This is a genomic window from Oscillibacter acetigenes, assembly GCF_025567605.1.
Lineage (GTDB): Bacteria > Bacillota > Clostridia > Oscillospirales > Oscillospiraceae > Oscillibacter > Oscillibacter welbionis.
Map to the genome: position 1 here is coordinate 224,197 of NZ_JAOQKG010000005.1, position 57,671 is coordinate 281,867.

At 59.5% G+C, this 57,671-nt stretch carries 42 protein-coding genes; 16 read left to right on the top strand and 26 right to left on the bottom strand.

Annotation, left to right across the window (positions count from 1 at the left end):
* From OCV80_RS11925 to OCV80_RS11935, 3 genes are all read right to left on the bottom strand, one after another.
* A partial coding sequence (locus OCV80_RS11925) for a TerD family protein (RefSeq protein WP_267288425.1) occupies positions 1-483 on the bottom strand: 483 nt, incomplete at its 3' end.
* 21 nt (positions 484-504) lie between these two features.
* Positions 505-1,635 (bottom strand): TerD family protein, encoded by a 1,131-nt coding sequence (locus OCV80_RS11930; protein ID WP_267288426.1) that lies wholly within the window; start codon positions 1,633-1,635, stop codon positions 505-507.
* Between the two features lie 143 nt (positions 1,636-1,778).
* Positions 1,779-2,111, bottom strand: coding sequence for a helix-turn-helix domain-containing protein (locus tag OCV80_RS11935; RefSeq protein ID WP_021749716.1), 333 nt, complete (start codon positions 2,109-2,111; stop codon positions 1,779-1,781).
* 283 nt (positions 2,112-2,394) lie between these two features.
* On the opposite strand from OCV80_RS11935, the gene OCV80_RS11940 reads away from it, so the two are divergent.
* Complete coding sequence (locus OCV80_RS11940) at positions 2,395-3,666, top strand: DeoR family transcriptional regulator (protein WP_021749715.1); 1,272 nt, start codon at positions 2,395-2,397, stop codon at positions 3,664-3,666.
* 307 nt (positions 3,667-3,973) lie between these two features.
* Positions 3,974-7,003 carry an S-layer homology domain-containing protein gene (locus OCV80_RS11945; RefSeq protein WP_267288427.1) on the top strand — a complete coding sequence of 1,010 codons (3,030 nt, stop codon included), beginning with the start codon at positions 3,974-3,976 and terminating at the stop codon, positions 7,001-7,003.
* A gap of 357 nt (positions 7,004-7,360) precedes the next feature.
* Here OCV80_RS11945 and OCV80_RS11950 read toward each other — a convergent pair whose 3' ends face one another.
* The 14 genes from OCV80_RS11950 to OCV80_RS12015 all read right to left on the bottom strand — a co-directional run bounded on the left by OCV80_RS11950 (position 7,361) and on the right by OCV80_RS12015 (position 28,945).
* On the bottom strand, positions 7,361-8,260 hold the full coding sequence (locus tag OCV80_RS11950; RefSeq protein ID WP_267288428.1) for an AEC family transporter: 900 nt from the start codon (positions 8,258-8,260) through the stop codon (positions 7,361-7,363).
* Positions 8,261-8,345: 85 nt separating this feature from the next.
* Positions 8,346-9,347 carry a galactofuranose ABC transporter, permease protein YjfF gene (gene yjfF / locus OCV80_RS11955; RefSeq protein WP_021748032.1) on the bottom strand — a complete coding sequence of 334 codons (1,002 nt, stop codon included), beginning with the start codon at positions 9,345-9,347 and terminating at the stop codon, positions 8,346-8,348.
* On the bottom strand, positions 9,344-10,375 hold the full coding sequence (locus tag OCV80_RS11960) for an ABC transporter permease (RefSeq protein WP_309452332.1): 1,032 nt from the start codon (positions 10,373-10,375) through the stop codon (positions 9,344-9,346). The genes yjfF and OCV80_RS11960 overlap by 4 nt, the downstream gene beginning before the upstream one ends.
* Complete coding sequence (locus OCV80_RS11965; RefSeq protein WP_305148300.1) at positions 10,376-11,854, bottom strand: sugar ABC transporter ATP-binding protein; 1,479 nt, start codon at positions 11,852-11,854, stop codon at positions 10,376-10,378.
* Between the two features lie 161 nt (positions 11,855-12,015).
* Complete coding sequence (locus OCV80_RS11970) at positions 12,016-13,029, bottom strand: ABC transporter substrate-binding protein (RefSeq protein ID WP_119310437.1); 1,014 nt, start codon at positions 13,027-13,029, stop codon at positions 12,016-12,018.
* Positions 13,030-13,215: 186 nt separating this feature from the next.
* Complete coding sequence (locus OCV80_RS11975) at positions 13,216-14,670, bottom strand: sensor histidine kinase (protein WP_160117384.1); 1,455 nt, start codon at positions 14,668-14,670, stop codon at positions 13,216-13,218.
* A gap of 5 nt (positions 14,671-14,675) precedes the next feature.
* Positions 14,676-16,175 carry a helix-turn-helix domain-containing protein gene (locus OCV80_RS11980; RefSeq protein ID WP_267288429.1) on the bottom strand — a complete coding sequence of 500 codons (1,500 nt, stop codon included), beginning with the start codon at positions 16,173-16,175 and terminating at the stop codon, positions 14,676-14,678.
* A gap of 950 nt (positions 16,176-17,125) precedes the next feature.
* Positions 17,126-17,899 (bottom strand): phosphonoacetaldehyde hydrolase, encoded by a 774-nt coding sequence (phnX, locus tag OCV80_RS11985; RefSeq protein WP_021748042.1) that lies wholly within the window; start codon positions 17,897-17,899, stop codon positions 17,126-17,128.
* On the bottom strand, positions 17,896-19,002 hold the full coding sequence (locus OCV80_RS11990; RefSeq protein WP_021748043.1) for a 2-aminoethylphosphonate--pyruvate transaminase: 1,107 nt from the start codon (positions 19,000-19,002) through the stop codon (positions 17,896-17,898). Before OCV80_RS11990 ends, phnX begins: the two co-directional genes overlap by 4 nt.
* Positions 19,003-19,036: 34 nt before the next feature.
* Positions 19,037-20,020 carry an ABC transporter substrate-binding protein gene (locus OCV80_RS11995; RefSeq protein WP_119310433.1) on the bottom strand — a complete coding sequence of 328 codons (984 nt, stop codon included), beginning with the start codon at positions 20,018-20,020 and terminating at the stop codon, positions 19,037-19,039.
* The gene (locus tag OCV80_RS12000; protein WP_021748045.1) at positions 20,017-21,696 is read right to left on the bottom strand and encodes an ABC transporter permease subunit; all 1,680 of its coding nucleotides are present in this window, start codon (positions 21,694-21,696) and stop codon (positions 20,017-20,019) included. The genes OCV80_RS11995 and OCV80_RS12000 overlap by 4 nt, the downstream gene beginning before the upstream one ends.
* Before the next feature lie 11 nt (positions 21,697-21,707).
* The gene (locus OCV80_RS12005; protein ID WP_119310432.1) at positions 21,708-22,478 is read right to left on the bottom strand and encodes an ABC transporter ATP-binding protein; all 771 of its coding nucleotides are present in this window, start codon (positions 22,476-22,478) and stop codon (positions 21,708-21,710) included.
* Between the two features lie 199 nt (positions 22,479-22,677).
* On the bottom strand, positions 22,678-23,559 hold the full coding sequence (locus tag OCV80_RS12010; RefSeq protein ID WP_119310431.1) for a MurR/RpiR family transcriptional regulator: 882 nt from the start codon (positions 23,557-23,559) through the stop codon (positions 22,678-22,680).
* Positions 23,560-24,211: 652 nt separating this feature from the next.
* Positions 24,212-28,945 carry an S-layer homology domain-containing protein gene (locus tag OCV80_RS12015; protein WP_267288430.1) on the bottom strand — a complete coding sequence of 1,578 codons (4,734 nt, stop codon included), beginning with the start codon at positions 28,943-28,945 and terminating at the stop codon, positions 24,212-24,214.
* A gap of 432 nt (positions 28,946-29,377) precedes the next feature.
* Between OCV80_RS12015 and OCV80_RS12020 the strand changes: the two genes are divergently transcribed.
* Positions 29,378-29,686 carry a hypothetical protein gene (locus OCV80_RS12020; protein ID WP_119310429.1) on the top strand — a complete coding sequence of 103 codons (309 nt, stop codon included), beginning with the start codon at positions 29,378-29,380 and terminating at the stop codon, positions 29,684-29,686.
* A 751-nt stretch (positions 29,687-30,437) separates the two neighbouring features.
* Here the strand turns inward: OCV80_RS12020 and OCV80_RS12025 are convergent.
* The 4 genes from OCV80_RS12025 to OCV80_RS12040 all read right to left on the bottom strand — a co-directional run bounded on the left by OCV80_RS12025 (position 30,438) and on the right by OCV80_RS12040 (position 35,279).
* Entirely contained in the window at positions 30,438-31,382 is a 945-nt protein-coding gene (locus OCV80_RS12025; RefSeq protein ID WP_119310428.1) for a ComEC/Rec2 family competence protein, read from the bottom strand.
* Positions 31,369-32,460 (bottom strand): ABC transporter ATP-binding protein, encoded by a 1,092-nt coding sequence (locus OCV80_RS12030; RefSeq protein WP_025544010.1) that lies wholly within the window; start codon positions 32,458-32,460, stop codon positions 31,369-31,371. The genes OCV80_RS12025 and OCV80_RS12030 overlap by 14 nt, the downstream gene beginning before the upstream one ends.
* A gap of 15 nt (positions 32,461-32,475) precedes the next feature.
* Positions 32,476-34,125 carry an ABC transporter permease gene (locus tag OCV80_RS12035; RefSeq protein ID WP_025544009.1) on the bottom strand — a complete coding sequence of 550 codons (1,650 nt, stop codon included), beginning with the start codon at positions 34,123-34,125 and terminating at the stop codon, positions 32,476-32,478.
* Positions 34,126-34,208: 83 nt separating this feature from the next.
* Positions 34,209-35,279 carry an ABC transporter substrate-binding protein gene (locus OCV80_RS12040; protein ID WP_158629780.1) on the bottom strand — a complete coding sequence of 357 codons (1,071 nt, stop codon included), beginning with the start codon at positions 35,277-35,279 and terminating at the stop codon, positions 34,209-34,211.
* 262 nt (positions 35,280-35,541) lie between these two features.
* Between OCV80_RS12040 and OCV80_RS12045 the strand changes: the two genes are divergently transcribed.
* From OCV80_RS12045 to OCV80_RS12100, 12 genes are all read left to right on the top strand, one after another.
* Positions 35,542-37,728: an extracellular solute-binding protein gene (locus OCV80_RS12045; protein WP_025544006.1), complete on the top strand. Its 2,187-nt coding sequence runs from the start codon at positions 35,542-35,544 to the stop codon at positions 37,726-37,728.
* Positions 37,729-38,437: 709 nt separating this feature from the next.
* The gene (locus tag OCV80_RS12050; protein WP_021751948.1) at positions 38,438-38,686 is read left to right on the top strand and encodes a heavy-metal-associated domain-containing protein; all 249 of its coding nucleotides are present in this window, start codon (positions 38,438-38,440) and stop codon (positions 38,684-38,686) included.
* Between the two features lie 40 nt (positions 38,687-38,726).
* Positions 38,727-39,608, top strand: a complete 882-nt coding sequence (locus OCV80_RS12055) for a helix-turn-helix domain-containing protein (RefSeq protein WP_249390663.1) — start codon at positions 38,727-38,729, stop codon at positions 39,606-39,608.
* 213 nt (positions 39,609-39,821) lie between these two features.
* On the top strand, positions 39,822-40,082 hold the full coding sequence (locus OCV80_RS12060; RefSeq protein ID WP_025544004.1) for a DUF6110 family protein: 261 nt from the start codon (positions 39,822-39,824) through the stop codon (positions 40,080-40,082).
* 56 nt (positions 40,083-40,138) lie between these two features.
* The gene (locus OCV80_RS12065) at positions 40,139-42,235 is read left to right on the top strand and encodes a heavy metal translocating P-type ATPase (RefSeq protein WP_267288431.1); all 2,097 of its coding nucleotides are present in this window, start codon (positions 40,139-40,141) and stop codon (positions 42,233-42,235) included.
* Positions 42,236-42,348: 113 nt separating this feature from the next.
* Positions 42,349-42,966, top strand: a complete 618-nt coding sequence (locus OCV80_RS12070) for a TetR/AcrR family transcriptional regulator (RefSeq protein WP_136891372.1) — start codon at positions 42,349-42,351, stop codon at positions 42,964-42,966.
* 57 nt (positions 42,967-43,023) lie between these two features.
* Positions 43,024-44,817 (top strand): ABC transporter ATP-binding protein, encoded by a 1,794-nt coding sequence (locus OCV80_RS12075; RefSeq protein ID WP_136891371.1) that lies wholly within the window; start codon positions 43,024-43,026, stop codon positions 44,815-44,817.
* Positions 44,818-44,833: 16 nt separating this feature from the next.
* Positions 44,834-46,588 (top strand): ABC transporter ATP-binding protein, encoded by a 1,755-nt coding sequence (locus OCV80_RS12080; protein WP_136891370.1) that lies wholly within the window; start codon positions 44,834-44,836, stop codon positions 46,586-46,588.
* A gap of 1,904 nt (positions 46,589-48,492) precedes the next feature.
* Positions 48,493-49,338, top strand: coding sequence for a tyrosine-type recombinase/integrase (locus tag OCV80_RS12085; RefSeq protein WP_136891369.1), 846 nt, complete (start codon positions 48,493-48,495; stop codon positions 49,336-49,338).
* A 285-nt stretch (positions 49,339-49,623) separates the two neighbouring features.
* The gene (locus tag OCV80_RS12090; RefSeq protein WP_025544841.1) at positions 49,624-50,496 is read left to right on the top strand and encodes a tyrosine-type recombinase/integrase; all 873 of its coding nucleotides are present in this window, start codon (positions 49,624-49,626) and stop codon (positions 50,494-50,496) included.
* On the top strand, positions 50,462-50,932 hold the full coding sequence (locus OCV80_RS12095; RefSeq protein WP_025544840.1) for a hypothetical protein: 471 nt from the start codon (positions 50,462-50,464) through the stop codon (positions 50,930-50,932). Before OCV80_RS12090 ends, OCV80_RS12095 begins: the two co-directional genes overlap by 35 nt.
* Positions 50,929-51,204, top strand: a complete 276-nt coding sequence (locus OCV80_RS12100) for an S-layer homology domain-containing protein (RefSeq protein WP_267288432.1) — start codon at positions 50,929-50,931, stop codon at positions 51,202-51,204. Before OCV80_RS12095 ends, OCV80_RS12100 begins: the two co-directional genes overlap by 4 nt.
* A gap of 447 nt (positions 51,205-51,651) precedes the next feature.
* On the opposite strand, the gene OCV80_RS12105 is transcribed toward OCV80_RS12100, so the two are convergent.
* The 5 genes from OCV80_RS12105 to OCV80_RS12125 are packed head-to-tail and all read right to left on the bottom strand — an operon-like array spanning position 51,652 to position 56,118.
* Positions 51,652-52,860, bottom strand: coding sequence for a hypothetical protein (locus tag OCV80_RS12105; protein WP_267288433.1), 1,209 nt, complete (start codon positions 52,858-52,860; stop codon positions 51,652-51,654).
* On the bottom strand, positions 52,860-54,005 hold the full coding sequence (locus tag OCV80_RS12110) for a hypothetical protein (protein WP_025544836.1): 1,146 nt from the start codon (positions 54,003-54,005) through the stop codon (positions 52,860-52,862). Before OCV80_RS12110 ends, OCV80_RS12105 begins: the two co-directional genes overlap by 1 nt.
* Positions 54,002-54,853 (bottom strand): ABC transporter ATP-binding protein, encoded by an 852-nt coding sequence (locus OCV80_RS12115; protein WP_021749534.1) that lies wholly within the window; start codon positions 54,851-54,853, stop codon positions 54,002-54,004. The genes OCV80_RS12110 and OCV80_RS12115 overlap by 4 nt, the downstream gene beginning before the upstream one ends.
* Positions 54,840-55,589, bottom strand: coding sequence for a hypothetical protein (locus tag OCV80_RS12120; protein WP_021749533.1), 750 nt, complete (start codon positions 55,587-55,589; stop codon positions 54,840-54,842). The genes OCV80_RS12115 and OCV80_RS12120 overlap by 14 nt, the downstream gene beginning before the upstream one ends.
* Positions 55,582-56,118, bottom strand: coding sequence for an RNA polymerase sigma factor (locus tag OCV80_RS12125; RefSeq protein ID WP_021749532.1), 537 nt, complete (start codon positions 56,116-56,118; stop codon positions 55,582-55,584). Before OCV80_RS12125 ends, OCV80_RS12120 begins: the two co-directional genes overlap by 8 nt.
* A 560-nt stretch (positions 56,119-56,678) precedes the next feature.
* On the opposite strand from OCV80_RS12125, the gene OCV80_RS12130 reads away from it, so the two are divergent.
* Positions 56,679-57,524, top strand: coding sequence for a tyrosine-type recombinase/integrase (locus OCV80_RS12130; RefSeq protein WP_136891366.1), 846 nt, complete (start codon positions 56,679-56,681; stop codon positions 57,522-57,524).
* The last annotated feature ends 147 nt before the right edge of the window (positions 57,525-57,671 follow it).

The window sequence follows — 57,671 nt, forward strand, 5'->3', positions numbered from 1 at the left end:
GCCGCCGTTGAAGCCCCGGCCCACGGCGCTGAACTTCCAGTCCCCGTTTTTCCGGTAGAGCTCGCCGGCCACGATGGCTCGCTCCCCGGAGAACTCGTTCCCCGCGTAGGCATACCGGGCCATCTCCTCCCCTCTGACCCACAGACCGATGCTGCCCTGTTCCAGCTCCCGCAGGGTGCGGCCGCCGTCAATGGCGGCAGTGAAGGAGAGCCGCTGGATATGGTCCGGCAGGGCCGCCAGATCCACCTGGAATCGGGCCGTTCCGCCGGATGCTCCCTCAGAGAGGGCCATGGCCCCTTCCGGCGAGCGCCGCTGGTTATAGAAAAGAAAATACCGCTCGTCGGAGAGGCGGCCTGCGCTGTCCAGGCCAAAGCAGGACACGTCGACCGCCAGGGGCCCCTGATGCCGCAGCTCCACCTCCAGGGTCCAGGTCCGGCAGACGGTTTGAATGGAGATCTTCTGTCCCCGCTGCAAATCCAACATGACTTCGGCTCCTCTCCCGTGTTATTTGTGGCCCGCCACCCAGCGGAAGCCGAAGTGGTAATGGGCGTCCACAGCCCGGTGGCTGTTGAAAAACAAGTCCTCCCGCCGGACCTCCAGCCCGCCGTCCCGGCCGGTGAGGCTGGCCAGGACGCAGAACCGTTCGTTGCTGTTGGGGTTGTCGATCTGGACCTCAATATCCGGCGCCCCCTGCTGGCTCAACACCACCCGGGCGTTGGTGGACCGCCAGTTGGGCACGCCCTCATAGATGAAGGCGAAAACCACGGCGAAGTCGATCAGCTCCGGCCGGAAGAAGTCCATGTTTTCGCCGTTGGCGCTGGCGCCGGAGCGGTCGTCCTTGTCCAGCTTGATGTAGGGGGGCTGATCGGCGGCACCGAAGCTGTTGCCCAGGGCCTGGATGACCCCCTGCCGCCCGTCCTTCAGCCGGTACATACAGGCCAGATCCAGGTCGATGCCCCGGCTGAACAGGCCCCGCCGCTGGTCCCAGTTCAGGTTCACGTGGATGCGCCGACGGTTTTTCGTCAGGTCGATCTTGTGGCTCTCTCCGCTCTTCTTCAGGCTGATTTTGGAGAGATTCACCTTCGGCTCCGGCGGAGCAGGTGCCGGGGTCGGCGGGTCAGGCTTGACCTCCTCCCCGCCGAAGTGGGCCAGCAGGGCGGAGAGTCCCCCGTTGAAGCCGCTGTCCACCACGGAAAAGCGCCAAATCCCATCCTTGCGGTACACCTCGCAGAGAATCAGGGCCTTCTCCTGCTGATACCCCGCACCGGTGAAGACATAGGCCGCCCGGTCCAACTCTCCTTCCAGCGTCAGGAGTCCCCGGGCCAGCGCCTGCATGGTGCCGCTCTCCGCCGCCACCGTCACCACCAGCCTCTGCAGGAAGCCCGGAAGGCGGTTCAGGTCCACCGAGAACACCGCGGACTCCCCGGACTGGTGCATGGAGACGGCGCCCTCCGGCGAACTGGTCTGGTTGTAAAAAATAAAATAACGGTCGTCGGACAACTTCCCCGCTCCGTCCACGCCGAAGCAGGTCACGTCCGCCTCGCTCCCCGGCAGGGACACCGTCACGGAGATTCGCAGCTGTCCGCTTCCGGTCAGGTCCGCCAGTTTGCACTTCTGTCCCTTCTGCAGTTCCATGGGATCCCGTCCTTTCTCGCATATCCGTTTCTCCGCCCTGCGGGTTTACCTCCCTATTTTAGTGGATGGCGGCCGCCGAATCAAGAAGTGGATCCGGTTTTTCAACCCAGCGGGCGCAGATCTATCCGGCCGCCGCAGGCCCGCTATGCGTCTCCCCGCAGCAGAAACAGCCGGAGGACCTTCTCAGCCAGCCGGACCTCCCGGGGCGTGCACCGGGCCAGCAGGGCCTCTATGGCGGTCAGATCTGCATCGGGCTGAATCTCCTCTCCCAAAAGGATATACTCCATTGAGAGCTGCGACGTCTTCGATAATTTAATCAGCGTGTCAATGGACATCTGCGAGGTCCCCACCTCGATCTGGCCGTAATAGCCGGCGCTGATATCCGCCAGCTCGGCAAACTCCTCCCGGGTGAGGCCCAGAAGGGTCCTCTGCTGCCGCAGCCGGTGCCCCATGGCGACTCGCTCCTGTTTTGTCATCTGTTTCACGCTCCTTTTAGAATAAGTCTATTCTGGAACGTGTCCATTCAAAATATGCTATAAGATATTGATTTTAGTTATCTTATAGTGTATATTTTGAGTGAGAAAATCTCCGTATCCATTGTGGTGCAATGGATACGGAGTTTTTTCAAAAGCGGTTTCACGTGCATAACAATTGTCACAAAAAACGTTAGCTTATAGAGAAGATTCCGTCACCCGCAGGCTTCCAAAAGCAGGAAGGTCATTTTTGTGACACACAAGCGTAACAAAACGAGGAGACGCCATGCAGAGTTACACGCTCAACCGCCCCGATGGAGCCTTGCTTTGCCGGGTGCTGGAACAGCATACAAATGATGCCGCGGGAGCCATCCTGCGGCTGGCGTGGATGGCCGGTCTGATGCGGGACGAAATCCAGCACCTCACCTGGGCTCAGGTGGATCTGCTGGGCGAACAGCTCCTGCTGCCGGACCGGGCGGTCCCGCTGGCCCCGGAGCTGGCCGCCTGGCTGGAGGCCCTGCGCCGGGAGCGGAACGGCAGCAGCGAACGGGTGGTGCTGTCGGACCGGGACCAGCAGCCCCTGGCGGCCCAGTCCATCTCCCGCCTGGCCCGCGCCGCGCTGGACGCCGGGGACCTGAAGGCCGTCCGCCTGATCGACCTGCGCCACGACTACGTTCTGCGGCAGCTGGAACGTCACGACTGGCAGTACGTCTCCCGGATCACCGGGCTGGAGGCCGCCGCCATGAACGTCCACTTCGCGGCCTACCTGACGGAGAAGAAGGTCTCCACCCGCATCCGCCGGAAGGCAGCGCCGCAGATCGACGAGTTCGCCCTCTGGAAGCTGCTGCAGGCGGAACAGGACACCCCCGCCGGGGCGGCCCTGTGGCTCACCTGGCAGCTGGGGCTCCAGGTGGAGGAGATCGCGTCGCTGCGGTGGGACCAGGTGGACCTGCAGAAGGAGCGGCTTATCCTGCCGGACCGGCAAGTCCGCCTGACCAGCGGCGTCCTGTCCATTCTCCAGAAGCTGCGCAAGGCGGCGCCGCCAGAGGCGGAGTGGGTCCTGATGTCCCCCCGCAGCCGCCGCCCCTATGAGCGCACCCGCCTGTCCAAGCTGGTGCGGGCGGCGCTGGTGCAGGGCGGGCTGGACGATCTCTCCCTGCGGGACCTGCGCCTGGACTACGACATCCGGGTGGGCGGCGAGAACCAGGTGCTGGACGTTGTCCGGCGCCAGGGCTCCATCACCCGGAATGAGGTGATGGCCCTTCTGCGGGTCTCCAAGAACACAGCCTACAACCGGCTTCGGCAGATGGTGGCCCGGGGAAAGCTGACCAAAGTGGGAAACCGCTATTACCTGCCCAGCACGGTTGTGCCGCCGGAGGACCAGGAGCAGGCGATCCTGGCGTACCTGTCGGAGGCGGGGTTTGCCTACCGCCAGGACATTGCCCGGGTGCTGCGGATCGGCCCCCGCCAGTGCTGGCCCATTCTCCAGCGGATGCTGGCGGAGCACCAGATCGCCAAGGACGGGCAGAAATACATCCTCTTGCAGAAGGAGGCGTGAGACCGGGCAGCCCCGGTTTCCCGCCTCTCTCTTTTTTGGAAATCTGCAACTTTTGTTACATAAATTACCACGAATCAGGCGCTTTTGAACGGCGTGTTTCGTTTGAATAACAATCACGCCGAATCCGTAGACAATCCGGAAAAACACTGATACATTGGCGTTGCGGACGGCGGGAGTGTCACTGGCGGCCGGCTCTGTGGTTGGTGTAGGCCGACACAAGTTGGTTGGCTAGCCCCCACACGAATCTCAGACCCGGCGGCAGGCATACCGGCGGACCGCAAATATTTTAAAGGAGGAGAAATCCCAAATGAAGAAGTTCCTTTCTCTGGTGCTTGCTCTGGTGATGACCATGTCTCTGGTCACCGTCAGCGCCGGCGCCAAGGACTTCACGGACGACAGCGAGATCACCTACAAAGAAGCTGTGGATGTGATCTCTGCTCTGGGCGTTGTCGACGGTTATTCCGGCGGCGACTTCCGTCCCGATGATGTCCTGACCCGCGGCGCGGCCGCCAAGATCGTCTGCAACCTGATCCTGGGCCCCACCACCGCCTCCGCGCTCAGCGCAGGCACCGCTCCCTTTAAGGATGTTCCCGTGACCAACACCTTCGCGGGCTACATCACCTACTGCTCTCAGCAGGGTATCATCAGCGGCTATGCTGACGGCACCTTCCGTCCCACCGGCACCCTGAGCGGCAACGCGTTCATGAAGATGCTGCTGGGCGCTCTGGGCTATGACAGCTCCATCGAGGGCTACACCGGCCCCAACTGGCAGGTCAGCGTCATCAAGCAGGCCAGCGGCATCGGTCTGGACGACGGCAACGACGAGTTCGTGGGCTCCAAGGCCGTGACCCGCCAGGAGGCTGCCCTGTATGCGTTCAACATGCTGCAGGCCACCATGGTGGAGTATGACCAGCAGAACACCATCGTTGTGGGTGACATCACCATCAACACCACTTCCAGCCGGAAGGATGTTGTCAACAACGACAAGAACGAGAGCATCAGCGAGGACAACAAGATGCAGTTCGCCGAGCGTTACTTCGACGATCTGAAGCTGTCCGACGGCACGGATGATTTCGCCCGTCCCGCCAACGTGTGGCGTCTGAAGGCCGAGAAGATCGGCACCTACGCCAAGGAGGCTGACGCTTCTTACACCGCCAAGGTCGCCGTGGACGATATCTATGCCGACCTGGACCTGGGCAGCAGCGTGGACAAGAAGGACGTCACCGTCTATGAGGACGGCGCTGAGCTGAAGAATGCGGCTGTTGACATCACCAAGAACGACGACGACACCGAGTTCGGCGCCAACGGCGTTCTGACCGAGGTCTTCTATGATGATGACGATGACACCGTCGTGATCACTATGGTGAACACCTATGTGGGCACCATCAACCGTTCCGTGGCTGCCAAGGGCAACAAGGACGCCTATGTGGAGATCGCTGTTGAGGATGTGAAGCCCGACGGTGCAAATGGTGTCGAGGACTTTGAGACCGCCGAGACCTTCGAGGACGACGCCTATGTCCTGTACACCTACTCCCAGTCTGCTGATGAAGTCAAGTCTGTGGCTTTGGCTGAGGAGGTCACTGGTACCGTAACCCGCGCTGAGAACAGCGTGAAGGACGAGGACGTGAAGAAAGCCCTCACCATCGGCGGCACCAAGTACAACGCCTCTAAGATGATCGCTGGCGAGGACATCGGCAATGTCAGCGTGGATGAGGAATACACTGTTTATCTGGATGCCTATGGCTACATGATCTATGTCGAGCAGAACGACGAGATCGGTGACTACGCCCTGCTGGTCGACACCCAGGATAAGAGCAACTTCTCCAGCAACCGCGCTCTGCTGGTGTTCGCCGACGGCACTGAGAAGGTCGTTGACACCACTGAGAACTATAGCAACGGCAAAGATAAGATCACCAATGCCACCATCGTTACCTATCGTGTGGACGAAGATGGCGACTACACCCTGAAGCCTGTCGATTCCAAGAAGGTCTACGAGACTGACAGCAACAATGAGGTCAACTTCGGCGATGGTAGTAGTGCGTATACTGACGGCGTGACCGACTTCTCCATGATCAACGACAAGGCCGGCATCACCCTGACCCGTGGTACGACTGTGACTTCCAACAGCAGTACGGTGTTCGTGGTGTATGACGATAGCAACGACGATTACAGCGTCTATACCGGCATCAAGAACGCTCCCACCATCAGCGCTTCTTCCAGCGCCAAAGTCGAAGCATTTGCTTACTGCAAGTCCGGCAAGATGGCTACTGTCATGTTTATCTTCGTGCAGGATAGCTCCATCATTGAGGACAGCAGCAAGGATACCCTGTTCCTGGCCAAGGAGTCCGTCTCCAACCTGATCCATGACAAGGATGGCGACTACTACGAGTACCAGGCTGTTGTCAACGGTGAAGTCAAGACCGTGAAGGTCGACGAGAGCCTCGGCAAGACCCAGAACGGCATGTTCAAGAGCTATTCTGTCGACAAGTATGGCGTTATCACCAAGCTGAATGCTTATACCACTTATACCGATGGCTCTACCAAGCAGTATCTGACCGGCTCCGGCGTGGATAAGGTCTCTGCTGACTACACCGTTATCCTGGATACCAAGGACAAGAACGAGACCATCTCTGTGGCCGATGACGCCAAGTTCTTCTATGTGGACGAGGATGGCAACATTGAGTCCAGCTCTTACCGCTCTGTCTCCAAGGACAGCAACGACAAGGTCTACGCTGTTGTGGACGAGTACCTGGTCGAGTTCCTGGTGATCGAGGAAGTCGATGACAAGTCCTCCGACGAGGATAAGCCCGAGCTGAGCAAGGATATCGAGGTCCGTGATGTGTCCCTGGGCTCCACCACTACCATCGAGTACTACCGTGAGGCCGGCAAGATCACTCTGAGTGAGGATGACATCATCGCCATCCTGCAGGACAAGGGCTGCACCGATATCTCCGTTGAGGATAATAATGGCGCAAAGTGGACTTACACCAAGCCCAATGGCGGCACTGTGAAGAACGCCACCGTGACGGCCACCCAGGTTTATGTTGTCAACCTGAAGCTGGACGCTGATGTCCAGGCTCTGGTTGATGCTAAAACCATCAGTGTGGAAATTGCAGAGGGTTCTGAGTATGTTGCGGCGAACGGTCAGGTTAAGATCGTTCTGACTCACAACACCAGCACCTTCGGCAGCAAGTTCAATGCTAACAGCACTGACGGTTCCAAGGTCCCTGTCACTGCTAACGGAACTGGTGATGCTACCGGAAACAAGACCCAGACCATCACAATCAGCGATGTCGGCGCAATTGCCACCGATATCACCGTGACCGTTTCCAAGTAAAGAATTACCTGAAAACTGTTGCGCCCCCCGGCTCTTTAGAGCCGGGGGGCATATTTACTTCGCGCCCAGACTTCCAAGGTCGAACCAGCATAGATAGAGTGTGTGGCCGCTGTTGACCTCCATACGAATGACTCTTCTTTTCCTCCCCCTCCGGGAGCGAAGCTGGAAATCTGCGCCCTCCTCTCCGGGACAGCTGTCTCCCTGTCAGACTTACGCCCTCCAGGACAACAGCCAAGAATTTTTTACAGGACGCAAAGGGCCGCCAGGCCGCTCCGGCAGAAACAGCCCATAAATCCAGACGCGCAAGCGTCCATCTTCCCAACAGCCGCGGCCCGGAGCACAACGCAGCGGGCGCCATCACATCAGGCACACCAGCAGCGTAAAGGCCAGGCTGATGGGGATGCAGAGGGAGTGGATCGCCCCCACGGCGCCGGAATCACAGCCGCACCGCTCACAGTAGGCCAGGGAGACAGAGGGCACCGGCGCCAGAAGGCTCAGCGCCAGCACCTGCCGGATCCCGGCAGGCAGCGGCAGCATCCAGCAGACGGCGGAGGCCGCCAGGCCGAATCCGTAGCGCAGCAGAACCACCCGCAGAACGTCGGACCGGCTCTCCTGCGGAATCCGCGGCTCCAGCAGCAATCCGATCATCAGCATCGCCAGAAAGGCGTTGGCCTGACCGAACATCCCCGCCACGGTGTAAACCGGCTGCGGCAGGCGCAGGCCGAGCAGCCCCAGGAGCAGAATGACCAAAAAGGTGTCGAAGGGCACGGAGCGGAGCATTCTGCCCAGAACGGAGCGGACCGTCAGGCGCTCCCCGCCGGTGAGGGCGGCCGTCAGCGCATAGGCGCCGCCGCAGTTGAAGGGGCTGTTGCCCGCGTCAAACATGGAGACGGCCAGCAGCATGTCCGGCGGCAGAAAGCTCTGCACAAAGGGCAGGACAAAGGTGCCGATATTGTAGCTGGGGGCGTTGAGCAGGTAGAGCGCCCGGACGGGCCCCGGCCGCCTCCGGGTCACCAGGGCGGAGACAGCCAGCAGCAGGACATTGGCGGCTGCTGCCGCGGCGAGAACCGCCAGCAGGGACGGAACCAGCCTGAACGCGCTGAAGCTGGAGAGGAGAGCCCCCGGCAGCGTCAGGTTGACGATGATCCTGGACAGCAGACGGGCATCGCCCTGCTGAAAGACGCCCCGTCTCTTGAGAAGGTATCCCAGCGCCACGATCAGCAGCAGCCCGCCGGTTTTGATGAGTAAAGCGTCCATGCCGAAACCTCCTGAAATGGACACAGCCACCAGGACGTGCCTGGTGACTGTGCCGGAAAAAAGAAGAAAAGAAGATTGGGAAAAATCAGTGCTCAGAGTTGAGGCGCTGCCGGCTGCGGCTGACCACCGCCTGGATCACAATGAACAGGCACAGCAGCAGGGCGATGATGATGCGCGTCCACCAGGCGGAGAGCGTCCCCTGGAAGGTGATGAAGGTTTGGATCACACCCTGGATCAGCACGCCGAGAAGGGTGCCTGGCAGGAAGGCCACGCCGCCGGACATCAGCGTGCCGCCGATCACGGAGGAGGCGATGGCGTCCATCTCCATGCTGACGGCGTGGAGGGGATACCCGGAGAGCATGATGAGGGAGTAGACCACACCGGCCAGCGCCGAGCAGAAGCCGCACACCACGTAGGCGAGGATTTTCGTCCGTTTGGTGGGAAGGCCCATCAGCTGCGCAGACATCTCATTTCCGCCCAGCGCGTAGATGTTCCGGCCGAATCGGGTGAACTTCAGCACCAATGTGGCCGCAACCAGCGTCACCAGCGCGATCACCACGCCCACGGAGATGAATCCGCCGGGCAGGACATAGATCCGTGCGGACGCCAGCGAGGTGTACACGGGATTGTCAATAACAATCGTCTCCCGGGAGATGATCGCCGTCATGCCGCGGGCGAAGAACTGCCCCGCCAGCGTGACAATGAAGGGCTGCATGTTGAATTCCGTAATCAGCCAGCCCTGGACCAGGCCGAACACAGCCCCCATGGCCAGCACGATCAGGATGACGGCGGGCGCGGGCAGGCCCGTGTTCTGCAGCATCTGCGCCGACGACATACAGGTCAGCGCCACCACAGAGCCGATGGAGATGTCAATCCCGCCGATCAGCAGGACAAAGGTGATGCCGATGGTGGCAATAATCAGGGCCGCGTTGTCGATCAGCAGGTTGCAGAACACCTGGGGCTTCATGAAGCCCCGGTAGTTCATCATGCCGACCACATACAGCAGCACGAACAGGCTCAGGGTGATGCCGAAGGAAAAATACCGGGAACCGACCAGGCGGTCTTTCAGGCTGCTCTTCTGCTTCATCTCTGCTTCACCGCCTTTTCTGCTGTGCGCTTCTCCAGAACACCCTTGAATTTTTCGGACTGGAGGAGGCAGATCAAAATGACCACAAGGGCCTTGTATACCGGCAGCTGCTCCGAGGAGACGCCCAGCGCGTACAGCGTGGTGGTCATCGTCTGGATGGTGATGGCGCCGATGATGGAGCCGCCGATGTAGAATTTGCCGCCGCTGAGAAGCGTTCCGCCCAAGGCCACGGACAAGATGGCGTCCATCTCCATGTTGAGGCCGGCGTTGTTGGGGTCCGCCGCCGCGATCATGGAGGATTCCATCAGTCCGGCAATGCCGGCGCAGATGCCGGAGAAGACGTACACCATAAAGATGATGGAGGAGACCTTGAGGCCCGTGCGCCGGGCGGCGTTGGCATTGATGCCCACCGCCTGGACGAACAGTCCCACAGACGTCTTTTTCTGGATCAGAACCACAAACAGCACCATGAGGGCGGCAATGAAGATGGTGGTAGGCAGGGGGCTGCCGGGAATGGTGGTGCCGATGTAGGTGAAGGGCTCATAGTACACGGTGACATTCTGCCCCTTGGTAATCAGCATGGCGATGCCTCGTCCGGCGGTCAGCAGGATCAGTGTGGCCACCATGGGCTGGATCTTCAGCTTGGAGACCAGGAAGCCGTTCCACACGCCGCACAGGGCGCAGACCAGCACGGCGATCAGACAGGCCGGCAGCAGCGGCATATTGGCGGTGCCGTCCCCTGCTCCGCCGATCAGAGAGCAGCAGATGGCGCCGGAGATGGCGATGACAGAGCCCTGGGAGATGTCGATGCCCCCGGTGGCGATGACGAAGGTCATGCCCATGGACAAGATCACCAGGATCGAAGCCCGGTTGAGAATGTCAATAATGCGCCCGTAAAACTGGCCGTTCTGGAACTCAATGGCAAAAAAGCCGGGGGTGGCAAACGCGTTGAACACCAGCAGCAGAGCCAGGGCAAACAGCGGCAGAAACAGGTGGTTGGACGTCACCTTTTTCACTTTTCCCATCATTTAGGCACCTCCTGCAATGGCTGCCATCACCCGGTCGGAGTTGATGTCGTCGCCGGTCAGTTCCGCCACCTTCCGCCGGTCCCGCAGGACTGCCAGGCGTGTGCAGGTGCGGGTCATCTCGTCAATCTCGCTGGAGATGAAGATGATGGACATGTGCTGCTCCCGGGCCAGCTGGATCACCATTTTCTGGATCTCCGTCTTGGTGCCGATGTCGATGCCGCGGGTGGGCTCATCCAGGATCAGCAGATCCGGCTGCGTCACCAGCCAGCGGGCGATGATGGCCTTCTGCTGGTTGCCGCCGGAGAGGTTGCGGATCAGCTGCTCCGGAGAGGAGACCTTGATCTGCAGCAGCTTGATGTACTCGTCGGCGATCCGCTCCTGCTCCTTCAGGGGGATGTGGTTCCACATGCCCTTTTTGGCCTGAAGGCCGATGATGATGTTCTCCCGGACGGAGAGGTCCCCGATGATGCCCTGGATCTTCCGGTCCTCCGGGCAGAAGGCGATCTTGTGGTGCATGGCGTCCAGGGGGGAGTTGAAATGGACTTCCCGGCCGTTCATCCGCAGTGCGCCCTGTTCGGGCTTGGCCACGCCGGCCAGAAGCTCTGCCGTTTCCGTGCGGCCTGAGCCCAACAGGCCGGCAAAGCCCACGACTTCGCCCCTGTGGATCTGCAGGTCAAAATCCTGGATACGGCCGAACGCGGAGAGTCCGTCGGCCTCGATCAGCACCTCGTCCCCGCACAGGGCGGTGTTTTTGCCCATGCTCTGAATATCCCCCAGCTCCTTGCCGATCATCTTGGAGATCAGCTCCACCCGGGGCAGCTCCGCCACGGCATAGGCGCCCACCAGCTCACCGTTGCGCAGCACCGTGATCCGGTCGCAGAGCTCATAGATCTGATCCAGGAAGTGGGAGACAAAGATGACCCCCAGGCCCTGGGCCTTCAGCTTGCGGACCACTGCGAACAGGCGCTGGGTCTCCTCCTCATCCAGGGAGGAGGTGGGCTCGTCCAGGATCAGCACCTTTGCGTCCACATCCACCGCACGGGCAATGGCAATCATCTGCTGGACGGCCACCGAGTAGCTCCCCAGCGTCTTTGTCACGTCAATGTTCAGATTCAGCGTAGTCAGCAGCTCCGCGGCCCGGCGGTTGATGGTCTTCCAGTCGATGCCGCCCGCCTTTTTTGGCTCACGGCCGATAAAGATGTTCTCCGCCACGCTCAGATTGGGGCACAGGTTGACCTCCTGATACACGGTGGAAATGCCGCACTTCATGGCCTCCAGCGGGCTGGAGGGGGAAATGGGCCTGCCCTCCATGGCGATCTTGCCGCCGTCCTTTGCGTGGACGCCGGTCAGGACCTTAATCAGGGTGGATTTTCCCGCGCCGTTTTCGCCGACCAGCGCGTGGACTTCACCGGAGTGCAGGGTGAAATCCACATTCTCCAGCGCGCGGACGCCGGGGAAGTATTTACAGATTCCCCGCATTGTCAACAGGGCTTCTTCTGCCACAGGTCATCACATCCTTTGTCTTGGATTCGGCGGGCCTGGCATCCCGCCGGAGGCCCTGGGGAGCCAGGGCAAAACAGTCCGCGGGCGGGGAGGACATCCCCCGCCCGCGGGATCATGGAACGGTTGGCGAAAGCCGGTCAATAGGTGCGGTTGGGCAGCTCCTGCTCGGCAATGTCAGCGGGGAAGATCCCCTCTTCCAGCTCAATGGTGGCGGGTACTTCTTCGCCGGCCACAATCTTCTTGGCGGTTTCCATCAGGGTCTCGCCGAAGTTGGGGGTGTGCTCCACGGCGCAGTTCATCTTGCCCTCGATCATAGCGTTGAACTCGCCCTTGGCGGCGTCGATGGAGACGATGACGATGTCCTCACCGGGCTTCAGTCCGGCAGCCTCAATGGCCTGAATAGCGCCCAGAGCCATATCCCCGTTGCAGGAGAAGAGAATATCGATCTTGTCCCCGTCGGACTTCAGGAAGGACTCCATGACCTCCATGCCCTTGGCACGGGTGTACTCACCGGTCTGGGAACAGATGACGTTGTACTTGCCGCTGTTGGGGGATTCGGCCATGGCATCGGTGAATCCCTGCAGGCGGTCGGCGGCCACGGAGGAGCCGACCGTGCCCTCCAGAATCGCCACCTGGAACTGATCGCCGCCGGCACGGGGAGTCTTGCCCTCAGCAGTCATATACTCGTCAACCCAATTGAAGGCATTGGCACCCTCCTTCAGGGCGTCGGCAAAGATGTGGGTCACATACAGAGAGGGGTCCGCAGTCACGCCGCGGTCCACCAGGACCACCGGGATCCCGGCGTCCTTGGCCTCCTGCAGGACCGTATCCCAGCCGGTCTCCACGATGGGGCAGAAGGAGATCACATCCACGTCAGATGCGATGAAGGAGCGGATGGCCTTGATCTGGTTCTCCTGCTTCTGCTGTGCGTCGGAGAACTGGAGGGTCACGCCGGCGGCCTCCGCGGCAGCCTTGATGTTGTCGGTGTTGGCAGTGCGCCACTCGCTCTCAGAACCGACCTGGGCAAATCCAAGGGTGATGCTGTCCTCACTGCCGGCATCGGCGCTTTCCGCGCCTCCATCACTGCAGGCGGCCAGAGACAGGGCCATCGCAGCGGCCAAAACGCCGGTCAACCATTTCTTCAGTTTCATACCTTTCAATCCTTTCTCGCTTTCTTCATCTTCCGAATGGGCGGTCTCGCGCCCTGTGTTAAATAATATACAAGACGCCTCCACCTTTGAAAAGAGGCGCTCCAACGGGTTTTTATTTGAATTTTACAGAAAAAAGTCCGGCCGGAAAGCCGGACTTTTGCTTTTTTCTGCTGCTTCTCAGCTTTTTTACGATTTTGCCGGAATCTGCAGTGTGACCCGAGTCCCGCAGCCCAGCCGAGAACTCACGTGAATGCCGTAATCTGCTCCATAGGCCAGCTGAATGCGCTTTTGAATATTGGGCAGCCCAAACCCGCCCTCGGAAATCTGGCCGAGATCTCCGGCCACCTCCCGTTGCACTTCCTCCAATTTCTCAGGCGTCATGCCACAGCCGTCATCTGCCACCTGAACCACCAGGCAACCGTCCTTCACATCGGCGCAGACGCGGATGGTGCCGCCCCCCCGCTTCTTTTCAATGCCGTGGTACAGCGCGTTTTCCACAAGGGGCTGCAGGCTCAGCTTTTGGATCCGGCAGTCCAAGGCTTCGGGCTCCGCCTGGATCTCATAGTTCAGGATATCGGCATAGCGCACTTTCTGAATATAGAGATAGCTTTGGATGCAGGACAGCTCCTCCTGAAGGGACACCACTGCGCGGCCTTTGCTGAGGACCACCCGGAAAAACCGGGAGAGGGACTGGACCACCTGAATGACCTGCTCCTTATCCCCGGACTCCGCCAGCCAGACGATGATCTCCAGCGTGTTGTAGAGAAAGTGGGGATTGATCTGTTCCTGAAGCAGCCGCAGCTCCAGCTGCTCCTGGGTGCGGGTGTCCTCCTCCACTTTTTCCATCAGGCGCTGGAGTTTTGCCGCCATGCGGTTGAAGCTCTTGTTGAGGATGGTGACCTCATTCTCCCCGGCATCTTCCATCAGGGCATCAAAGTCGCCCTCCGCCAGCCGCCGGGTGTTTTCCACCAGCGCCTGGATGGGGTCGTTGATGGTCCGGTTGATGCGCATCAGCAAAAATGCCAGAACCGCCACCATCAGCACCACCGCCGCCAGATCCCCCAGCAGCAGCAGCTGAAATCCGGTCTGGAGCATCTGATCAATGGACTCCCCCCAGAGCAGCTCCAGATAAATGTATTCCTCAATCTGGTTGTACACCAGGGCGGAGACATCCCGAATCTGCTCCAGCGTCACATTCTGCAGTTCCAGGGACACGTCCGCATCAATCTCCTGCCCCAGCTTCTGACAGTACCGCTGCAGGGTGCCGAAGGTGCGCGTGGCAATCTGCAGCTGGATCCGGCCGTTTTCAGAATTGTTCTCCTGCTTCAGCAGATACAGCCCCTGGCGAATTTCCTCCATGTGGTGGAAGAGCTGGGTCGTCTCCAGGGTGCGGCGCCCCGCCACCAGATAATAGGCGTCCAGGCTCACGTCATCCCGGACAGTGGGGATCAGCTTGTTTGCGGAAATGACCCGCTCCGCCAGGATATGGTATTCTCCCAAAAAGTGGTGGGACAGGCCGATAACCAGCAGGTTGATACTCAACATCCCCACCAGGATGACCGTAAACCCCGCCAGGATCTTGCTCCGTATGCTCCCACGGCGGCCCAGGGCGGTTTTCAGGGCGCCGGCTGCACGACTCATCCGTCTCATAGCGTGTGGGAGCGGCGGTACTGGCTGGGCGTCTGCCCGGTGTTTTTCTTGAACAGCATGCTGAAATACTCCATATTCTGATACCCCACCCGTTCTCCGACCTCACTGACCCGCAGATCGCTGGTAATCAGCAGGCGTTTGGCCTGGCGAATTCGGACCTCCGTCAGATATTCACTGAACCCGACGCCAATTTTGGATTTGAAAAGCGTGCTGAGGTGGTTGGGGCTTACAGACACTGCATTCGCAACCGAGGAGAGGGACAGCTCCGGGTCCATATAGTGGCGGTCGATATACGCTCTGGCTTGCTCTGCGGAGGGCGTGTGCCGGCTGCCCCCGGGGCGGACCTCCATCACCTCTTCGCAGAGCTGGCAAGCCAGCGTCAGGAAATCATCTACGGAATTCGTCAGCAGAATACGCTTTTCCAGCAGATCCTCCTGGCGCAGGGATTCCGGAAGGGGGATCCGGTTTTCCTGGCAGAACTCATGGACCACAAAGAAAAGCTCTGTATAGAGATAGCAGCGATAGACAAAGGAGGAATACCCCGACTCGATGGTCGGCCGGTAGTGGGCCCAAAACGACGGAAGCGCAGACGGCTTCCCAGTCCGCAAAAAGTCCAGCAGGGTGTCCCGCTGGAAGGAGGTGGAGTGGGACAGCGTCTTGCTGTCTGCGGACTCCCGCTGCTTTTTCTGAATCGTCAGCAGATGGTATGCTTTCGGCAGGTCGCTGAGCCGGGCCGTCTGTTTTCCAGGCAGCAGATGCACGCTCAGTCCCTCCTGCCCGGCCAGTGCATCCAGCCATGCAGAGAACTCCCGCAATTTCGGGGGAAGCCCGGCCGCGTCTTCCGCCAGCAGCAGGAACGTGGCCCGCCCCCCATCAAAGCCGGAGCCGTATGCCATTGGCGCGGCATACAGCTTGTCCCGCAGCGCCTCCCGATCCGGTATCACACCGTCCAGCTCCGTCAGGATGATCTGGTAGGCTCCTGCAGCCAAAGAGATCCCGAGCTGCGCCGCACGCTGGAGCATCTGCGCCGGTCCCATCAGGATGCCGCTGTACAGATTGCTGAAAAAGAGCTCCCGCTGTGTGATGCTATGGCTCTGCCGCTCAATCCGCCGTGCGCGGCATTCCAAAATCTGCGCCTTGCTGCGGTCCACGGCTTCCAGAATATCCCTGCTGGAGACAGGCTTGAGCAGATAGTCATTTACGCCCAGGGTGATGGCCTTTCTGGCATATTCAAATTCATTGTGTCCGCTGAGGATGATGATGCGGGTATCCGGCAGCTCCTTCCGCACGATCCGGGCCAGCTCCAGGCCGTCCATAAACGGCATCTTGATGTCCGTCAGCAGAATATCCGGCCGTTTTTCCAGGAGCTGCGGCAGAGCGACTTCTCCATCCGGCGCATCCCCCAGGAACAGGATATCGTGTTCCTGCCAAGGGACATTGTCTCGGATACTCTCCCGGGCAATCCGCTCATCCTCAACAAGAAACAGCGAAATCATGAGTCTCCTCCCCATACGCAGTGTTCTGAATTTCAAACAGCTCCCGCCGGCAAATCCCACCGAATCCATTCCATGCAAACGGAGAGGCAGCGTCCCGGCTGTGGAGCAGGCGTTTTTCTTTATTATATCGTATTTTGTCGAAAAGAAAAGGTGCTGAATCATTTTTGCGGATTTTCCGGCTGTCGGCGTATATGCAAACCGCCGCACGGACAGGCCCCTCCATCGTCCCGGTTCGTGGGGAGAGAGCTATCGGGGCGGCGGCTTTGTGAGGCGAAATATTCAATTCCCGGAAATGAAATGTTGGGGTCTTCGGGCGCAATCAGTCCGGCGGAGGATCCCGCCGTTCCGGCCAAGCAAAGCCACAAACCTGGAGCCGAAGGCCGCTAAGTCTTACTTCGGGAGTCGGCACACCTCTCACATAGAGAGTTTGTTCTCCTGATCTGCCGGCAAAATCTTAATGGTATGAGAATCGTGGGCAGCACAGTCCGGCCCAGTGCCTGTAACGGCTGCTTCTGCTCGCTTTTCAGTCCAGTCAATCGGCTCGAATTGAGAACCGGAAATGGTAGGAGACACGTCTACGGCCCACATAGCTGATTTCCAGAAGGTCCCTTGCCTTTCTCTCACTTAACTGCCAAATCCATTCATTGATGACGCCCATTCAGATTTCATCCGGACTTGATTCCTCCTTTTGTTCGTTCCGGTGGTTGGCAGCTCTCTTCCATTCCAGCAAAGGAGGATGCTTTTTCAGAGCTTAGGCTTTGGGGAACCTCCGGCTGTTCCGGCAGTTTTCTTTATGCACGGAAAAGCCGTCTGATTTCTTAAAAAATCAGACGGCTTTGTGGCTGCTGGGGCCGGATTTGAACCAACGGCCTGCGGGTTATGGGCTGCTGTCGGTTTCTCCATCTGCATGGCCTGGGGGCAGCATCAGTTGAGATGTACTTGGGTTGTGATTACCCGATCATCCGAATGAGCTCCGGCAGCTGGGACAAATCGTTCAGCACAAAGTGGGCTCCAGCGGTGCGGAAGGTCTCCTCTGCCCGGCGGCAGACATCCCTGCGCACCTCCGGAGTGAGGGCCTCGTACTCTGTCTGGCTCAGACCCAGGACGGAGCTGCCCTCGATGACCCCCACTGACCACACGCCGGCGTTGACCCCCTCCCGGATGTCGGAGACAGTGTCCCCCACCTTCACGGCGTTCTTCACACTGGGGACCTCCAGCGCCTTCAGGTTTTCAAAGATCATGTAGGGATCGGGACGGCCCCTGCCGCCCACCCCGTCGGGGCTGATCCAGAAGTCGGGGGCGTAGCCCAGTCGGGCGGCCGTGGGTGCGACAATGTGCATCATGGAGTCGGTATAGCCGGTGGTGGAGCCGATCTTCAGCCCCATCTCCCGCAGGGCGGCCGCTGTTTCCACCGCAAACGGCTTGGGTGTGGAAAACCGGTCCAGGATGGAGAAGAGCTTGGGCTCAAACAGGGCGTACACAGCCTCCACGTCCTCCTCCCCCGCGGGGCGGCCGTGGGTCTCCTCCCAGGCCCGGGCGATGCGCTCCATCCGGAGCATGGTGCGGATGTGGTCCCGCTTCAGCATACCCATGGGCTTACGGGTCTCCTCCAGGGTGACCGGCACGCCGTGGTGGGCGAAGGCCTCCTGAAAGGCCTGGACGGGGGCGAAGCAGCCGTAGTCCACAGTGGTGCCCGCCCAGTCAAAGATGACGGCCTGGATCATGCGATCTCCTCCTTATGGGCAGCCAGGAAGCCGGCGATGATGGAAGCAAGTTTCTCAATATCCTCCGGGTAGATCTCTCCGATGTTGCCCACCCGGAAGGTATCTGCATCGGTGAGCTTGCCCGGGTAGAGGACGTAGCCCCGCTCCTTGATGTAGGTGTAAAACTCGGAGAACTGGAAGGGTACCCCGGCGGGATAGAAGAAGGTGGTGATGATGGGGCCCTGTCGGCTCCCGTCGATGTATGGGGCAAATCCCATGGCGCGCATCTTCTCAATGAGCAGGCGGTTGTTCTCGGCATAGCGGCGGTGCCGGGCGGGGATGCCCCCCTCCGCCTCCAGCTCGTCCAGTGCCTTGGAGAAGGCCAGCACCACATGGGTGGGGGAGGTGAAGCGCCACTTGCCGTCCTTCTCCATCCCCTTCCACTGGTCCAGCAGGTCCAGGGACAGAGAGCGGGCCTTGCCCTCGCTGGAGAGCAGCTTGTCCCGGCGGCACAGGATGAAGGAGAAGCCGGGTACTCCCTGGATGCACTTGTTGGCGCTGGACACCAGAAAGTCGATGCCCCAGTCGGAGACGGGGATATCCACCCCGCCGAAGGAGGACATGGCGTCCACGATGAAGGTCCGCCCGGCGTCCCGGACCACCTTGCCCACGGACTGGATGTCGTTGAGGATGCCGCTGGTGGTCTCACTGTGGACCATGGCCACGTGGGTAATGGCCGGGTCCTGAGCCAGCAGACGGGCGACGCGGGCGGGGTCGGGGATGTGGTCATAACTCTCGGCGTAGTGGACATAGGGAATGCGGTTCCGGTCACAGATCCGGGTCATGCGCACCCCGTAGGCCCCGTTGGAGCAGATGAGGACCTTGTCCTCGTCCCCCACCACGCTGGAGAGGACGCTCTCCACTCCGAAGGTGCCGCTGCCCTGCATCAGGACGGCCGTGTAGTCATCCTCCGACACGTGCCCCAGCTGGAGCAGCTGGCGGCGGATCTTCTGGGTGACGGCCTTGTAGTCGTCATCCCAGGTGCACCGGTCCACCAGCATCTCCTCCTTCACCGTGTCGGTGGTGGTCAGGGGCCCGGGGGTCAGTAGTTTATAGGTATTCATGGTCGGTTCCTCCTTTTCTCACAGACAAGCCAGTTCAGCCCTTGGCCCGTTCGGAGAGCTCCTGGTGGGCGGTGAACAGCTCGAAGGTCAGGGGCTCGTCAAAGATGCTGGGGTAGTCGGACTGGTTGGCGGGGTCGGCGGTCTCGCCCTCATAGAGGGGATTCGGGTAGGTTTGGATCAGCTCGGCGCGGCCGTTTTCTATGATGCACCGCGCCATCTCCATGGCCAGGGGGTTGGTGTCCTCCCCCTTGTCCAGGACGGCCACGGACTCAGTAAGGGAGAAGTTGCCCTCCGTGGGGTCCACGTAGTCGATGGGCAGGCCGTCAGCCTTGTCGGCCACTGCCTGGTGGCGCAGACCGAAGCCGATGGCCACCTCGCCGGCCCGGCACAGCTTCAGGGGGCCGGAGCCGGAGGTCTCGATGTGGGCGCCGCAGTTGTCATAGATGGCGGCCAGCGTCTCCTCGGCCCCGTCCTCGCCGTAGGCGTCCACCAGGGCCTGGATCAGCAGCCATGCGGTGGAGGAGGACTGGATGTCAGTGACGGCCACCTGTCCGGCGTACACTGGGTCAGCCAGGTCCTTCAGGCAGGTGGGAGTGGGCAGGTTCTCTGAGGCCATCAGCTCAGTGTTCAGGATGATGGCCCCCTCCTGGGAGGTGATGGGGGCGGTGTAGTCAGGCACCTCCTCCAGGGTGTTCACCTCAAAGTCCAGGGGCAGGAACATGTTGTTCTGCTCCTGGGCGCTCTGGAGATAGAAGGTGCTCATGGTCACGAGATCCGCCTCTAGGTTGGTGCCCTCGGCCAGCAGCTTGCCCCCCAGCTCGGAGGTGCCGTAGGTCTGCACGATATACTTGCCCTCATAGCCGCCTGCGTCCAGAGCGTTCTCCATGGCAGTGACGGCCTCCTCATCGGCGTTGGAGTAGATGACGATCTGGTCATCGCCGGAGCCGGAGCTGCCGCAGCCGGCGAGAAGGGTCAGGGTCAGGGCGGTTCCCAGGGCGAGGTATTTTTTGAAATTCATTGGACTGCTTCCTTTCTGTTTCCAAAGAGTTGGATGGAACGGCGCTCTTTCACCGGATGGGATGCCTTATAGCTGGCCAGGCAGGAGAAGAGCCCCTTGGCGATCAGGTTAGTGGCCAGGATCAGCAGGGAGAGGACGAACACCTCGTTGAAGCGGTTCACGTACTGCAGCTGCTTGATCATGGTGGTGAGAACCATGGTCCGGGCCCCGGCGATGAAAATGAGGGCGCTGATGGTGACCATGGAATTGATGAAGTAGTAGCTGAACACCTCGATGAGACTGGACAGAGCGTTGGGGGTGACCACCCGGAGGATGGTCTGGAGCCAGCTGTCCCCCATGAGCATGGCTGTGGTCTCCCAGCCGGCGTTCATCTTGGACAGGGAGTTCTTCATCATCAAATAGGGGGTGGAGAAGTAGTGGACGATGTTGCACAGGATCATCAGCAGCAGGGTATTCTGCAGGCCGCTGCCGGAGAAGAGAAACAGATAGGCCACACCCAGCACCATGCCGGGGATGGCGTTGGTCACCAGGGCAATGCTCTCGATGACCCGCTTGTACCGCGGGGGCAAGGTGCTCCGGGCGGTGATGAGGGCGGCGCCGTAGGCCGCCAGAGTGCCCAGGAAGGCAGTGAGCAGGGCCATCACCAGAGAGTGCCAGTAGACGGTAATCAGCTCGCTGTCGGTGAATACGGCGGCGAAGTGCTCCAGGGAGAAGCTGGTCTGATAGGGCCACTCCTCCACCAGGGGGACCACAAAGATCACCGCGAAGATAGACAGGATGGCCACTGAGATCGCCGTGCTGGAGACGCCCCACCCCGTATCCCGCAGGGGGTTCTTCCGCAGGTCCGCCTGGGAGATGCGGGTATAGCGGATATTGAACCGCTCCAGCAGCTGCAGGATGCAGATGCTGCCGATGGAGGGGATGAGCAGGATCATGGCGATGACCGCCCCCCGGTTGAAGTCGGGGATGCCGCCCAGCATCTGGTTGTAGAGGAGGGTGGCGATGACCTCATAGCCGCCGCCCACTGAGGCGGGGATGCCGAAGTCGGTGAAGCACAGGAAGAAGGCCTGAATGAAGGCGCCCGCCAGAGTTCCCAGCAGGGGGCGAAGAATGGCGATCCAGAAGGTGGCCAGGTCCCGGTCCCCCATGGCCTTGGAGACAATGATGGTCTTTTTGTCCACAAAACCCATGGTGTTGTGGATCAGCAGGAAGGCCACCGGAATGGTATAGATCACATAGCCCACCAGCAGCCCGCCGAAGCCGTAGATGTCAAAGAACTGCCGCCCCAGCAGGCGGGTGAGCAGCCCCTGTTTGCCGAAGGAGTAGATGATGGCAAAGCCATAGGTGATGGTGGGCAGGAACATGGGCAGGGTCGCGATGGCGGTGATGAGCCGCTTGGCCCACCTGGGCAATCCGGTGTAGTGGACCGCATAGGCCATCAGGAAGGCGATGACCGTGGCCGTCACGGCCGATGCGGCCGCCACCGCAAAGCTGTTGCCAAGGGCCGTGAGAAATCCCTCCCGGGTCACCACCGAGGCATAGAACTCCCAGGTAAATCCGCCCTCCCCCACCAGGGACTTGCCCAGCAGCAGGAGGATGGGGGCGGCCAGGAAGCCCACGAACAGAAGGGTGATGATCCAGAAAATCCCCTTCAGCTCCCAATTTTTCCGTCTCATGGCGCCTTTCCTCAAACAGCCTCGCCGGCCAGCTGCGGGCGGTCGCCGAACAGGGCGTAGATATTGCCGCGCTTGATCTCCAGCTGGCGGAGGATGAACTTGCGCACAAAGTCGTTCCTGGGCTGGTGGACGATCTCGTCCGGCCTGGCGTACTGGGAGATGGACCCCTGATCGATGATGAGCACCCGGTCGGACAGGGTGAGGGCCTCCTCCGGGTCATGGGTGACGATGATGGTGGTCAGGTGGTACTCCCGGGCGATGGTCTTGATCCGGTCCTTGATGGATTCCTTGATGACTCCGTCCAGGGCGGACAGGGGCTCGTCCAGCAGGAGAATCCGGGGTTTCATCACCAGGGTGCGGGCCAGGGCCACCCGCTGCTTCTGGCCGCCGGAGAGCTGGTCGATGCGCTTGCCCAGGTGCTCCCGCAGGCCCAGCAGGTCGATGAGCTCATCCACCTCCTCCCGGGAGGAGATGCCGGGCTTGTTCCGCAGGCCGTAGGTGATGTTCTGCTGTACGTTTAAATTGGGAAAGAGGGCGTAGTCCTGAAAGACGATGTTGAAGCCCCGCTTCTCCATGGGGGTGCGGGTCAGATCCTCCCCGCTGTATCGGATCTCTCCCTGGTCGGCATCCACGATGCCCAAGATGATATTGAGCAGGGTGGTCTTGCCGCAGCCAGAGGGCCCCAGGATGGAGACGATCTCTCCGTCCTCCACCTGGAGAGAGAGGTCCTTGAGTACAGGCACGCCGTCAAATGCCTTCTGGATATGCTCCAGTTCCAGCATGAAAAACCGCTCCTTTCTCGGTTTCAAAAGTTCTTGTGGGCGCCGCCGCACGTCCGGCGACGGTGTAATCCTAGCAAATTCCAGCTCCGCAAAACAAGCGTAAAAGGTTTAATTTTCCGTTAGAGAAACGTAAAAAGGCATCAAAAACAGGGGGCCTTCCTTGTAGAAAAATTACAAAGAAAGCCCCCGCCGGGGAATCTCACGCCTCCGGATAGCCTCGGTCGGCAATGACCGCTCCGCTTTTGTCCAGACTGCGGGAGAACCGCTCATAGTCGCTCTGAATGATCCCCATGTACAGCAGATCCACCACCGCCAGATCGGGAATGCGGGAGAAGATGGCTGTGCCGTAGATCACAGTGTCCTCTCCCCCGGTATACAGGCACACGTCGGCGTACTTGGCCAAGAGAGGATTCTTCCGACTGGTGACGGCGATGGTGTTTGCCCCCGCCCTTCTGGCCAGTCTCAGCGCCTTCACCGTATCCATGGAGCAGCCGGAGTGGGAAAAGGCTACCGCCACGTCCGCCACCCCCAGATGGGCGGCGGCGATCTGCTGGAGATAGGCGTCGGTGTGCATCCGGCAGCAGAGCCCCAGATAGGTCAGCTTGGTCAGGAGATCACTGGCCGGCGTGCAGGAGTTCTCCACCCCGTAGATGTCGATGGTCCGGGCAGTGGCAAGCATCCGCACGGCCCGGTCCAGCTCCTGGACGGACAGGGACTTCAGTGCCTCCTCCAGCAGGCCGCCGGACACCCGAACCTCTTTCAGGGGGAGGTCCTCCAGCTGGTCCCAGGGCTTCAAGTCGAAGCCTCCCAAGTGGTCGAAGCAGGCCTCCCGGGCCGCGCCGCCGCTGCGGTCCCGGATGAGGCAGTATTTGAAGTTGCGGTAGCCGTCAAATCCAAGGGCCTGCACGAAACGGATCACTGTGGGCTGGCTCACCTGCACCTGGTCTGCCAGCTCTGAAATGGTGCACCGGGTACAGGTCTCCGGGTCCTTCAGCACATAGTCCGCCACCCGCTGCTCCGATGGCCGCAGGGAGGCGTAGGCGCCGCGCACCCGGTCCAAAACCCGAATATCCTGCCGCATGATCTGATCTCTCCTATCCCGTAGCAAACTTACAAGGCGGTGCCTGTTCTCATGAAAAGCCCCCCCTCAGCGGGAATCGGCCGCTTGTAGAAGAGGCGAAATATTTTTCTCCAACAAGGCCGGCCCGTCGGTTGATACCAGTATAAAGGGAGAGGCGGGGGTCGCTCCACCCCCTGTTTGTAAAATCGAAGTTAAAGCTGTGCTGGAAGGATTCTCTTCCATCAAGGAGCAGGTCCCCCCTCGGGAAGGAACACATCCCCTCCATCTGCATGTCAGCGGCAGTTCCGGACGAGGTCCAGCCTCCTGCCTTGGGCCGTCAAAGCTGACATGCAGAGAAGCGGATCGCGTCTGCCTGCCGCCCTCCGGCTCTATTTCAGGAACCGCCGCCGGCCTAACGGTTGAATGGATCCCTCTTTGCTCCTTGTCTGGCCCCTCGCTGCCGTGTCCTGCCGTACGGCCAGCGACTTCATGGGACGCCCCTCTATGCCCGAAACTCCCCGGGACGCACAGTGCGTCCCAGGGAGTTTCATAGACATTGCGGCACATGCAGGAGATATATCCATTCATCTCGTATCTTGACGGCTTTGCATCCCGCCATCGGACAGAAAAACAGGGCGGCCCCGAAGGACCGCCCTGAAGCAAAGCATGGTACTTACATCACATTTTCAAAGAACCGGTACAAAATCACCGCAAACTGGGCGCGAGTGGCCGTGCCGGCAGGGTTCAGCAGGCCCTCAGTGGTGCCGGAGATGATCCCCTCTGCGATAGCCCAGGTCATGGGTTCCGTGGCGTAAGCGGCCACGGAGGCGTTGTCCGGGAACGCGGACAGATCGGCCCGCCCGGACACGTCATAGCCCATCTGCTGCGCCCAGCGGTACAAGATGGTCACCATCTGCTGGCGGGTCAGGGCGCCGCCGGGGTTGCTGCCGTCGGAAATCTTGCTCTCCACGGCCCAGTGCTGCGCCTCGGTCATGTTGGAGGGATTGAACTCCGTCAGACGGGCCAAAACCATCCACAGCTGCTGGCGGGTCACCGTGCTGCCGGGGGCGAACCGCTCGGCGCTGACACCGTTCATATAGCCGTTTTCATAGGCCCAGGTGATCTCCTCCACGGCCCAATAGTCCTCCGCCACGTCGGCAAAGGGCAGGTTCTCCTCTTTCTCCAGAGTGAATGTGGCCTCCACAGTGACCTTGCTGCCGGGCATGGTAAACGTGTACTTGTTGCCGCCCTTGCTCTGGAGCTTCACAGTGTCCCCGTCCTTGTCGGTGACAGTCAACTCGTCCAGCTCATAGCCATTGTCGGGCTTGACGGTGATGGTCACGGTATCGCCCTTGTCCGCCCGCTTGGGACTGACGGTGACGGTGCCGTGCTTGCTGTTCTCCACGCTGACGGTATAATCACCGCTGCTGGAGGAAGAGGATCCGCCGCCGGAGGGAGCGGAATAAGTAATCGTGATCTTACCATCGCTCACGCTCATGCTGCAGCGGCTGCCCAGCGTGATCTTGTCCTTATCATAAGTGTGTCCATCGAGGTCAATGGTCACGCTCTTACCGGAGACAGAGATCTTCTCGTCACAATCCTGCGTCAAAACGATGGTATCGCCGGACTTCGCGGCGTTCACAGCCTCCTGCAGCGTGCCGTACTCGCTCTCACCGATCTTGGCGGCAACTGTCAGCTGGCCGTTGAGCACAAAGGTGCTGAAATGCTTAACATGCAGCACCGCGCAGCCATCCTCCACAGTGAAGCCGGAACCATTCAGATATCGCTCACGGGTGCCGTCATCCGCAATGTGCATGATCTCCTGGGGCTCCAAGTCCGCCGGAATCGGCAGGCGGACCTCAATGAGGGTCTGGCCGTCCAGATAGTCGTTGGTTACGGGAATCTCTTTCCCTACGCTTTCGTCGTTGACTATGACCTTCGCCACAGGCTCTGCCTTATAGGAGACATACATCTTGTCCGCTGTGGTCAAATCCGCTTTATCGGCGGTCAGACTCACGGTGATCTCCACCACCACTTTGTCCTCGGGCTTCAGTTCTCCCTCCACCTGATTGATAATGGCATTCTGCGCGGACTCCGTCACCGCGTCAGAAACGCCGCTGACCTGCGCATTGTCGATGACCGCTTCGATCTTTTTCTGGTCTTCCAGCTCGATACTCTCGCTTACTTCAGTCTCCGTCTTCTCCGTGACAATGGGATCGACCTCCGTAGGCTTCGTGGTGGTCACCATGTAGGCGTAGCCCGTCTTGTCGGAAGCGACCACAAAGAGCTTGGGTTCCGCATTTTCCGGTACGTAATCGCTGGGATCAGAGGTGAAGTAGCCGCCGGTAACACTGATTTTGTCGGCAGCCTGGGTATCAATCTCAAAAGCGTCCTTTTTGCTGCCGGCAGAGAAGTTGCCTCCGCTGACTGTCAGCGCCGCAAGGTAGCTGACAATCTTGGTATTCTCATTTGTTGTCCACTGGCCGTTTACACGTTCCAAACGGTATACGGCAATCGCCGCATTGTTGCGGCTGGTCAGCGTACCGCCGGTGATATTCACGGTCATGGTCTGCCCCTCGCCCTGATAACCGCCGCCGCGGGAAACAACAGACAGGGCCGCGCCATCATCGGTGCTGCCATCCCCCTGGGAAGCGGGCTTGGTGGGAAATTCCGTAAAGGGCAGCGTTGCGGTAATCACAGCATTTTCAGCAATGGTCAGCGTACCGGCGCCGCAATACTGCACGCCGTTCGGGCCGATCAGTTCTGCATCACCCTTGATCGTCAGGTCGCCTACCTGGGGATGATAGATGACATTTCCCTCAGTGGATTCCAGTCTGCCGCCGGTAATCACTGTCTCCGTATAGTCGGCAGAGCCATTTCCGGCAACCGCAAATGCGACCGCCTGTATCTCCCCGCCGTTGATCTCCACAGCGGTTTTGTTTGCCTCATCACTTGTACCAACTGTGTTGATACCATAGGTGCCTGTGTATTTGCCGCCGTCAATTACGGCCTTTGCTCCGTTCTGAATAAAGACGGCATAGTTGCCGGAAACCGTACCGCTTTTGAAATACGCCTCAGTGCCCTGACCATTGACAACAACTGCAATATTGTTGCTGCCGGAGCCAGTATTCTGGATCTTGCCGTTCCCCTTGCTGTCCTGAACGGTCACACGGCTGGCTTCCAGCCACAGCGTATTGGTCGCGTTAGAACTTGTAAGCGTGCAGCCATTCAGATCCAGAGTGACCGCTTTGTTGATCGTAACTCTGTCGCTGCCAAGATCCACCTCTCTCAGCAACGTGATGGTATCATTTTCTTTTGCTTCGGTGATGGCCTTGGCCAGCGTCTGATAATAGGTATCGCCGATTCTGACGGCAGCAAATCCCTCTTCGACCTTGCCCACAGTACCGTTGGCATCCTGTCCAAGACCCTCGGCCAGATACTTGCTCACATCGCTGGAGAACGTGCCGCCGGTGATGATTGCATCACCCTTTGCGTAACCGCTGACCGTACGAATATTTCCCTCAAACGTGCCGGCAGAAATCTCCAGCTTGCCGCCGCTCAATTCAATATCGCCGGTAATGGTGCCTGTGGTATTGATCTTCACCGTGGGAATCTCGTAACTGCCAAACTTGCAGGAATCAAAAGCCGTTTGGTTTTTATATGCCTTTATACTCGTATTTCCGATAAACTGAACAGTACCGCAGTTATTGGAAATCGCATACTGACAGGGTGCGCTTGCCTGACTGGCATCAATCACCATATTCTCAAGCGTCAGGTTGCAATAGTTCTGCAGGCCGATCAGCAGGGTCTTCTGATTGGCAAAGATGATGGACCCGTTTTTCAGCGTCAGGGAACCACCCGTCAAGAACTGAAACGCGTTGGTTTCTGTACCGGAAGACCCCACCGTGCTTCCGCTGACCGTATAGGAGTGGGTATTGAAGTCGATCGTCAGGTTCTTTTTGGATGTATCGATCACAATTCCGTCGCCCTCTGTATCTTTGAGCAGCGTAATGACAGACTTGTCCGCAGCCGCTTCCACAGCCTCTGCCAGGGAGGTATACTGTTCCACCCCCTCTGCGGTTGTGACCTCGGCAACCATCATCTCTTCCCGGGAGCCGACCTCGCCGTTGGCGTTCTGCACATAGCCCTCGGCCAGATACTGTTCATCGACTTTGCTGGAGAATGTGCCGCCAGTGATGTTCAATCCGCCCAAGGCTACATCTACCTTGTAGGCCGGAATTCCTTCAGGTGCGCTGAATTGACCGCCTCTGATTTGGAGAACCGCCTGTTCTTTCAGGCCCCCGTCGTTGCTGTTTCCAACCAGAACGGCAGTCTGCTTCCCCTCCGTCACAAATGTACCGTCATTTACAACAACCTGTACGGCACCGGCTTCTCCGGCCACATAAAGCGCATAGAATACAGCGCCATGCTTCTGGGCGCAATCTACCGTCTTATAGCTGCCGCCATTGACTTCCATTGTCCCAGCGGTCGCACTAAGGGCTCCCTGCGTGCCGGTCACAACAACGCTTCCCTCAGACGACGGCGTAATCGTCAGCTTGGCATCAGGATCGTTGTCCACGCCGCTGCGGACCGTATATCCCCAATTTTGGCTATCGCACCTGCTGCAAGACGTATTCGTAAAAATTCCGCCGGTAATCAGCGTTTCTCCGTTTACATCAACAGCGGGATAAACACTATTTGTAAAGCTTCCGCCGGTAATTGTCGTATTGGAGCCTTCAAAGCTGCGAACAATCGTTGCCCCACCGCTAAAAGTTCCGCCATTAATCACAGCCTTACCGCCATCCTGATTTCTCAGATGAACGGTCATGGCTTTATCAGCTATCTGAAATGTTCCGTTTTCCACAGTCAACGTGCCATAGTTATTGATGAAGCCCTTGTAGCTTGTCGCCTCAGTTGCATCAAAGGTACCGTCGCCTGTAATTGTAAGTGTGCCATTGTTTACGATCAAATTTTTACTGCTGTCCGAAAAGCCAATAGACAACGTCTCACCATTCATGTCTAAAATGATCGTCTTTCCGCTGTCAATGGTCACCTGATCTGACAATGCAATACTGCTCGTCAATTCAATCGTGCCGCTGCCCTGCACAGCGTCAACAGCAGCCTGCAGTGTTTCATACTGCTGACCGTCGACCTCTGCCACATACGAAGTGTCTGCCGCCGTCAGGGCTGCGTCGGACTCGCCTGCGGCCCCATCCTCAGAATTGCCTGTCAGGTCATCCGCAGGTCCCTCTGCCGGATCGTCCGGGATGTTCCCGCTGCCGGAATCCTGCTGCTCCAAAGGCGTCTCGGACGAAGGGGTCTCCTCCGCAAACGCCCCCACGGTCAGCAGACTCATCGTCATGACGACCGCCAACAGCAGAGCCAGCAGTTTCTTACCTGTTTTCATCTTTCTCGCTCCTTCTTCTGTTATTTTCGCCGGAAAACAAAGCTCCTTATTTCCGCAAAGCGGAAATAAAAACGGTATATACCGTTTTGGAGGACGCCGGTCTCTTACACCCCTATCATACTTCATGACTTCGCAGAAAACAAGCAAAAAATAAGACATAATATTATTTTTGAATCAAATTATTTTTAGCTGGATGAAGCCGGGGAAGCGCGCCGCCCCCCTCCGTCTCTCCATTGGAAACAGTACGTATAGCGCATAAGTAATGCTTATATGCTTATGCAGGCTGTGGAGTGATAAACCCGCTCCTCAGCCGCCATATTTTTTAACGTAATATTTTTTCTGTCGTATTTAAAACCAGCAGTTTGAGAATGACACCGCGGTGCCATCTGTTATGTTGCTGTAAAAGGTATAAGCGACACGGAAAAGGGCCGGGTGGACTGGAACCGGAGCAAGAGACCATTCAAGGGCTTGAGCCCTAAGACAGCGCAAAGCATTCACCAGATCATCGTCTCGGCTATGAAGCCAACAAATGCTTATCACAGCAGCTCAGAATACGGCAAAACCACGCAAAAATTCTTCCAGATACCATCTAATTCTTTGAAGGCGCAGGAAACCCGGCTGATTTCTTTGGAAATCAGCCGGGAGAGAAGCGGAATGCAATACCAGGCGGTAGCCTGTGTCCACTTTGAAAAGGCAGAGAAAAAGGGGCAATGCCCACTGCTCAAGGTGCGGCAGAGATAAGCCCGAGATTTCCATCTATGAGCCGATGCTGTTTCAAACAGCTATAAAGCCAGGTTGGGTCTGCCAGACCAATTTGAGCTTGTTTTACATGGCCCCGTAAAAGGCAAAAAACGTCGCGGTACGAGAACACAGAGTCTCCTCCGGGCGGCATCGCGTCGGCCAACTGTGACGCAAAAAAGCAGAAAGCGTATGACAGCAGGCGTCAGGCCGGAAGCAGCATTCTATCCCGCCACGACGGGCAGAACGGCACTCCTTCCACGTACATATCCTGATTTTTTGTGCGCATTCCTAATTTTAGGAAAGTGACAGGCGCCGAAGCGCCTGCCCTTTTCTCGAAGCCGCAATCGCATTTCTGCCCGAATGCCCTGCAGTCTGCACGTAAGCCGCTTCCGGCTCATGCATTGACACGCGATGATGGCGGAAACCTGTACCCCATCAGTGGAGATGGGCTGATCCGTCCAGGTTACAACCGCTTTGGATACGGGAAATGCTGTCAAGATGCCCTCGGTATGCCCCGCGGGTAATAAACGTCGTATTCCATAAAATAGTGGAACAAAGTCTCTCATATAGAACAATATGCAGAAGGAATCCGGGAATAATTTTTGAGATTCTCTCACTTGTTGTCTCCGCGCCAGTCCCCATTGTAATCCAACCTGGCGGGAATATCGGCGTGCGTCAGGCAGGAGTCGTTCACATCCTGATAAATCGTTGGGGTCCAGTGTTCAGAGCGGTTCCCTCCCCCCACATCTTTTTACACGTCCGATACCATAAGAACTCCCTTTTCAATCCGAAAACGTATGGCAACATGAGGCTGATCCGGAGCATACTGACACGGTACTGCATCCGTAAAAAAGCATTCAACGCCAAACTGCGACAAAAGCTGAATAATTTTTTTGCTGGGGCAGTCATCTGTCCGATCATCCGAGACCGAGATAACGGCGTACCGTGGCCGCAGCATCTCCAGAAGTCGGGATGTCAAGGCGTCCCCGTGCCCATGGTGGGGCAGCTTTATGAGGGTGCAGGGCGGGAGCTGGTGCCGCTCCCAGCAGGAGGCATACACATCCCCCGGCAGCTCAATCTCCTGCCCGGCATAGGATAGCCGCAGGCGGATACTGGTGTTGTTGATAAAGCCGTCAAGCGCCTCCAGGTCCCCGCTGCTGCCCGCGCCAGAAAGGACGGCGTCCCAGATGGAAGCCTGCCGCAGCCGGAGTTCTTCATCCTCCAGAAAAACACCGGCAGACAATGTCTCCGTCAGCCGCCGGCAATCACAGGGCGTCCGGATCAGCCGGATCTCCGTCTTCTGGCTTCGCAGATGAGCCAGGGCTTTTACATAAATCCCCATAGAGGTCATCAGACACCGGGCGCCGGCTGGAGCTCCCGGCACTGCCGGGAGTGTGTGCCCCCACATCTCCTCCGGCGGGAGGTAGTTGGTCCAGAATTCCCGCACCCGGACCCCCGGCAGCAAATGAGTCAGTCCGCCGGCGTGGTCCAGGTGGAGGTGGGTCAGCACCAGCAGGTCCAGCTCCCGGATCCCCTCCCGGCGCAGGTAGTCCGCCGCAGTGATCCGCCGTCCGTCCGGTCGGGAGCGCCCGATGCGAGCGTCCCCGCAGTCCACCAGCATGGCGAAGGGTGTCTCCGTCTCCCGCAGCAGGATCGCGTCGCCATAGCCCACATTGATAAAGTCAACCAGCAGCATCCGCACCACCGCCTTTCAGCACGTGGAGCTTGCGAGTATCCAAACGAAGCTGCACATCCCCTGTCCGGGCGCCGGTGAGGTCCACATTGGCGTCATCAATGACAAAGACCTCCTCCCCTACCCGCACCCAGTAGCGGATCATACGACCCAGGAAGCTGTAATTTTCAATGGTGCCGCGCAGCGCCGTGCCCTCCGGGACAGTCTCTTCCAGCCCCATCAGGCTGATACCCTCCGGGCGGACCACCAGAGTCACCGGCTCGCCGCCCTGAAGGTCCGTGTCCTCGTCCACCCGGAGGCGCATACCCCTGTGGTCCACGGACAGGCTGCCGTCTGCCTCCCGATGGGCCGTACCCTCCAGGAAGTTCACCGTGCCGACGAAGTCCGCCACAAAGCGGGTGGCGGGGCGGAAGTAGATTTCCCAGGGGCTGCCGATCTGCTCGATGCGGCCCCTGCGCATCACGGCGATGATGTCTGACATGGACAAGGCTTCGTCCTGATCGTGGGTGACGTACATGGTGGTGATCCCGAACTTCTGCTGGATCTGCCGCAGCTCCGTCCGCACCTCCACCCGGAGTTTGGCGTCCAGGTTGCTGAGGGGCTCATCCAGCAGCAGGATCTCCTGCCCCATCACCAGCGCCCGGGCAAAGGCCACCCGCTGCTGCTGGCCGCCGGAGAGCTGCTTCGGGAACCGCCCATCCAGTCCCTGGAGGTTGAACATCTCCAGCATCTCCGCCACCTTGCGGTCCTTTTCCTCCTTGGGCGCCTTTTTCAGCTTCAGGCCGTAGGAGATGTTCTCATACACCGTCATGTGGGGAAACAGCGCATACTCCTGGAACACCAGCGGCGTATTGCGCTTGAAGGGCGGCAACCCGTTCATCCGCTTGCCGTCCACCAGGACGTCGCCCTCCTCCGGCTCGGAAAACCCCGCCAGCTGGCGCATCAGGGTGGTCTTGCCGCAGCCGGAGGGGCCCAGCAGCGTCACGAACGCCCCCTTTGGGATCTGTAAGGACACATGGTCCAGAGCCACAAAGTCGTCGAACTTCTTGACGACGTTCCGAAATTCAATATAAGCATCCATACGTTCCGCCTCCCTTTACAGTTCCAGCTTGATGCCCTGGCGGCCCAGGAGCCACTGAGCCAGCCGCAGCACGGTAAACGCGATGGTGATGAGCACCACAGTAAACGCCGCCGCCTCGCCCCACTGTCCGCTCTGCACGAGGACCATCACAGAGATGGTGCCCACGGTGGTGGAGGGCGCGTAGAGGAAGATCACCACGCTGAGGCAGGTAACCGACCGCAGGAAGGACAGCACGAAGCCCGAGAGAAACGGCGCCTTCAGCAGCGGAATGATGACATCCTTGAAAGAGCGGAAGCTGTTGGCTCCCAGATTCAGGGCCGCGTCCTCCACCGAGGCGCCGATCTGCTGCAGGCCTGCTGTTGCCGCACTGTAACAGGTGGGCAGATTCCAGAACAGCAGCGCCAGCACCATGATGGCGCCCGTCCCCGTCAGGGACAGCCAGCCGCCGTTGAACGCCAGCACAAATCCGATGCCCAGAAACATACCGGGAATGGCACCGGGCAGGATGGCCAGGAAGTCCAGAAACTTGTTGAGGCCTACCTGCTTCTTCTGTACGATGTAGGCCAGGACCATGGCCAGCAGCGCGGCGCCTAAAGACGCCAGGAGGCCGTATTTGATGGAGTTCCAGATCTGTTCCCCTTTCAGGAACACGTACTGCAGGTTCTCCCAGGTGAAGGACCAGTCATATCCCCAGGTCTTGGTGAAGGCCCCGTAGAAAAGGGTGCCGTACACCAGAAGGACGAACAGGGAGATCAGCATGGTCAGCGTGAACAGGGTCCACTTCACCCACTTGGGGACCGGAAAGGGATTTAGCGAAATCTCCTTGCCGGTAATGGTAACATAGGACCGCCTGCCCACCCAGAAGCGGTTCACCAGGAACAGCGCCACGGCCGGGATCAGCAGTGCCACCGCCAGGACGGAAGCTGTACTCATGTCGTACCAGCCGTTGATCTGCATATACGCCTCCGTGGGCAGCAGGGCCAGATCGCCGCCGATCATGATGGGGTTGCCGAAATCCGTCAGGACGTTGATGGCCGCGATGAGGGCGCCGCCGGCCACGCCGGGGCGGCACAGGGGCCAGAACACATCCCGGAACACCTGCCACCGGGTGGCGCCCATGTTGTAGGCTGCATACTCCAGATTGGTGGAGATGCCCTTCATCACGCCGTAGATCACCGAGTAGGCGTAGGGGAAGAAGGTGACAGTCTGGACGATCCACAGTCCCAGGCGGCCATAGATATCCACATGGAGTCCCAGCAGGCCTTTTGTGATGATCCCCTGGACGCCGAAGAGCAGGATATAGCTCAGCGCCACGATAAAGGGCGGAGAGACAATGGGAAGCAGTGTAATAAATCGGAACAGCCCTTTGCAGGGCACATCCAGGCGGGCGATGACATAGGCGAACAGAAATGCCACCGCCGTGCAGGAGATGGTGGAGACCAGGGTCATGAACAGGCTGTTTTTGATGGCGGTGAGCCAGCGGGGCCGGTTGAACAGCTCCAGATAGGTCCCCCCATCGGGGAACAGGATGACCTTGACCACTGGATAGATCACAAATATTCCCACAAACAGGATAATGGCGATGATGACCAGCAGCAGGAGCGGTTCATTTTTCAACCGCTTCATTTCTTTGACGGATTCCCGTGCGGACGTGCCCGCGACCATAGGGACTCCTCCTTCCAGCTCCGTAATTGTAAATTGCAAAAGTGCCTGCCTGCTCTTGCAGGCAGGCACTTTCCTGCTACCGGTTAGGTGCGGTTTGCCATGATTTCCGCCTCAAACTTTTCCAGGACGGACTCCCGCATCGCGGTGGCCTGGTCCCGGTCGTAGTCCACCAGATCCACATCCTCCAGCGCCGGCAGGCCCTCGGGTGCAGCCACGTCTGTGCGGACGGGATAGCGGTAGGAGGACTCCACGTTCAGCTCCTGGGCCTCCTTGGTCAGCAGCCAGTCCATGAAGATCTTGGCATTCTCTGTGTTGGGGCCGCCGTTGATGATGGCCGCGCCGCCAATCTCATAGGCGGTCTGCTCCGGAATGATGAGCTTGAGGGGGTAGCCCTCCTGCTGGGTCTTGAAGCTGTCGTGGGCCCAGGCGATGGAGGCGATGAACTCGCCGGTTGCCACGGGGCTGATGACGTCCCCGGCACCCTGATAATAGTGGTGGACGTTCTGGTCCAGCGCCTTCAGGTAATCCCAGGCGGCGTCTTCACCCAGGCGGAAAATCTGGCAGGCGGTGGCGATGTAGGCACCGCCCGCAGTAGTGGGATTGGCCCAGACAAATACATCGTCATAGGCCGGATCCAGCAGATCGTCCCAGGTGGCGGGCTCCGCCAGGCCCTGAGAGGCCAGTTCCTCCTGGAATCGCTCCTCGTTGATGATGATGCTCAAAACGCCCATGTACCAGCCCTGCCAGAGATGATTGGGGTCATTGAAGCGCGCATCCAGGTCATCGTTGTTGGGGGAGTCGTATTCCAGCAGCGCCCCAGCCTCCGCCAGGGAGCCGTACAGGTCCACGGAGCCGCCCACCAGGAAATCCGCCTGTGGGTTGCTCATTTCCGCCTGGACGCGGGCCACAGCGTCGCCGCCGCCCAGGGAGATGTACTCGACCTCAATGCCGGTGTCCTTTTCAAACTGCTCCGCCATCGCAATGGTGTTGTCCTCGTTCAGCGCGGAGTACACGACCAGTTTTCCACCGGTCTCCGCCGTCTCGCTGCCTCCGTTCTGCTGGGCGCCGTCGTCTGTGGAGGAACCACCGCCGCACCCGGCCAGCAGCGACAGAAGCATCAAAACAGAAAGTGCTAGGCTGAGAAACTTCTTCATCAATGACATCTCCTTTTCATCCAAAATTGAAAAATCGAAGCTGAGAATTGCGAGTTTCTATTGTTACCGTACCACCAAAATTGGAACGTGTCAATTTCTTTTTTGGATTTTTTCAGTACTATTTACACGTTTCTTACAAAACATATAGAATATAAGTCCTTATTCTGTTCAATTTTACTATTTCGTTTTGGCGAGAAGTGCTCTTGCCAGGAACAAACTCACATAGTACAATAAAAACAGATCAGCGGAAGGAGGCGCCGGGATGCCTACTATCAAAGATATTGCAAGGGAGGCCGGTGTCTCCCACGGAACCGTATCCAATGTCATCAACGGCCGCGGAAATGTCAGTGTAGAAAAGATTCGTTTGGTCTGGCAGGCGGCGGAAAAGCTGGGCTATAAGGTCAATGCCAAGGCCCAAAGTCTGCGGCTGGGAAAGGACCGGGCAATCGCGGTTATGCTTCCGGGGATCGAGTACACCCACTGGGCGGCTATGTATGAGGTCTTTCAAAGCGAGTTTTCACAGAGAGGATATTCTGTACAGCTCTATTCCACCCGTTCTATGGAGAGCAGAGAACTGTCCCTGCTGACGGAAGCATTGAACGCCCGTTTCAGCGCGATCATTACCAGTACCTGCCTGACGGATGCATTGTCCCACTACCGGGCCGAAGCTCCGGACCTGCCGCTGGTTTTTTTGCAGCGGGAAGGTCCGGAACAGCCGGATGTGATGTACGCAGGTTTTGATCCTGAGCGGGCTGGCCGGGAGATTGCGGACTATGTCTGCTCTCAAGGTGCTGCCCGAATCGGCGTCTTTACAGAGGCCGCGGAGCTGCCGGATGCTGCTCTGTTTATCAGGGGTGTCCGTACGCACTGCCAGAATAAGGAAGCCGTCAACTTTCTGGACTGCCGCAATTATCAGATCGGCCTGCGGGCCTTTGCGTTTTTTGACGGCGGCCAGGCGTATGATTATATGATATGCTCGGATCGCCGCAGAGAGGATGCCGTCCGGGCAGCCTGCGCCTACTCCAGTCAGGCGCCGCTGCCTCGTTTTGTTACGCTGGCCACAAAGGCCGCTGTGACGGATCCGGAGACCTCAGTTTATGAACTGGACTACAAGCAACTTGCCCACCGGATTGTGAAACAGCTGCTGGCCCGCCTGGAGCAGGGAAAAGCCCTGCCCGGAAAGCTCCGTATGGAAAATGACGGATTCCGCACTGCGCAGATGGTGCCGGGCCATCTGCATTCTCAAACTTTACGAATACTGACCATGGCCTCCCCCTCGACCACCGCTTTGGCCAGGCTGGCGCCGCATCTCGAGAAAACCGCCGGCATCCACCTGGAGCTGACGGTCCTGCCCTCTCTGCGGGATGTCTACCGGGTGGTCCAGTCTCCCGCCCGCAGCCAGTATGATTTGATCCGCATGGATGTAGCCTGGCTGGATGAGCTTGGAGAGGAGGTATACCGTCCCCTTGCCCAGATCCCCTTTGATTGGGACGGGCTGCTGGCTAAAGCCATTCCGGAGCTGGGGCAGCATTTTACCACCGCCCACGGCAACCGCTGCTGTGTTCCCTATGATCCCAGCATCCAACTGCTGTTTTACCGGCGGGATCTGTTCACCGACCCCACATATAAGCGGATGTATTATGAGGACTTCCGGGAAGAGCTTGCTGTCCCCAAGACCTTCCGCGACTATAACCGCGTCGCGTCTTTCTTTACCAGAGGCTGCAATGCCGCCTCCCCCACACAGTACGGTTCAACGGTAGCCATCGGCAATGTTGTCGTAAGCCCCAGCGAATTCATGCCCCGCCTTTTTGCGGAGAACGGACGTCTCCTGGATAGTCAGGGCCGGATCACCCTGGATACGCCGGAGGCGCTGCGTGCGTTGGAAAACTACCGGGAGACATATTCTTATTCGGACCGGACGATCTATGATTTCTGGAAGAATGCTCTGGAGGGCTTTGCCGATGGAACGGCCGCCATGACTGTGGTGTTTATCAACTATGCCTCCCACATTCTGAACTCTCAGATGTCCCGAATTGCTGGTAAGCTGGGCTTTGCCCCCGTCCCTGGCGGAAAGCCGCTTTTGGGCGGCGGCGTGATCGGGATCGCCCAGAGCTGCACCTGCCCTGCGGCTGCCTGCAAGTTTTTGGAGTGGCTGTATGCAGACTTGGTGGCACCGGTCTTCACGATGCTGGGCGGCCTGTCTCCCTGCCGTTCCGCATACAGCAACCGCGATATCAGCGAGCAATACCCCTGGCTCTCCACTGCGCGAAAGAGCTTTCCCACAGCGCAGCGCCGCAGCAACAGCACTTACTACCAGAACTTCAGCGAGCTGCAACTAGAGACCATTCTGGCGGCCCATGTCCAGCAGGCAGTTTTGGGGGTATGTTCCCCAGAAGAAGCGCTGAAGCAGGCCCAAGAGGACTGCAATCGCTATTTTCAGCCATGGTAAAGAGGCCAAACTGCAAGAGACAGATAGTCGAGGACGAATTTATCAGAGCTGGAAGAGACGTCAGCCCGGCAGGACCAGGAGATTCTGCCGTCGTCTGCAGAACTGGAGATCGGGCCGCAGGCTGAAACACGGCTCAGAATCTGCAGGGCCGTCGAGAGCAGGAAAGTCCTTCGTTCCGGGCATGTTCCTTGTTAGCCCGGCACCATGCATCCAGCGCCATCGTGGCGGAGCATCGCAGATGGGTGTGGGGCCCTTTCACCTGCCGGCTCTTTTGGCGGAGGCGGGGGAGCCGTTGCTCCGACACCGGCCAAAGTAAGGTGCAGGCCGGAAAGCGGTTCCTGCAAACGGAATCAACACGCCGATAAAAGGCAGGCACATCCGTAATTTCCCCTCTTTCGAGCGCCACGCCGTTCAAATGCTTTTGTATGGTCGCCCCTCTCTCAAAGCAGCCACTTTGCGTACCGTTTGCCAGACGGTCGTAGCCGGTTTTAAGAGGCCCCTGCCGGAATACCATGCCGGGTGCCAATGCTTGCGCGGTCCCGGGGCTTGACAAACCAGAAGATGCGGCTCTATAATGTTTTTGGTTAGATATGCCTAACCGATTTGCATGGGAAACCAGACTGATATTATCTGGACAATTCCCCTGACAGGAGAAGATTGTCCTGTGGTTAGCGTTAACTAATAGAAGCAGCAGTGGAGGCGGCAGAATATGTGGAAATATACTGTGCGGGTGACAGGTATGATGTGCGGCATGTGTGAGAGCCATGTGAACGACGCGGTGCGCAGAGCCTTTCCGGTGAAGAAAGTCACCTCGTCCCGGAGCAAAAAGGAGACCACGGTGATCGCAGAAACAGAGTTGGATGAGGCAGCCCTGCGGGAAGCCATCCGGGCCACCGGCTATGACGCAGGGGAGATTCGGAAAGAGCCCTGGGGGAAGAAGGGGCTGTTCGGCCGGTAAGCGGCCGGGACACAGATCAGCAGAGAGAGGAGGCAGACGGATGCTGGCAGAGGTTCTGGCGGACCGTGGAGACTGGTCGCAGGTGATGCCCGGCGTCCGGGCCTGCCTGTTCTCTCTGGAAAAGAGCCCTCTCCCCCTGCCCCTTCGACTGGAGCCTCTGCATTTCGAGGCCTTGTTCTGTGTTGCCGGGACGGTAACACTGACCCGGCGGGACGGATCGGCCCTGACGGCAGGTGCCCGGCAGGTGCTTCTTCTCACGGACGCCTCCAGCCTGTCCGCCGCCAAGGTCGGCACCTCCTTGGAGGGAGTCCTGGTAGCAGTGGACGCCCGCAGCGCCCGGGACAGCCTGGAGGCCCTGTGTGCGCTGCTGGGGGGCCTCTCTCTGGACACAGAGCAGGTACGGCGATGGATGGCCAGCCGGAACGGCTGTGCCGTAGAGGGGCCCAGCACCTGGAGCCGGGCGGTCTTTGCCAACCTGGACTGCCTGCCCCAGAGCGAGCAGGCCCGCTGGTGCGTGTGGAAATCGGCAGAGCTGCTCTATCTGCTCTCCGCCCCAGAGGGAAATGCGCCGAATGTCCTCCCGGCCCCGGCACTGGATCGGGAGGTAGTCCGGGTTTTAGGAAAGACGCGCCGTTATATGGAGGATCACCTGGCCGATCCCCTGACCATCCCAGCCCTGAGCCGCATGGCCATGCTCTCCGCCACAACATTCAAGGATGCTTTCCGCCGTCTGTACGGCCTGCCGGTCCACGCCTGGCTGCGGCAGCGGCGGATGGAACGGGCGGCAGAGCTGCTGCGGGACTCCTCCCTCAGTGTTCTGGGGGTGGCTCAGTCAGTCGGATATGGCAGTGCCAGCCAGTTCACCGCCGCCTTCCGCCGGCAGTACGGTATGACGCCGGCCAAGTACCGGAAGGATGTCTGAACCGGCACAACATCGTCTGTTTTGGTGATACACCGGGCGTTTCATCTGCTATAATACTTTAATACGCGAAGAGACGGGCTTGTTTCCAGACAGGAGGAGATCTTGATGAAACAACATCGCTTCTGGGCCTGGGGCGCCGTGATCTGCATGATCATGGTGATGATCACAGGTTACAAACGCAAATAACCAATCACGGAAAGGAAGAATCCTATGATGAAGCATTACGTCAGACTGGCCTGCTTTGTGGGCGGTGCTCTGTTCGGCTCTGCCGGCGTGAAGCTGCTGACCAGCAAGGATGCCAAGAATGCCTACATCCACATCACCGCCGCCGGCCTGCGGATGAAGGACAGCGTGATGGAGACGGTCACCGCCGTCCAAGAGAACGCCGCCGACATTGTGGCCTCCGCCAAAGACATCAATGAGGCCCGGGCCTCCAAGGAGGCCGAAACCCAGGTGGAGGGTCAGGAGGCTTAAAAGCTGCGGAAGGGAGCCGGAAAGCGGCTCCCTTTTTCATAGGAAGGAGTACCTGTATGCGAGCAACCATCGTACACGAGAGCCGGGGGCGGCTACGTCTGCGCCTCCGGCAGAAAAACCTGACCTTGCGTCAGGCCGACCTGCTGGAGACCTGGCTGAAGGGCCAGCCCTGGGTCCGGGAAGCCGCTGTCCATGAGCGCACAGGCTGTATCATCGTGACCTTTACAGGGGAGCGGGAAACGGTTCTCTCCGCACTCGGCGCGTTCACCTGGGCCGGGGCAGAAGCGTCTGTCGCCCTCCCCGATCACAGCACCCGGGCTATGAACCGGGAGTTCCAGGAGAAACTGGTGGGTAAGGTGGCAGTAAAGGCGGCGGCCACCCTGTTCCTGCCTGCGCCGCTGCGGATTGCCCGGGTGATTTGGCACATGGCGCCTTTCCTGCGCAAGGGCCTTCGCTGTCTGGGACGGCGTCAGATCAAGGTGGAGCTGCTGGATGCCCTGTCCATCGGGATTTCGGCCTGCCGCCGGGACTTTGGCACCGCCGGCACCGTCATGTTCCTGCTGGAGATCGGGGAGCTGCTGGAAGACTGGACAAGGAAGAAGTCTGTGGCCGACCTGGCGGAGAGTTTGTCCCTTCACGTAGACCGGGTGTGGCTGAAAAACGGGAACGACGAGGTACTGGTCTCCATTGGACAAGTGAAGCCCGGCGATCTGGTTGTGGTCCGGGCCGGGGGCGTCATCCCTCTGGACGGCGTGGTGGCGGAGGGTGAGATCACCGTCAATCAAGCCTCCCTCACAGGCGAGTCCATCCCTGTGGCCAAGCGTCCCGGAGGGGCGCTGTACGCCGGCACCGTGGTGGAGGAGGGCGAGTGCGCCCTGGAGGTGAAGCAAGCATCCGGCCAGGGCCGGTACGACCAGATTGTGGACATGATCCAGCGGTCGGAGCAGATGAAGTCTGCCGCTGAAGCCAAGGCGTCCAACCTGGCCGACAAGCTGGTGCCCTATACCTTCGCCGGGAGCCTGCTGGATTTGCTCCTCACCCGGAATGTGACCCGAGCCCTGTCGGTGCTCATGGTGGACTTCTCCTGTGCCTTAAAGCTGGCGATGCCTTTGGCAGTCATGTCTGCCATGCGGGAGGCCGGGCGTGAGCACATCACCGTCAAGGGCGGCAGGTTTCTGGAAGCCACAGCCAAAGCGGACACCATCATCTTTGATAAGACCGGCACCCTTACCCACGCCTGTCCCCAGGTGGCCCAGATCATCCCCTTCAACGGCAAGAATGAGGCGGAGATGCTCCGCCTGGCCGCCTGCCTGGAGGAACACTTCCCCCACTCCATGGCCAACGCCGTAGTGGAAGCGGCCCGCCGCCGAGGCCTGCGCCATGAGGAACGCCATGCCAAGGTGGAGTATCTGGTGGCGCACGGCATCGCCAGCTCGGTGGATGGGGAACAAGTGCGCATCGGCAGTGCCCATTTTATCTTCGAGGACGAGAAGGTGCGCATTCCGGAAGGCGAGCAGGAAAAGTTCGACACCCTGCCTCCGGAGTTCTCCCAGCTCTACCTGGCAATCGACGGAGTGCTCTCCGCCGTGATCTGTATCTCCGACCCCCTGCGGGAGGAGGCAAAAGATGTGTTCTCCGCTCTGCGGAGACTGGGCGTGAAAAAGACTGTCATGCTCACCGGGGACAGCCCCCGCACCGCCGCCGCCATTGCGGCCCAGCTGGGGGTAGATGACTTCCGGGCCGGGGTGCTTCCGGCGGACAAGGCGGAGTATGTGGCAGCCCTGCGGCGGGAGGGGCACACAGTCCTCATGGTGGGAGACGGCATCAACGATTCCCCTGCCCTCTCCGAAGCGGATGCAGGCATCGCCATCAGCGACGGGGCGGCCATCGCCAGAGAGATCGCCGATATCACCATCGCCGCCGACAGCCTGTGGGAGCTGGTGCAGCTGCGACAGCTGGCCATGGCCCTCATGAACCGCATCCAAGCCAACTACCGATTCGTCATCGGGTTCAACGGGGCGCTGATCGGCCTTGGCGCGGCGGGTGTGCTGCCGCCGGCCACATCGGCCATGCTCCACAACCTGTCCACTCTGGGCGTCAGCCTCCACAGCATGCGTGCTCTGCCCCTTCCCAAATCAGGGCAAAGATTTTGATCGAAAAGCCCGGCGCACTTGCGCCGGGCTTTTTCGGCTTTCCCCCCTTGACAAATTGTGGGGCTGGTTGTATTATAACACCGTTATATAACGATGTTACAGGAGAGATTCCAGTGGAAGAAACATCTGTTACCACATTGGAAAAAATTCAGGAGGCCGCTATGGCGGAATTCCTGGATAAAGGCTTCCAGGGGGCCTCCCTGCGGCAGATCGTGAAGAATGCCGGGGTGACCACCGGCGCCTTCTACGGCTATTTTTCCAGCAAGGAGGCCCTGTTCGCCTCTATCGTGGAGCCCCATGCCGCCGCCCTCATGGGGAAGTTCATGGCGGCCCAGACCTCCTTCGCCGAGCTGCCTGAGGAGCAGCAGCCGGAGCACATGGGCGTGGAGTCTTCTGGCTGTGTCCACTGGATGGTGGATTACATCTGTGCCCACCGGGAGCCGGTCAAGCTGCTCCTGTGCCGGGCGGAGGGCACCAGCTATGAGCACTTCGTCCACAACATGGTGGAGGCAGAGGTGGAATACACCCAACGGTACATGGAGGTACTCCGCCGCCTGGGCCGGGACATCCCGGTGCTGGACAAATCCCTGTGCCATATCATCGCCAGCGGGATGTTCAATGGCATCTTTGAGATCGTGGTTCACGACATGCCCCGGGACCAGGCGATGCGGGATGTGGATCAGCTCCGGGACTTCTACACCGCCGGATGGCTGAAATTGATGGGGGGATAGCCCCCTGTCTTTTTGGATGACAGTTAGTTTTAGCTAACTTTGAGAAGGAGGTTTTTTATGAAGCAGAAGAAAAAGAGTGATGTGGCCGTCCTGTTGGGCTACGCAGGCAGCCACAAGGGCCTGACCTTTCTGGGCCTGGCCCTGTCGGCGGTGTCCATGCTGCTGAGCATGGCACCCTACATCTGCATCTGGCTGGCAGCCCGGGACCTGATCGCGGTGGCGCCGGACTGGACGAAGGCGCAGAGCGTCGCCCAATACGGTTGGCTGGCGTTCGCCTTTGCGGTGGCCGGCATCATCCTGTATTTTGCGGGATTGATGTGTACCCATCTGGCTGCCTTCCGCACGGCGTCCAATATCCGCAAGCAGGGTGTGGCCCATGTGATGAAGGCCCCGCTGGGCTTTTTCGACTCCAACGCCTCCGGCCTCATCCGCGGGCGGCTGGACGCGGCGGCGGCTGACACGGAGACCCTGCTGGCCCACAACCTGGCGGACATCGTGGGTACCATCACGTTGTTCATCGCCATGCTGGTGATGATGTTCGTCTTTGACTGGCGGATGGGGGCGGCCTGCCTGCTGGCTGCGGTGATCTCCATTGTGGCCATGTTCTCCATGATGGGCGGCAAAAACGCCAAGATTCTGGCAGAGTATCAGGCGGCCCTGGACCGCATTACCAAAGCAGGCACTGAGTACGTCCGGGGTATCCCTGTAGTCAAGATCTTCCAGCAGACCGTCTACTCCTTCAAGGCGTTCCAGGAGGCTATTGAGGACTACAGCACCAAGGCCGAGCACTACCAGGCAGATATTTGCCGGACACCTCAATCCATCAACCTGACCTTCACTGAGGGCGCCTTTGTGTTTCTGGTACCGGCGGCCCTGTTCCTGGCGCCCGGGGCTCTGGCCGCCGGCGACTTCACAGGATTTGTCACAAACTTCGCCTTTTACGCGGTGTTCTCCGCCATCATCTCCACGGCACTTGCCAAGATCATGTTCGCCGCATCGGGCATGATGCTGGCCAGCACCGCGCTTGCCCGCATCGACCAGGTCATGTGCGCCCCGGAGCTGAAAGTGCCGGAGCAGCCCAAGTCCCCCCAGAGCAGCCGTGTGGAATTTGAGGATGTGAGCTTCACCTACGACGGCGCGGAAACCCCCGCCCTCTCCCATGTCTCCTTCACGGCGGAGCCGGGGCAGACTGTGGCCCTGGTGGGGCCCTCCGGCGGCGGCAAGACCACCGCCGCCAGCCTGATCCCACGGTTCTGGGACACCGCCTCCGGCGCGGTGAAGGTGGGCGGCGTGGATGTGCGGCAGATCGACCCCCATGTGCTCATGGACCAGATCGCCTTTGTGTTCCAGCACAGCCGCCTGTTCAAAGCCTCCATCTTTGAAAATGTCCGGGCCGCCCGCCCAGACGCCACCCAAGAGCAGGTGCGCGCGGCGCTGATGGCCGCCCAGTGCGGGGACATTCTGGAGAAGCTGCCCCAGGGCATGGACACCCTGATCGGCTCCGAGGGGACCTACCTCTCCGGCGGCGAGCAGCAGCGCATCGCCCTGGCCCGGGCCATCTTAAAGGATGCGCCCATCGTGGTCCTGGATGAAGCCACCGCCTTCGCGGACCCCGAGAACGAAGCATTGATCCAAAAGGCGTTCTCTGAGCTGACCCGGGGCCGCACCGTTATCATGATCGCCCACCGCCTGTCCACCGTCGTGGGCGCGGACAAAATTCTCGTGTTGGAGGAGGGCCGCATTGCGGAGCAGGGCTCCCATCAGGAGCTGACCGCCGCCGGCGGCCTCTATGCCCGGATGTGGGCGGATTACAACCAGGCGGTCCAGTGGAAGATCACCAGCGAACAGTGAGAGAGGGGTGAAGAAGATGTTCGGCAAAAACTTTCAGCGCAAATACGCCCTCACCGACCAGGGCGTGAAAAACGCCAAAAAGGGCGCTTTCTGGACGGTCATTGTCAATCTGGTCGTCATGGACGGCATGGGCATCCTGTACCTGTTGATGTACGGCCTGATGGGAACCCTGACGGACGGAGCGCCGCTGCCCGGCCCGGCGCTCTTTCTTGGGCTGGTAATCGCGTTCGTCATTCTGTCCTTTGTGACCCACCTGCAGCAGTACCACGCCACTTACGGCCTGGTCTACAACGAGGTGAAGTCCACCCGCCTCAGCCTGGCGGAGCGGCTGCGCAAGCTGCCCTTGGGCTACTTCGGCAAGCGGGATCTGGCGGACCTGACCGAGACCCTCATGGGCGATGTGAACCGCATGGAGCACGTCTGGTCCCATGTGCTGGGATACCTGTACGGCGCCTACATCTCCACGGCCATTATCGCGGTTTGCCTGCTGGTATATGACTGGCGGCTGACTATCGCCTGCCTGTGGGGGGTGCCGGTGGCCTTCGGCCTGCTGTTCGGCACCCGGAAGATCTCCGCCCGGGCCTCGGAGCGGACGAAACAGGCCGCAATCCGTGTCTCCGACGGCATCCAGGAGGCGTTGGAAAACGTCCGGGAGATCCGCGCCACCAACCAGGAGGTGCGCTATCTGGCCGGGCTCAACCAGAAGATCGACGACCATGAGAAGGTCACCATCCAGGGCGAGCTGGGCACCGGCATCTTTGTCAATGCGGCCAGCGTCATCATGCGCCTGGGGGTCGCCACCACCATCCTGGCGGGGGCCAGCCTGATCGTCTCCGGACAGATCGACTTCATGCTGCTGTTTTTGTTCCTGCTGGTCATCACCCGTGTGTACGCCCCCTTCGACCAGAGTCTGGCCCTCATTGCAGAGCTGTTCGTGTCCCAGGTGTCTGCCGACCGCATGAACGAAATCTATAACACCCCCACCGCCGAGGGAGTGGAGCGTTTCCAGCCCAAGGGCCACGACATTGTGTTCGACCATGTGGGCTTCGCCTACGACAAGAAGAAGGTATTGGACGGTGTGAACTTTACCGCCCGGGAGGGTGAAGTGACCGCTCTGGTGGGACCCTCCGGCTCCGGCAAGAGCACCTGCGCCCGGCTGGCCGCCCGGCTGTGGGATGTTACGGAGGGCACCATCCGGGTAGGCGGCGTGGACATCTCCACCGTGGACCCGGAGGCGCTGCTGACCGACTACTCCATGGTGTTCCAGGATGTGGTGCTCTTTGACGATACCGTGATGGAAAACATCCGCCTGGGCAAGCGGGGCGCCACCGACGAAGAGGTGCGGGCCGCGGCGGAGGCCGCCAACTGCGGGGAGTTCATCCGCCGCCTGCCCCAGGGCTATGACACCCCCATCGGGGAGAACGGGGCGAAGCTCTCCGGCGGGGAGCGGCAGCGCATCTCCATCGCCCGGGCGCTTTTGAAAAACGCCCCCATCGTCCTGCTGGACGAGGCCACCGCCAGCCTGGATGTGGAGAACGAGACCAAGGTGCAGGGAGCCCTCTCCCGCCTGCTGGCCGGCAAGACGGTGCTGGTCATCGCCCACCGGATGCGTACCGTGGCCGGGGCGGACCACATCGTGGTGCTGGAAAACGGCCATGTAGCCGAGCAGGGAACTCCGGCGGAGCTGATGGAGCGCGGCGGCCTCTACCGCCGCATGGTGGAGCTCCAGAGTGAGAGCGCCCGGTGGAAGCTGAACGGAACAGAGGCATAGAACAGAGATGATTTCAATTCAGCATTCCCAAAGGCAATTTCTTATGGAAGGGCCGCGTATTTTCAACGGAAAGCAGAGAGCGTCCGGAAGAGTAAACTTTTACAGAGGACCGTTTCCTGGCGAGAACATCAAATCAAGGCGCGTTCACTTTGCATGTGTCTCTGGATTCTATTGTTCGGAATCGTCAAAGGCACCTGATTCTGTATAAACGAGGCGGTTCACAGGCGCCGCCCCAAACGTCTGAATCTGTGAGAAGAAACAGGCCGACAGGAGGGAAGCCACGTCAAAGGGACCAGTTGCAAAAGCCGCGATGACCTGACGCTGTTCCTCAATGCACAACTGTGATCGTACTTGCCGTGCTACCGTCCGGCAGCTGCGAAGCGCTGTACGAATCGGACTTCTTGGTGTTCCGCATCGTCAGCCGGAGGAGCGCGGTCTCCGCACCACGGAGATAGCTGAGCTGATGACCAGGGCCGCCAGACGACGCGACGGCAGCCCGCGGTTCACCATCCGTCCGATCCGGCAGAAATTGGCGGGCACTCCGCCAAACAGCCGCAGAACACCCGCGGGTAATGCCCCACGTGACTGCCTTTCGGCCGCTATGCGCCTTGCGGGATGGGCAGAGTTCCTCTCCAGGCGGTCCGGGACCGGTTTTGGACCATCGTTCCGCCGTTGCAGAGGCGTGTCTATTTGGCCATCTGCCGCCCGCTTGGGCGTTTTTCAAAGGCCGAAGGGAAAAGCGGCAGCAGCCCTTGGGTATTCCCCTCCCACACCGGCGGACCGGTCTCCCTGTACAGCGTCCCGCACATGTTCCACGGGGTTCTGAAGCGGGCGGCTGTTGAAAGCGAGGTTCCACGACCTACGCCGCGCATTCGCCACTCTGATATTTCAGTGTGGGATTGACCTTGGACACCTAGTCCCACGCCACACCATCGGCCCCAAAAGAGGCGGAAAAAGCCATGGAAAAAGTCCCGGCAAATGGTTCTGAAACCGAAAACAGCAGGAGGCTCAGATGCAGAAAATGCTTCTGAGCCTCGTTTTTTGTCCTGTATAGTTTGGGGTTCGGGACAGGCGGAAGTGCCTCCCGATCTGGTCCGAGCTTTTTGATGCCAAAAGCCGGGAAAACCAGCTTGATTGATCGCAAATCAGACAGTTTTGCGGTTGCGGAGGCGGACCTGTACAACGCCTTTCAGGTGATAAGCTGAGGCAGAATTCTCCATCCGATACACCGTGCTTTCCAAGTGTGTTTAGCCCCGAAATCGCCCACCCCCGGAGGTCGTGTCCACTCTACGGCGGCTTTTATCATTCCGGGGCAGGCTATGGGAAGCACAAGATCACAACGAAAGGAGGGGCGAACATCCTGCTAAATACCGGTTTTGGCGTCTTGCCGCTCTGCCCAGGTGACGCAGATCACTTCCTCCACAAAATTTCTATTCTTAAAACTATGGCGGACATCATAGCGGATGCCATACTGGCTTCAAACAGCAAACCGCAGTCTGTATAGGCCATATTTTCCTATACGGGCAGAGCAAAGCAGCCTCCGGTCGCACTGACACTCTGACCAGAAATGCGGCAGGCACACAGGGCAATCCGTCCCATCCAAACCCCTTACAAGTTGATTGGCTGCCGGATCAGAGAGGCAACCAGAATCCCAATTGCTCTATCAGCCGGGCCTTTTATGGGGAGCGGCAATATCTGAAATCTTTACGTTCATCGGCCGGCCATCTGCTTCAAAAAACACACAGCAAAAAACGCATAACGGACCGCCCGTTACAAGTTCACGTATACTACAGAAAACAAAAAATGAAACCAGACTTTGAACGGACTTTGGAGGGCTCTTAGTACTGCATAAGCTGCCTCCTGCAAGATAAAATAAAGAAAAATATTTGTAGGAGGTTATAGAAATGCCTGAGCGGACAATCGACCCGGCACAACTCGCATCATATACGGCACATCTGCGGAGGGAGGAGCGGAGCCCCGGCACCATTGAAAAGTATCTCCGGGATATCAGGGCCTTTGCCGGCTGGCTGGACGGCAGACCAGTTTCCAGGGAACTGGCTGCCGAATGGAGGGATCACCTGCTCTCTAAAGACTACGCCCCGGTGACCATTAATTCTATGCTGGCTGCACTTAACGGACTGTTTCATTTTCTGGGCTGGGACGAGTGCCGGGCAAAATTTTTGAAAGTCCAGCGCCGCCTGTTCCGCGACGCAGGCCGTGAACTGACCCGCCAGGAGTACGAGCGGTTGCTGGCCGCGGCAAGAGCGCGTGGGCAGGAGCGGCTGGCCCTGTTGATGGAGGCCATCTGCGCTACCGGTATCCGGGTGTCCGAGGTGCGGTATATCACCGTGGAGGCCGCCCAGCGGGGTCGGACCGAGATCTCCCTCAAGGGAAAAATTCGCACCATTCTGCTGCCGGGCAAGCTTTGCCGCAAACTGCTGAAATACGCCAGAAAACACAAAACCGTTTCAGGCGAGATTTTTCTCACCAGAAACGGAACCTCTCTGAGCCGCCGCCAGATTTGGACAGAGCTGAAACGGCTGTGCAAGTCCGCCGGAGTGGAATCTGCCAAGGTGTTTCCTCACAATCTGCGGCACTTGTTCGCCACCATTTTCTACCGGGCCTGCAAGGACATCGTGCGGCTGGCCGATGTGCTGGGCCACAGTTCCATTGAAACCACTCGTATCTACCTTGTGACCTCCGGAGCGGAGCACGCCCGGCAACTGGAACGTCTGGGGCTGGTTTCGTAGGTCAAAATCAACATTTTGTCACAAAAAATTTCAACGGCCCCTTTTTTCTTACATAAATTGCTTTTATTATAGCACGGTTTGAAAGGAACCGCAAGGGACTCCCCCCAATTGGGACGCACAAAATCAGGCCGGGAAAAAGGATTTTTCTCGGCCCTCTTTTCTCTGCCCCAACGAGGTCTGGAGCGTGTTTTAGAAGCGGATTCTCTCCTGAAATCATGCGCTCCAGGTCTTACTTTGCCCGCGGACGTATTCAAAATGTTGATTTCGTTGATAGGGGGAGGAGCAATGCAGAGAACAGGCGCGGTGTGTCAAAAGGCGGCAGCACCGCTGAAAGCAATCGGTGTAACGGTAAGTGAAGAGAGCATCCGGGCCTATTTGGAGGATCTGAATCACCGAGGGCGCCGGGAAGAGACCGTGCGGTTTTACGCCGCAAAACTGAAGACATTCTACGACTATCTGCCGCCTGACAAGCAAATCGTCTTGAATACTCTGGAGACATGGCGGCAGGCTCTGCTGGCAGAGGGATATGCCCCGGCCACAGTGAACACAAACATCTCCGCCGCTAACGGCCTGCTGGACTACTTGGGCCGCCGGGATCTGCAGCTGACCGGACAGCTGGAGACGGAAACGGCACCCCAGTCGGAACTGACCCGAACGGAATATCTGCGGCTGCTGTCTGCTGCTCGGGCGCTGGAAAAGGAGAGAACGTATCTTTTGGTGAAAGCAATTGCCCTGACAGGAGCCCACGTCGGAGAACTGCCTCAGATCACTGTGGAGGCCGTGCAGAGTGGACGCACACCGGCTGTCTCCGGCGGTGAGCAGCGGCGTGTCCAGTTGCCAAGGTGTCTGCAGGCAGAGCTGCTATCCTATTGCCGCCGGCAGGGGCTGACGGCAGGGCCGGTGTTCGTCACCAGAAGCAGGCGGCCCCTGCGGCGGACACAGGTGACGGGGGACATCCAGAGTCTGTCTGGTGCGGCCCGTGTAGCGCCGGAGAAGTGCAATCCCCGGTGCTTGCGAAAGCTGTATCTGGTCACCCAGGCAGAGATCGACCGCGGCGTGCGGCTGCTGGCGGAACAGGCTTACGACCGTCTGCTGGACACGGAGCAGCTGGCCGTCGGTTGGGATGAGCTGCCAGAACAGAAAAAAGCGGCCCAATAGGACCAGCGGATCCCGCGCCATCACCGCCGAGACAGGCCAAGTCGGCTCCATCACCCCCTCCGGGCGCGCCAACGTCAGCCGGGGCGGCGACCGGGCCTTCCACATTATGGCCGGCGACGGTTACCGGATTTTTAATGTGCTGGTAGATGGCGAGAGCGTAGGCGCTATCAGTCACTATACCTTTGAGAACGTGCGGGCCAACCACACCATCAAGGTGGTATTTAAGGCCACTCAGCCGATCGCCGATCCTGATAACACCGACGTGTCCAGCTGGTTGAATACCAGAGACCATACGGTTTATCTCGACGGATTCACAGGCGGCTCTTTCGCCCCCGGCCGGCAGATGACCCGGGGCCAGGCGGCGCAGATGTTCTACAACCTACTATTGGAAAAGAACGTGTCTGTCACCGATACGTTGCACAGATGTTCCAGATGATATGTGGCGCGCCTCTGCTGTTATCCCTGGGCATCATACAGGGCTACTCCGACGGCGCATTTCAGCCCAATCGGGATATCACCCAGGCCCAATTCGCAGTGATCGCCATACGGTTTGCCAACGAGACGCCCGGTGGAACCAGCCTCTTCTCCGACGCGAACGAGGATGACTGGTTTTGTACCCAAGTGACCAGCGCCGCCCAGTACGGCTGGATCGGCGGATTTTTCGATGGTACGTTCCGGCCATATATTCTATCACCCGGGCACAGGTAACTGCCATCGTTAACCGAATGTTGGGCCGCAGCGCCGACACAGCGTATATGGACCGCCATACTGATGAACTGCGGCGGTTCTCCGATGTGGAAGGGACCCATTGGGCCTACTTATAGAGGCCACCAACGCTCACAGTTATGATATGGACAACGGCACAGAGGAATGGACTGGCCTCCTGTAAGCCAATGAGGCGGGAGGGAGCTTTGGCCCAATGTCATTAAATTCCGCTCCCTGCAGGACGCGCGGAGCATTTGGCTTGCCGGCAGCAGCCAAGCGCTGAGAGGCCCACGCCTACTTTGGACGGCCGGCGCCGAAGTGTTTTTAGACCCCAAACGGGCCAAGACTCGAAGGCTGCTGCGCTCCACTCCGCGCTATTTCATCGTTCCGGGTCACAATCCGGATCATACTTGTAGAGATAAAATTTAAGAGAAAATAAAATTTCCTTTATCATAGTTCCCTCTTTCGCTGCCGCCGGCAGGCCAGGGCACACAGGCCAAGTCCCAAAGCCAGCAGGACTGCAGCGGCCACCGCCTCCGCACCCTTGGGCACCCAGGGGCCGTAGCCGTCCCAGAGGGGGCGGAACGTGAAGGGCCGATCCAGAAGCCAGGAGCCCAGCACGACCCCCACCGCCACGAACAGGGGAACGGCCTTCAGCAGCATGGCGATGTAGTTGCCGCTGTACTGGGAGAGAAAAGCCGTCAGCCCGGCGGCCCCCAGGGACAGGGCCAAAATCAGCCCCGCCAGCACCAGCAGATAGGTGCCGTAGGTCCAGTCGAACCAGGGAGTGCCCCACTCCCAGATGCCGTCCAGGCCGCAGGCGGCAAATTGCAGGGGCCCCTGGGCCAGGAACGGAATGACATAGACTGTTATATTCACCACCGCCAGCACCAGCGCAGAGAGCAGGGCAGCTCCCATCTGAACGTTCAAAACGGACCGCCCCCGCCGGGAGGCCCACTGCATAGGCCGGGTGTTCCGCAGCCGGTCCCGCACCAGGGTGGGGGAGAGCAGGAGCACGATGCTGAGTACGCACCATACCGCCAGATCCTTGCCGTACTCCTGAGTGGAGTATTTCACAGAGGACGGCAGCAGGGAATGGGTCATATCCGAGCTTGCCAGCTCCGCCTCCCGCCGGACCATAGCCTCCGGCTGGGCCAATTGCTGCCGGTTGGAGACAATCAGAGCGCGGTGATCCTCCTGGGTATCATAGGTCTCCAGAGTATCCGCCAGCGCCTCGATCCGGTACCAGTTGGTGCCGCCGTACACCCGGTAGAGCAGGGCCTCCACATCCATATCTGCCTGTCCATCAGTGTTGCGTATGCCGTTCAGGTAGTCCCCCCGAAAGGAGAGAAAAGATTTATAGTCCGTCAGCCCCGCTGCCGCAGCTTCCGGGATGGCGGTGATCTGTGTGTCAAAGGCCGTGATCTCCCCTGCCATCTGCTCGTCCAGTTCTGCCCGTTCTTCCGGTTCCAGGGTGGGGCCATACCGCTCCACCCAGTCGGAGGCCAGATCGAACTGGGCCTCCGACTGGGGACCGTTGCAAAAGTGCTCGATATAGAACTGTGGGAACATCCAGTAGTATACCGCCCCCAGCAGCAGGATGGCCGCCAGGATGCCGGGCCGCCAGATCTTCCGCAGCTCCCATTTCAAAAGTTCCATCAGGACACGTCCTTTCTGTCAAACCAACCGAGAGCCAACAGGACTCCGCCGCCCAAAAGCAGCAGGTTCAGCCCGCTTGCGATGGTCTCCTGCCAGGGGAGGACGGCGTTCAGTCCCAGCTCCGTGAACCAGGCGCTGCAGGAGAGCCAGACCGTTACCGGCTGGAAACAGGCAATCAAATAGGCCGCCCACCAGCCCAGCTCCCCCAGAACGGAGACCAGTCCCAGTCCGCCGAAGCACACCAGGCACAGCGCCAGGGCCGCCAGATAGGGGCTTCGCACCAGCGTGCCGCACACCGACGCCAGCAGGGAGAATACCGCCGTCAGCACCGCGCCCAGGGCTAGGGCAGCGGCCAGGTACTGACCCACCGTGAAGTCCCCCCAGGTGAGGAAGGGCCGGACCACCAGCATGTCCGAGAAATAGTTGAACTGGCTGGACACGCTGGCATTCCAGATTCCGCTGTAGTCGTACAGCAGGAAGTAGGGCACCAGGGTGCAGAACGCCAGCAGGCCGTACAGCGCCGCCGACGCCTGGAGAGCCGCCAGGACCTTCACCCGCCGTAGTTTCCGTCCCGTTCGGGAGGCGCAGGCCAGGCCCTCTGCGCGGTGCATCCCCTCGTAGCCCAGCAGATACAGCGTCCCCAGCATGGCCAGAATGGCGCTCTCACAGAGAATGGCCCGGAACAGCGCGCCGAAGAGGAACTGGTGGCTGCCGTAGGTGGCCGGGCCGGCGTACAAATCCAGCGCCGCGTCAGTCTGGGCCAGGTGCTCCACCCGGCTCGCCAGCAGATCATATTTCCAGGTCATCCAGGTAACTGCCAGAGGGGATTTCTCCACCACACCGGCATAGAAATCCGAGAGTTCCCCGGTGTCATACGTCTCGAAAATGTCCTCCATCCCGGTGACAGATTGACGCAGCAAATCCCGGTTCTCTGTGGCGGGTATAGCGTCCAGCCCGGCAAGAAAGTCTTCATCAACCCGCTGGCCCAAGGCCTTTGCCGTTTGGGAAGTCTCGTTGAAGAACGCCCGGTCATAGGGGGAGAGCGTGGCGATCAGCAGCCCGTTAAAGGCCAGACACAGGGCCAGGAAGGCCCACAGGGCGGGCAGGCGGAAGAGCTTCCGCCACTCATAGACCGCCAGATTCATGTCTGTTCCTCCCGGTAGATGGCGAGAAACGCATCCTCCAACCCCGGCGTTACCGGCGTTCCATTGACAGGGGGCGTCTCGCAGAGCACCCGGAGCACCGGGCCATCCGCCCCCTGTCCTTCGCTGAGCAGGAACTGTCCCGGGGCCAGGGGCATCCCGGCAGGAAGCTGGAATACCCTGCCCTGGAACCGGGCGCAGATGCGGGCAGGGCTGTCGCAGCAGTAGAGGCGGTGATCCTTGAACATGACGATTTGCCCGGCGATGGTCTCAATGTCTGAGACGATGTGGGTGGAGAGAATCACGATCCGATCCTCAGCCAGCGTGTGGATCAAATTGCGGAACCGCACCCGCTCCCGGGGGTCCAGCCCAGCGGTGGGCTCGTCCAGGATCAGCAGCTTCGGGTCGTTCAGCATGGCTACGGCGATGCCCACCCGCTGGAGCATCCCGCCGGAGAACTTCTTCATTTTTTTGTCCGCAGCATCCCCAAGTCCCACTGTCTCCAGCAGGTGGTCAATGCGGCCGTCCGCCTCCCGCTTCGGGATGCACTGGAGGGCGGCGGCATACCGGAGGAATTGCCGGGGCGTGTAGCTGGGATAGTACCCGAACTGCTGGGGGAGATACCCCAGCAGGCCCCGGTATTCCGCCCCCAAGGCCCGGATGTCTTCTCCCTCCCACAGGATCTGTCCCTTGGTGGGGAACAGCAGGGTGGTGAGCATCTTGATGAGGGTGGTCTTGCCCGCCCCATTGGGTGCCAGCAGACCGTAGACGCCGGGAGTGAAGGTCAGGGAAATGTCCTCCAAAGCGGTGAACTTCCCATAGGTTTTCGTGACGTGCTCAACGGAGAGCATAGGAGACGCCTCCTTCCATCGGGCGCCGGCAGAAGCAGCGCAGTTCCAAAAGGTACAGAGTAATCCCGGCCGCGGCCAGCAGGCAGAACACTACGGTGGGGATGGCCGTCAGCCACTCCGCCGTCCGGGGCCAGATCAGGGGAATCAGGCCCATCAGAACCCAGCCGGTCGGCGCCGCCAGCCACCCGGCAGGTCCCCGCAGCCGCTGGCACAGCAGGGAGAGAGCGCCATACAGAAACAGGCTGGCCAGAGACAGTGCCAGCATCCAGCCCAGGGGCATCTCCTGCCCGGTGAAGGTCCACAACAGCATATTTGCCGGGACACACACCAGTACGGACACCCCGCCGAAGCACAGCATCTGCAGGGCCGCCACCATCCGGGCGGAGACCTGGAAGGTCCAGGTCCACTCCCAAATGCCGGTCTGCAGGTTCTTCCAGGCAGTCAGCAGGGAGAGGGCGGCATAGAGCAGGGGAGAAAACAGGAACAGGGCCGGTGCCAAAGAGCCGGTGGAACCGGCCACAAAAAGCGCCGACAGCAGGCACAGGGCCCAGATCAGCAGGGACAAGGCCAAACAGTCCCCCACGCCAAACAGCAGCGCGCGGGGGCCGATGCGCTGCAAAACCTCCCGCAGCTCCCGGCCAAAGGCGACCCGGCGGGGCAGGCCTGCATCCAGAATCCGGGCAATGGCCCGCTGTTTTTCCGCCTCTGTGGGCATGGAAATTTTTTGATTATCCATCTGCTCCAAACTCCTTTCGCAGCCGCCCGATCAGGCGGTAGTATCTGGATTTCACTGCCGCCTCCGGCTCTCCCATGGCGGCAGCGATCTCCGGGAAGGTCTTTTCCCCGTAGATCCGCAGGCGGAACACCGCCTGCTCCCCGGGGTCCAGGCCGGAGACATAGCCTTCGATGGTCTCCAGCAGGGCCCGGTCATGGACGCGGGCCACAAAGTCCTCTGCTGCAGGGAGCTCCATTTCCTGAATAGGAATAGAGACCGGCCGGGCCTTCCGGCGGGTGTCGATGACTTTGTTGGCGGCGATGCGGTACAGCCAGGTGCGGAAGGACGCCCGCTCCGCCCGGTAGCCGGGCAATGCCCGCAGGACTGCGATGAAGACGGACTGGGTCAGGTCCATGGCGTCCTCCTTGCTGCCGGTCTGACGGTAGACGAAGCGGTAGATTTCGTCATAGTAGGTCTGGATCAGCTGCTCCGCCGCCTCCCGGGAGTTTCGCCGCTGGATAGCCCTGATCCATGTCTGTTCCCGCTCCATCGCCTCACCGCCTTTCACAGGTATATTCGTGTTTCAGAGTACCATCGTTTCAGGGGAATAAAAAGAATTTTTACAGGATTTGGGGCGGACGATCCCAAAAGCCCCCCACCTTTCGGCAGGGAAAGCATCGTCCCCGGCTATAGCCAGGGGCAGTTCCATGCGGAAGCCCGGACCCACTTTGCGCGGCCGGAGGGGCAGAAGAATTGCGTAAGGAAAACCCGCTCTGCCGGCCATCGGCATTTCGATGCTGTGAACAAAGGCAAAATCTACTCGTAATCAACAGCTTACGCATATTTTTCTGCACGCAGCCTCGTTGTGTTTCGGATATTCCCATCGGCCTCTGGAGCAGTATGGTATCATATTTGCTTCCATAACTCGTGAAGAGAAGAATCCCATGATAAGCAGATAGGGCAACCCGTATATTTTCTGGAAACCGGTGGCAATCCTACCATTGCGGGACCAGGATTCACAAGCCCACAGCGGCAGTTACCGCTGTGGGCTTTGCTGTCTCTGCCGTTCCTGTACAATGTTGGCATGAAATCATGCAAGGAGGCCCCCCTATGTCCGAACACAAACTGACACCCCTGCAAATACAGGCGTTTGCCCGTCACCTTCTGCTGGAGGAGAAGAGCGCAGCCACCATGGAAAAGTATCTTCGGGATATCCGGGCATTCGCCTGCTGGCTGGGTGATCGCGAAATCTGCAAGGAGCTGACCGCAGAGTGGAAAGCCTATCTGGCGGAGCAGGGCTACGCCCCCGCCAGTATCAATGCCATGCTCTCTGCCTTAAACAGCCTGTTGGCGTACCTTGATCTAAACGACTGCCGGGTGAAATTCCTGAAAATCCAGCGGCGGCTGTTCCGGGATGCCGGCCGGGAGCTGACAAAATCCGATTATCAGAGCCTGCTGGACGCGGCTTGCCGTCTGGGCCGGGAGCGGCTGGGCTTGCTGGTGGAGACCATCGGGGCCACCGGCATCCGGGTCAGCGAAGTCCGCTATATCACAGTGGAAGCCGTGCGGCAGGGCAAGGCCGAAGTCTCCCTCAAAGGCAAAATCCGCGTGATCCTGCTGCCGGGGAAACTCTGCCGCAAGCTGCTCAAATATGCCCAAAAGCAAAAGACCGCCTCTGGTGCGATCTTTCGCACCAAAAGCGGAAAAGAACTGGGCCGCCGCCAGATCTGGGCGGAGATGAAGAGCCTTTGCAAATACGCCGGCGTGATGCCGGGCAAGGTGTTCCCCCACAATCTGCGGCACATGTTTGCCACCGTGTTTTACCGGGCCTGTCGGGACATCGTCAAACTGTCCGACCTGTTGGGCCACAGCAGCATCGAAACGACGCGCATCTATCTGCTGACTTCTGGCGCAGAGCACCAGCGAACGCTTGACCGGCTGGGGCTGATATCGTAATCACGGAATTATCATTCCGACACAAATAATCGCAAAAAACAATTTATCCTACATATCTGCAATTACATTTTATCACATAGGGCGCCTGCCCACAAGAGGGTTTTGCCTCTCCGGGCAGCAGAAAAAAGCCGGGGAAACGTTAAATTC

Coding starts and splice junctions, on each gene's coding strand:
- OCV80_RS12035 (WP_025544009.1), bottom strand. CDS start 34,125: ATGGTCGCGGGCACGTCCGCACGGGAATCCGTCAAAGAAATGAAGCGG.
- OCV80_RS11980 (WP_267288429.1), bottom strand. CDS start 16,175: ATGATTTCGCTGTTTCTTGTTGAGGATGAGCGGATTGCCCGGGAGAGT.
- OCV80_RS12130 (WP_136891366.1), top strand. CDS start 56,679: ATGTCCGAACACAAACTGACACCCCTGCAAATACAGGCGTTTGCCCGT.
- OCV80_RS11960 (WP_309452332.1), bottom strand. CDS start 10,375: ATGATGGGAAAAGTGAAAAAGGTGACGTCCAACCACCTGTTTCTGCCG.
- OCV80_RS12090 (WP_025544841.1), top strand. CDS start 49,624: ATGCAGAGAACAGGCGCGGTGTGTCAAAAGGCGGCAGCACCGCTGAAA.
- OCV80_RS11975 (WP_160117384.1), bottom strand. CDS start 14,670: ATGAGTCGTGCAGCCGGCGCCCTGAAAACCGCCCTGGGCCGCCGTGGG.
- OCV80_RS12005 (WP_119310432.1), bottom strand. CDS start 22,478: ATGCTGGAACTGGAGCATATCCAGAAGGCATTTGACGGCGTGCCTGTA.
- OCV80_RS12100 (WP_267288432.1), top strand. CDS start 50,929: ATGATATGTGGCGCGCCTCTGCTGTTATCCCTGGGCATCATACAGGGC.
- OCV80_RS11970 (WP_119310437.1), bottom strand. CDS start 13,029: ATGAAACTGAAGAAATGGTTGACCGGCGTTTTGGCCGCTGCGATGGCC.
- OCV80_RS12120 (WP_021749533.1), bottom strand. CDS start 55,589: ATGGATAATCAAAAAATTTCCATGCCCACAGAGGCGGAAAAACAGCGG.
- OCV80_RS12060 (WP_025544004.1), top strand. CDS start 39,822: ATGAAGCATTACGTCAGACTGGCCTGCTTTGTGGGCGGTGCTCTGTTC.
- OCV80_RS12030 (WP_025544010.1), bottom strand. CDS start 32,460: ATGGATGCTTATATTGAATTTCGGAACGTCGTCAAGAAGTTCGACGAC.
- OCV80_RS12075 (WP_136891371.1), top strand. CDS start 43,024: ATGAAGCAGAAGAAAAAGAGTGATGTGGCCGTCCTGTTGGGCTACGCA.
- OCV80_RS11990 (WP_021748043.1), bottom strand. CDS start 19,002: ATGAATACCTATAAACTACTGACCCCCGGGCCCCTGACCACCACCGAC.
- OCV80_RS12080 (WP_136891370.1), top strand. CDS start 44,834: ATGTTCGGCAAAAACTTTCAGCGCAAATACGCCCTCACCGACCAGGGC.
- OCV80_RS12045 (WP_025544006.1), top strand. CDS start 35,542: ATGCCTACTATCAAAGATATTGCAAGGGAGGCCGGTGTCTCCCACGGA.
- OCV80_RS12095 (WP_025544840.1), top strand. CDS start 50,462: ATGAGCTGCCAGAACAGAAAAAAGCGGCCCAATAGGACCAGCGGATCC.
- OCV80_RS12105 (WP_267288433.1), bottom strand. CDS start 52,860: ATGGAACTTTTGAAATGGGAGCTGCGGAAGATCTGGCGGCCCGGCATC.
- OCV80_RS11930 (WP_267288426.1), bottom strand. CDS start 1,635: ATGGAACTGCAGAAGGGACAGAAGTGCAAACTGGCGGACCTGACCGGA.
- OCV80_RS12010 (WP_119310431.1), bottom strand. CDS start 23,559: ATGCGGCAGGATATTCGGGTTTTGGACCGGGTGCGCGGCGCCTACGCC.
- OCV80_RS11965 (WP_305148300.1), bottom strand. CDS start 11,854: ATGCGGGGAATCTGTAAATACTTCCCCGGCGTCCGCGCGCTGGAGAAT.
- OCV80_RS11995 (WP_119310433.1), bottom strand. CDS start 20,020: ATGAATTTCAAAAAATACCTCGCCCTGGGAACCGCCCTGACCCTGACC.
- yjfF (WP_021748032.1), bottom strand. CDS start 9,347: ATGAAGCAGAAGAGCAGCCTGAAAGACCGCCTGGTCGGTTCCCGGTAT.
- OCV80_RS11940 (WP_021749715.1), top strand. CDS start 2,395: ATGCAGAGTTACACGCTCAACCGCCCCGATGGAGCCTTGCTTTGCCGG.
- OCV80_RS11945 (WP_267288427.1), top strand. CDS start 3,974: ATGAAGAAGTTCCTTTCTCTGGTGCTTGCTCTGGTGATGACCATGTCT.
- OCV80_RS12000 (WP_021748045.1), bottom strand. CDS start 21,696: ATGAGACGGAAAAATTGGGAGCTGAAGGGGATTTTCTGGATCATCACC.
- OCV80_RS12115 (WP_021749534.1), bottom strand. CDS start 54,853: ATGCTCTCCGTTGAGCACGTCACGAAAACCTATGGGAAGTTCACCGCT.
- OCV80_RS12110 (WP_025544836.1), bottom strand. CDS start 54,005: ATGAATCTGGCGGTCTATGAGTGGCGGAAGCTCTTCCGCCTGCCCGCC.
- OCV80_RS12125 (WP_021749532.1), bottom strand. CDS start 56,118: ATGGAGCGGGAACAGACATGGATCAGGGCTATCCAGCGGCGAAACTCC.
- OCV80_RS12015 (WP_267288430.1), bottom strand. CDS start 28,945: ATGAAAACAGGTAAGAAACTGCTGGCTCTGCTGTTGGCGGTCGTCATG.
- OCV80_RS12040 (WP_158629780.1), bottom strand. CDS start 35,279: ATGAAGAAGTTTCTCAGCCTAGCACTTTCTGTTTTGATGCTTCTGTCG.
- OCV80_RS11950 (WP_267288428.1), bottom strand. CDS start 8,260: ATGGACGCTTTACTCATCAAAACCGGCGGGCTGCTGCTGATCGTGGCG.
- OCV80_RS12065 (WP_267288431.1), top strand. CDS start 40,139: ATGCGAGCAACCATCGTACACGAGAGCCGGGGGCGGCTACGTCTGCGC.
- OCV80_RS12025 (WP_119310428.1), bottom strand. CDS start 31,382: ATGCTGCTGGTTGACTTTATCAATGTGGGCTATGGCGACGCGATCCTG.
- OCV80_RS12085 (WP_136891369.1), top strand. CDS start 48,493: ATGCCTGAGCGGACAATCGACCCGGCACAACTCGCATCATATACGGCA.
- phnX (WP_021748042.1), bottom strand. CDS start 17,899: ATGATCCAGGCCGTCATCTTTGACTGGGCGGGCACCACTGTGGACTAC.
- OCV80_RS12055 (WP_249390663.1), top strand. CDS start 38,727: ATGCTGGCAGAGGTTCTGGCGGACCGTGGAGACTGGTCGCAGGTGATG.
- OCV80_RS12050 (WP_021751948.1), top strand. CDS start 38,438: ATGTGGAAATATACTGTGCGGGTGACAGGTATGATGTGCGGCATGTGT.
- OCV80_RS11935 (WP_021749716.1), bottom strand. CDS start 2,111: ATGACAAAACAGGAGCGAGTCGCCATGGGGCACCGGCTGCGGCAGCAG.